General features: G+C 37.1%; 57 protein-coding genes. 29 read left to right on the top strand and 28 right to left on the bottom strand.

The window, feature by feature from the left end:
- Positions 1-93 precede the first annotated feature (93 nt).
- The 6 genes from PV763_RS09965 to PV763_RS09990 all read right to left on the bottom strand — a co-directional run bounded on the left by PV763_RS09965 (position 94) and on the right by PV763_RS09990 (position 5755).
- The gene (locus tag PV763_RS09965; RefSeq protein WP_227553516.1) at positions 94-756 is read right to left on the bottom strand and encodes a hypothetical protein; all 663 of its coding nucleotides are present in this window, start codon (positions 754-756) and stop codon (positions 94-96) included.
- Positions 757-776: 20 nt separating this feature from the next.
- Positions 777-1154, bottom strand: coding sequence for a hypothetical protein (locus PV763_RS09970; RefSeq protein ID WP_198054820.1), 378 nt, complete (start codon positions 1152-1154; stop codon positions 777-779).
- A gap of 75 nt (positions 1155-1229) precedes the next feature.
- Positions 1230-2162 carry a tyrosine-type recombinase/integrase gene (locus PV763_RS09975; RefSeq protein ID WP_117007958.1) on the bottom strand — a complete coding sequence of 311 codons (933 nt, stop codon included), beginning with the start codon at positions 2160-2162 and terminating at the stop codon, positions 1230-1232.
- 26 nt (positions 2163-2188) lie between these two features.
- Positions 2189-2761, bottom strand: a complete 573-nt coding sequence (locus PV763_RS09980; RefSeq protein WP_141316981.1) for a hypothetical protein — start codon at positions 2759-2761, stop codon at positions 2189-2191.
- A gap of 113 nt (positions 2762-2874) precedes the next feature.
- Positions 2875-3720, bottom strand: a complete 846-nt coding sequence (locus PV763_RS09985) for a hypothetical protein (protein ID WP_141316982.1) — start codon at positions 3718-3720, stop codon at positions 2875-2877.
- A gap of 118 nt (positions 3721-3838) precedes the next feature.
- Positions 3839-5755, bottom strand: coding sequence for a hypothetical protein (locus PV763_RS09990; RefSeq protein WP_227555096.1), 1917 nt, complete (start codon positions 5753-5755; stop codon positions 3839-3841).
- Positions 5756-5866: 111 nt separating this feature from the next.
- Here PV763_RS09990 and PV763_RS09995 point away from each other — a divergent pair, with 111 nt between their 5' ends.
- Entirely contained in the window at positions 5867-6904 is a 1038-nt protein-coding gene (locus tag PV763_RS09995) for a hypothetical protein (protein ID WP_038350020.1), read from the top strand.
- 217 nt (positions 6905-7121) lie between these two features.
- Here PV763_RS09995 and PV763_RS10000 read toward each other — a convergent pair whose 3' ends face one another.
- Positions 7122-7811, bottom strand: coding sequence for a hypothetical protein (locus PV763_RS10000; protein ID WP_005006214.1), 690 nt, complete (start codon positions 7809-7811; stop codon positions 7122-7124).
- 218 nt (positions 7812-8029) lie between these two features.
- On the opposite strand from PV763_RS10000, the gene PV763_RS10005 reads away from it, so the two are divergent.
- From PV763_RS10005 to PV763_RS10020, 4 genes are all read left to right on the top strand, one after another.
- Positions 8030-8548, top strand: coding sequence for a DUF2726 domain-containing protein (locus tag PV763_RS10005; protein ID WP_111937066.1), 519 nt, complete (start codon positions 8030-8032; stop codon positions 8546-8548).
- Positions 8549-8659: 111 nt separating this feature from the next.
- Positions 8660-9121 carry an H-NS histone family protein gene (locus tag PV763_RS10010; protein ID WP_038350047.1) on the top strand — a complete coding sequence of 154 codons (462 nt, stop codon included), beginning with the start codon at positions 8660-8662 and terminating at the stop codon, positions 9119-9121.
- A gap of 242 nt (positions 9122-9363) precedes the next feature.
- Positions 9364-9693: a hypothetical protein gene (locus tag PV763_RS10015; protein ID WP_420937786.1), complete on the top strand. Its 330-nt coding sequence runs from the start codon at positions 9364-9366 to the stop codon at positions 9691-9693.
- Positions 9694-9894: 201 nt separating this feature from the next.
- Positions 9895-11703: a zinc ribbon domain-containing protein gene (locus tag PV763_RS10020; protein WP_005006206.1), complete on the top strand. Its 1809-nt coding sequence runs from the start codon at positions 9895-9897 to the stop codon at positions 11701-11703.
- A gap of 79 nt (positions 11704-11782) precedes the next feature.
- Here the strand turns inward: PV763_RS10020 and PV763_RS10025 are convergent, their stop codons facing one another.
- The 3 genes from PV763_RS10025 to PV763_RS10035 all read right to left on the bottom strand — a co-directional run bounded on the left by PV763_RS10025 (position 11783) and on the right by PV763_RS10035 (position 15890).
- The gene (locus PV763_RS10025; protein ID WP_005028471.1) at positions 11783-12016 is read right to left on the bottom strand and encodes a hypothetical protein; all 234 of its coding nucleotides are present in this window, start codon (positions 12014-12016) and stop codon (positions 11783-11785) included.
- Between the two features lie 195 nt (positions 12017-12211).
- Positions 12212-13210, bottom strand: a complete 999-nt coding sequence (locus PV763_RS10030) for a hypothetical protein (protein WP_043041428.1) — start codon at positions 13208-13210, stop codon at positions 12212-12214.
- A gap of 16 nt (positions 13211-13226) precedes the next feature.
- Positions 13227-15890, bottom strand: coding sequence for a type IA DNA topoisomerase (locus PV763_RS10035; RefSeq protein ID WP_420937787.1), 2664 nt, complete (start codon positions 15888-15890; stop codon positions 13227-13229).
- A 355-nt stretch (positions 15891-16245) separates the two neighbouring features.
- Here PV763_RS10035 and PV763_RS10040 point away from each other — a divergent pair, with 355 nt between their 5' ends.
- From PV763_RS10040 to PV763_RS10055, 4 genes are all read left to right on the top strand, one after another.
- On the top strand, positions 16246-16767 hold the full coding sequence (locus PV763_RS10040; protein ID WP_114190205.1) for a hypothetical protein: 522 nt from the start codon (positions 16246-16248) through the stop codon (positions 16765-16767).
- A gap of 1091 nt (positions 16768-17858) precedes the next feature.
- A complete protein-coding gene (locus PV763_RS10045) occupies positions 17859-19058 on the top strand; it encodes a hypothetical protein (protein ID WP_114190206.1) in 1200 nt (399 codons plus the stop codon).
- Positions 19059-19126: 68 nt separating this feature from the next.
- Positions 19127-20035, top strand: coding sequence for a hypothetical protein (locus tag PV763_RS10050; RefSeq protein WP_420937788.1), 909 nt, complete (start codon positions 19127-19129; stop codon positions 20033-20035).
- Between the two features lie 28 nt (positions 20036-20063).
- The gene (locus PV763_RS10055; protein ID WP_420937789.1) at positions 20064-21731 is read left to right on the top strand and encodes a virulence-associated e family protein; all 1668 of its coding nucleotides are present in this window, start codon (positions 20064-20066) and stop codon (positions 21729-21731) included.
- A 144-nt stretch (positions 21732-21875) separates the two neighbouring features.
- On the opposite strand, the gene PV763_RS10060 is transcribed toward PV763_RS10055, so the two are convergent.
- The gene (locus PV763_RS10060; protein ID WP_024160888.1) at positions 21876-22538 is read right to left on the bottom strand and encodes a head GIN domain-containing protein; all 663 of its coding nucleotides are present in this window, start codon (positions 22536-22538) and stop codon (positions 21876-21878) included.
- 146 nt (positions 22539-22684) lie between these two features.
- Here PV763_RS10060 and PV763_RS10065 point away from each other — a divergent pair.
- Positions 22685-23775, top strand: a protein-coding gene (locus PV763_RS10065; protein WP_420937790.1) for an IS4-like element ISAba1 family transposase whose coding sequence is annotated in 2 segments (ribosomal slippage) — positions 22685-23225 and positions 23225-23775 — 1092 coding nt in all. Because the reading frame shifts where the segments join, the coding sequence is not laid out codon by codon here.
- A 249-nt stretch (positions 23776-24024) separates the two neighbouring features.
- Complete coding sequence (locus tag PV763_RS10070) at positions 24025-26868, top strand: hypothetical protein (RefSeq protein WP_024160887.1); 2844 nt, start codon at positions 24025-24027, stop codon at positions 26866-26868.
- A gap of 52 nt (positions 26869-26920) precedes the next feature.
- On the opposite strand, the gene PV763_RS10075 is transcribed toward PV763_RS10070, so the two are convergent.
- The 6 genes from PV763_RS10075 to PV763_RS10100 form a co-directional block, all read right to left on the bottom strand.
- The gene (locus PV763_RS10075) at positions 26921-29608 is read right to left on the bottom strand and encodes a DEAD/DEAH box helicase (RefSeq protein WP_420937791.1); all 2688 of its coding nucleotides are present in this window, start codon (positions 29606-29608) and stop codon (positions 26921-26923) included.
- A 15-nt stretch (positions 29609-29623) separates the two neighbouring features.
- Positions 29624-31159: a site-specific DNA-methyltransferase gene (locus PV763_RS10080; RefSeq protein ID WP_024160885.1), complete on the bottom strand. Its 1536-nt coding sequence runs from the start codon at positions 31157-31159 to the stop codon at positions 29624-29626.
- 172 nt (positions 31160-31331) lie between these two features.
- Entirely contained in the window at positions 31332-31640 is a 309-nt protein-coding gene (locus PV763_RS10085) for a hypothetical protein (protein ID WP_024160884.1), read from the bottom strand.
- Positions 31641-31645: 5 nt separating this feature from the next.
- The gene (locus tag PV763_RS10090) at positions 31646-32152 is read right to left on the bottom strand and encodes a thermonuclease family protein (protein ID WP_005006141.1); all 507 of its coding nucleotides are present in this window, start codon (positions 32150-32152) and stop codon (positions 31646-31648) included.
- Between the two features lie 85 nt (positions 32153-32237).
- On the bottom strand, positions 32238-32945 hold the full coding sequence (locus PV763_RS10095; protein WP_338841526.1) for a transglycosylase SLT domain-containing protein: 708 nt from the start codon (positions 32943-32945) through the stop codon (positions 32238-32240).
- Between the two features lie 148 nt (positions 32946-33093).
- A complete protein-coding gene (locus tag PV763_RS10100) occupies positions 33094-33900 on the bottom strand; it encodes a hypothetical protein (protein WP_024160730.1) in 807 nt (268 codons plus the stop codon).
- A gap of 59 nt (positions 33901-33959) precedes the next feature.
- Here PV763_RS10100 and PV763_RS10105 point away from each other — a divergent pair, with 59 nt between their 5' ends.
- From PV763_RS10105 to PV763_RS10120, 4 genes are all read left to right on the top strand, one after another.
- The gene (locus tag PV763_RS10105) at positions 33960-34382 is read left to right on the top strand and encodes a hypothetical protein (RefSeq protein WP_024160731.1); all 423 of its coding nucleotides are present in this window, start codon (positions 33960-33962) and stop codon (positions 34380-34382) included.
- Between the two features lie 80 nt (positions 34383-34462).
- On the top strand, positions 34463-35002 hold the full coding sequence (locus tag PV763_RS10110; protein WP_024160732.1) for a hypothetical protein: 540 nt from the start codon (positions 34463-34465) through the stop codon (positions 35000-35002).
- A gap of 34 nt (positions 35003-35036) precedes the next feature.
- Positions 35037-35777 carry a hypothetical protein gene (locus PV763_RS10115; protein ID WP_024160882.1) on the top strand — a complete coding sequence of 247 codons (741 nt, stop codon included), beginning with the start codon at positions 35037-35039 and terminating at the stop codon, positions 35775-35777.
- Positions 35778-35894: 117 nt separating this feature from the next.
- Positions 35895-36641: a hypothetical protein gene (locus PV763_RS10120; RefSeq protein ID WP_024160881.1), complete on the top strand. Its 747-nt coding sequence runs from the start codon at positions 35895-35897 to the stop codon at positions 36639-36641.
- A 68-nt stretch (positions 36642-36709) separates the two neighbouring features.
- On the opposite strand, the gene PV763_RS10125 is transcribed toward PV763_RS10120, so the two are convergent.
- On the bottom strand, positions 36710-37501 hold the full coding sequence (locus tag PV763_RS10125) for a TraX family protein (protein WP_024160880.1): 792 nt from the start codon (positions 37499-37501) through the stop codon (positions 36710-36712).
- Positions 37477-38127: a hypothetical protein gene (locus PV763_RS10130; protein WP_024160879.1), complete on the bottom strand. Its 651-nt coding sequence runs from the start codon at positions 38125-38127 to the stop codon at positions 37477-37479. The genes PV763_RS10125 and PV763_RS10130 overlap by 25 nt, the downstream gene beginning before the upstream one ends.
- A gap of 201 nt (positions 38128-38328) precedes the next feature.
- Between PV763_RS10130 and PV763_RS10135 the strand changes: the two genes are divergently transcribed.
- Complete coding sequence (locus PV763_RS10135; RefSeq protein ID WP_227504986.1) at positions 38329-39168, top strand: hypothetical protein; 840 nt, start codon at positions 38329-38331, stop codon at positions 39166-39168.
- On the opposite strand, the gene PV763_RS10140 is transcribed toward PV763_RS10135, so the two are convergent.
- From PV763_RS10140 to PV763_RS10155, 4 genes are all read right to left on the bottom strand, one after another.
- Positions 39163-39423: a hypothetical protein gene (locus PV763_RS10140; protein ID WP_024160877.1), complete on the bottom strand. Its 261-nt coding sequence runs from the start codon at positions 39421-39423 to the stop codon at positions 39163-39165. The two genes, PV763_RS10135 and PV763_RS10140, sit on opposite strands and share 6 nt — an antisense overlap.
- A 191-nt stretch (positions 39424-39614) precedes the next feature.
- The gene (locus tag PV763_RS10145) at positions 39615-41282 is read right to left on the bottom strand and encodes a DEAD/DEAH box helicase (protein WP_033917385.1); all 1668 of its coding nucleotides are present in this window, start codon (positions 41280-41282) and stop codon (positions 39615-39617) included.
- Positions 41282-41650, bottom strand: coding sequence for a hypothetical protein (locus PV763_RS10150; RefSeq protein ID WP_005006108.1), 369 nt, complete (start codon positions 41648-41650; stop codon positions 41282-41284). The genes PV763_RS10145 and PV763_RS10150 overlap by 1 nt, the downstream gene beginning before the upstream one ends.
- A complete protein-coding gene (locus PV763_RS10155; protein WP_031946107.1) occupies positions 41647-42831 on the bottom strand; it encodes a SprT-like domain-containing protein in 1185 nt (394 codons plus the stop codon). Before PV763_RS10155 ends, PV763_RS10150 begins: the two co-directional genes overlap by 4 nt.
- 403 nt (positions 42832-43234) lie before the next feature.
- On the opposite strand from PV763_RS10155, the gene PV763_RS10160 reads away from it, so the two are divergent.
- Together PV763_RS10160 and PV763_RS10165 are read left to right on the top strand one after the other, a co-directional pair.
- Positions 43235-43879 (top strand): type I-E CRISPR-associated protein Cas6/Cse3/CasE, encoded by a 645-nt coding sequence (locus tag PV763_RS10160; RefSeq protein ID WP_207778890.1) that lies wholly within the window; start codon positions 43235-43237, stop codon positions 43877-43879.
- A gap of 76 nt (positions 43880-43955) precedes the next feature.
- On the top strand, positions 43956-45038 hold the full coding sequence (locus PV763_RS10165; RefSeq protein ID WP_024160740.1) for a hypothetical protein: 1083 nt from the start codon (positions 43956-43958) through the stop codon (positions 45036-45038).
- 173 nt (positions 45039-45211) lie between these two features.
- On the opposite strand, the gene PV763_RS10170 is transcribed toward PV763_RS10165, so the two are convergent.
- Positions 45212-45400, bottom strand: a complete 189-nt coding sequence (locus tag PV763_RS10170; protein ID WP_024160741.1) for a hypothetical protein — start codon at positions 45398-45400, stop codon at positions 45212-45214.
- Between the two features lie 160 nt (positions 45401-45560).
- Here PV763_RS10170 and PV763_RS10175 point away from each other — a divergent pair, with 160 nt between their 5' ends.
- Complete coding sequence (locus PV763_RS10175) at positions 45561-45905, top strand: hypothetical protein (protein WP_024160742.1); 345 nt, start codon at positions 45561-45563, stop codon at positions 45903-45905.
- A complete protein-coding gene (locus PV763_RS10180; protein ID WP_024160743.1) occupies positions 45905-46174 on the top strand; it encodes a hypothetical protein in 270 nt (89 codons plus the stop codon). Before PV763_RS10175 ends, PV763_RS10180 begins: the two co-directional genes overlap by 1 nt.
- Positions 46175-46253: 79 nt before the next feature.
- Here PV763_RS10180 and PV763_RS10185 read toward each other — a convergent pair whose 3' ends face one another.
- Positions 46254-46580, bottom strand: a complete 327-nt coding sequence (locus PV763_RS10185; protein WP_024160744.1) for an H-NS family nucleoid-associated regulatory protein — start codon at positions 46578-46580, stop codon at positions 46254-46256.
- A 200-nt stretch (positions 46581-46780) separates the two neighbouring features.
- On the opposite strand from PV763_RS10185, the gene PV763_RS10190 reads away from it, so the two are divergent.
- The 5 genes from PV763_RS10190 (at position 46781) to PV763_RS10210 (ending at position 50194) form a co-directional block, all read left to right on the top strand.
- Positions 46781-47590 (top strand): hypothetical protein, encoded by an 810-nt coding sequence (locus PV763_RS10190; protein WP_207778940.1) that lies wholly within the window; start codon positions 46781-46783, stop codon positions 47588-47590.
- 227 nt (positions 47591-47817) lie between these two features.
- Positions 47818-48246 carry a hypothetical protein gene (locus tag PV763_RS10195; protein WP_024160914.1) on the top strand — a complete coding sequence of 143 codons (429 nt, stop codon included), beginning with the start codon at positions 47818-47820 and terminating at the stop codon, positions 48244-48246.
- On the top strand, positions 48246-49139 hold the full coding sequence (locus tag PV763_RS10200) for a hypothetical protein (RefSeq protein WP_420937792.1): 894 nt from the start codon (positions 48246-48248) through the stop codon (positions 49137-49139). Before PV763_RS10195 ends, PV763_RS10200 begins: the two co-directional genes overlap by 1 nt.
- Before the next feature lie 41 nt (positions 49140-49180).
- Entirely contained in the window at positions 49181-49606 is a 426-nt protein-coding gene (locus PV763_RS10205; protein WP_024160748.1) for a hypothetical protein, read from the top strand.
- 93 nt (positions 49607-49699) lie between these two features.
- Positions 49700-50194, top strand: coding sequence for a hypothetical protein (locus PV763_RS10210; protein WP_252099425.1), 495 nt, complete (start codon positions 49700-49702; stop codon positions 50192-50194).
- Here PV763_RS10210 and PV763_RS10215 read toward each other — a convergent pair.
- On the bottom strand, positions 50186-50446 hold the full coding sequence (locus tag PV763_RS10215; RefSeq protein ID WP_035272626.1) for a hypothetical protein: 261 nt from the start codon (positions 50444-50446) through the stop codon (positions 50186-50188). The genes PV763_RS10210 and PV763_RS10215 overlap by 9 nt on opposite strands.
- A gap of 433 nt (positions 50447-50879) precedes the next feature.
- On the opposite strand from PV763_RS10215, the gene PV763_RS10220 reads away from it, so the two are divergent.
- Positions 50880-51341, top strand: coding sequence for a hypothetical protein (locus PV763_RS10220; protein WP_227609675.1), 462 nt, complete (start codon positions 50880-50882; stop codon positions 51339-51341).
- 104 nt (positions 51342-51445) lie between these two features.
- On the opposite strand, the gene PV763_RS10225 is transcribed toward PV763_RS10220, so the two are convergent.
- Positions 51446-51901, bottom strand: a complete 456-nt coding sequence (locus PV763_RS10225) for a hypothetical protein (protein ID WP_005006073.1) — start codon at positions 51899-51901, stop codon at positions 51446-51448.
- Between the two features lie 197 nt (positions 51902-52098).
- On the opposite strand from PV763_RS10225, the gene PV763_RS10230 reads away from it, so the two are divergent.
- The 3 genes from PV763_RS10230 (at position 52099) to PV763_RS10240 (ending at position 53848) form a co-directional block, all read left to right on the top strand.
- Positions 52099-52311: a hypothetical protein gene (locus PV763_RS10230; protein ID WP_005006071.1), complete on the top strand. Its 213-nt coding sequence runs from the start codon at positions 52099-52101 to the stop codon at positions 52309-52311.
- Between the two features lie 69 nt (positions 52312-52380).
- Positions 52381-53139 (top strand): Fic/DOC family protein, encoded by a 759-nt coding sequence (locus PV763_RS10235; protein ID WP_005006069.1) that lies wholly within the window; start codon positions 52381-52383, stop codon positions 53137-53139.
- Between the two features lie 145 nt (positions 53140-53284).
- On the top strand, positions 53285-53848 hold the full coding sequence (locus PV763_RS10240) for a hypothetical protein (protein ID WP_043041417.1): 564 nt from the start codon (positions 53285-53287) through the stop codon (positions 53846-53848).
- Between the two features lie 113 nt (positions 53849-53961).
- Here the strand turns inward: PV763_RS10240 and PV763_RS10245 are convergent.
- A partial coding sequence (locus PV763_RS10245) for a transposase domain-containing protein (RefSeq protein WP_420937793.1) occupies positions 53962-54147 on the bottom strand: 186 nt, incomplete at its 5' end.

The following is a 54147-nucleotide window of genomic DNA, read 5'->3' on the forward strand; positions in this document are numbered from 1 at the left end:
ATCTCTCTTTTTTTACAACTATATTGTTAAAGTTTAGGACTTTAATGTCCAGTTTACGTTTGTGTTGTCAAATCACACTCATATCGTATCACTTCATGAGCCACGCAATATAGAGATATATTTCTTAGACATTGTTTCCATAAAAGTTCTGGATAGAGTTTTGTATAGGTCAGGAATGTTCTTTTCCCAAAACAACAATATTTCACCCTTCGTTTTGCATAATTTAAAATCATCGGTATTGGTGAGATCCTCTACCTGTTGAATCATCACTTCCCTTTCTTTTTCTTTGGCTTGTTTTTCTAAAACTTTTTGTTCCTTGATTTTGTCTTGTTCAGACAAAAAGTTCCTACTTTTCTCGCGTTTTTCACTGTCAGTAATGAACTTAACCAAGTGGAATAAATGTTCCATCCATTCATCCGTATGGGTTAAGCCAAGGATGCAACCATTTAGATTAAAGCCAACATTAACCAGGCCTATATCTGATGATGTTTTATTTCTGATATTCAAAATGACATCTTCATCCAGTTCATTTTCTGCAATGAATTCGTCTATATAGTGTTGGTACTCTGGAGATAGAAAACCGTCAAAGGTATATCGAACAACTTCTACCAGTAAAAAATTAACCCCGAAAAGTTCAATGTGTTTTTCAATCTCTTCAACAGGGATTTCCAACTGCATTGTAGATACGAGGCTTTCTACGTGGACCAGTGGCTTACCAATTTGCTGTAACTTTTCATAAAGCTCATTTGCATTCATGGGTTGGTTCAATCCGTTTTTTATATTTTATTCAGCACAGCCAATGTCGTATTGAGCATATCGACTGAAACCTCTAATTTTTTTGCTAAACGGGCCATGTGGCCGTCATCAAGTATTCTTAATGCCTTATGTAATGAAGTATAGTTTTTTAGCTCTGAAAACTCTTCAATTTTTTCATTGATATAGACATCATCTAAACCAGCTTCTTCAAAACACTCAATTACAGATAAGCCAACATATGAAAGTTTCTGTTTTTTAACATATGTTGATTGTTTTTGGTCTATTAAACCAAGTTTCACAGCAATTTTGTGGCTTTCACCACGCTTAGGTAGTCGATTGTTTGTGATGACCCTTGTATTGAAAAATTCTTTTTTTACTTGTTCAAAAGTCTTAGCCATTACGGGCACCATCAAAAGTTAATTATTTCGATCGTTTACGATATATCTTTAGAAGTACAAGAAGCGAATAAATTATTAATCTTGGTTCGCTCTAGCGCGTGGATGTGCATCTTTATAAGAACTAATCAACGTTTCGTGATCTACAAGAATATATACTTGTGTCGAAGATAGTGATTTATGACCTAGCATTTCCTGAACGGCGCGAATATTTTTTGTTTTGTTATACAAGTGCGATGCAAAACTATGTCTCAAAGCATGAGTACTACCAATATTTCCAGAACCATGCGCCTTTAACAGAGCTGTAATGCATGCACCTAAATGGTTTTTCGCAATATGTTTGCCAGATGGTGCAATGAATAAATATCCGCAGTCTTCTACTCCAGCTTTTGAAATCCAACGATTACGAACTAAAAGCCAAGTAGAAATAGCCTCTAGTGATTTTTTTCCTAAAAAAACAATCCGTTCATTATTTCCTTTACCCAATACCTTTAGTTGCATAGCACTGAGGTTGATATCACTTAGTTTGATGGCATGTAATTCAGAGATACGTAAACCGCCAGAATAAGCAATTTCTGCAGCTGCTAGATCTCTTAACTTTTGATTATTGTATTTCGGATTTAATGGCGTCTTGTTATCAAGTATCTCATTCAACGTATTCACGGCGATCGGGCGCGGTAAGCTTTGATTTTTGAACTTAACCCGAATGTCAGAAAAGAAGTTTTCAGGTATATATTCCTTACGCAGACAATAGTTCAGGAAGTTTTTTAAAGCTGATAAATTTTTGTTGAGTGTTCTTGCAGAAACAATATCAACATCGATTCGATGCAACCGAAATGATGTGATGTAATCGCGGTCTAGTTCCAATAGATGTTTACCTTTAAAAAAAGGCATTTCTAACATCAAAAGTAAGCTCTTTTTGTATTCATTAATCGTCATGTCGGACTTGTTTTCAAGCTTCAGGCTATCCAGCCATTCTTGAATCAATTCCTCATTCGTCATGCTATGCATGGAAAGGTTTTCCGACATAATAATACTTAAAGCTCTTGGATGGTTTTTTCTAGCTGAACCTGTTCGTCAGCCTTACTTAATTTTATGACATTTTGCACAATATCCATATATTCTTTTACTGATATTTTGCCATCTGCTTTCGCTGCGTCCACAGTTTTGCGTAAAAATGGATTATCTGAATATTTTTGGAATAAAGTGAAGGCTTTAAGGTCATTCAACGCGTCTGCATTAATTGAGTCATTAGAATGTTTAATGATGCAATTTTTCACCTGGTTTTCAGGTGTTTTGATGTAAGTAACTTCGGGCATAAATAGTTTGTATTTTGTAACCAATTGCACCTCATTAGAAGCTAAGCAACTGTATACAATTTGCGATATTGGTTCTTTTGGACCACTAACACTCCACCCTCCCGTAACCATTAAAAATGGGATGTTTGAATACGGGTATTTGAATGTATCATCAACCAGCTTATTAAACTCATATGCTGTCGATAGGTAGCGATCGTTTGTAAAAACATCAACATGTGACATATCCTTCGGAACTTCTGTGCATCCCCCGACCATGATTACAGATGCAATTGAAAGAAGTAATTTCTTCATAGTTCTACCCTTAATTAGATATCCTTTCTAAGTTATAAGTAACTTTTGCTTAGGCTACGGTTAATATTTATCCAGGAACAAAATAAAGCGGTCGATAGTGACCGCTATATACATTAGAAATTGAATTTTTCAGTGTTGTACGCATAGATTTTATTAATATCAATGCGTTTACCTTGCATGGTTGTTATTGCAGTTGGTTGGAATTTAATTGCAAGATCTTTAATTTCAACGTCTTTCCATTCTGGCATGGAAGACGGTATATCAATAGTACGGCGCTCTTTGGTACGGGTAGCTGGTATCCAGTGGTTTAACTTAACCATTGAGTCACCTAACAATGTACCTGTTTTGCGATCAACAATGCGTAAGTTTCCTTCCACCGAACGTATTTTTAAACCAGAATAGTTATCAATTCCATAAGTAAATGTGTTTTGGATTTTACCGTAAAAACGTACTGTAAATTGATCGCGCATATAATAATCGTAATGTGCTTTTAATACCTGAAGCATAGTTTCACGATCTACAACATTTTCGACAATATCTTTGTCAGTACGTAAGGACTGCAGTTTATTAAGTGCTGGTTCAACATTCAATTGTTCGTCTGATACGTTTGGATTAACTAAAGGGTTACGTTGAGGGTAGAAAATATCGTTTAAGTAAGCTGTGTGCTGAACTAATAAATACATCGCTCGTTGTCGAGTATTCATCTGTTGATAAAGGTGAGCTGTCGCTTTGTATCGTTGATTTGAATTGTTCTCAAAATAGCTATCAGACAGTTTATATTCGCTGATTTCAGGTGTAAGGCCACCAGCAACAACATTAAAGTTTTTAGATGGCGTTAAAAGCCCCACGTAAGCTTCTTTAAAGTTTGGATTTGGGGTTGGTACATCATCATAAGCAAAAGCAGTATGTGCTATTACAGTACCAAGGATACCCACCATCGCAGTTTTTAATAGTTTCATTCAGTATTCTCTGTATAACTTTAAAAGGGTTTTATGTTTGAAAGTATAATACTTTATTTTTGTGCATTTAAAAAACCACTATTTAAACTTAAAGTAAAAATAATAATATTCCTTAAACCTATTTAACGCCATTCGTTAAACTATCGCTTAATCTCATTAGTCTTTTAAAGGTCAGGTAGTTTTTTGGTAGTAGTTTAGAATTAAGCGTTAAATTTGAGCATTGATCTAAGTCAATTTGGGCATTTTGATCGATAGGAAAGAGTTGTCCTTGATATGCAAAACCAGTCGAATTTTTAGCGATCGACTCAATCAAAAATACACCGTATTTATCTTGTTCCGTGGCCACTGTACTTAAACCACCTAAGGATGTAATCAGGTTTTTAAAATATCCTGGTATTGCGTTCTTCGTGCGTAAGAATTCTATTTGATTTTCAAATGCTTCAGGTGTGAGACATAACATAAAAGCATTTTTCTTTTCTTCTGGCGTTTCAAATACCTTGCCATTGGTCCACGACAGGATATTCGGCTTGAATACATGCAGTACTTCAACCGATTTAAGAAGATCCGCTACATTTGTTTTATGTTGTTCATCGGCTTCAGGCACAAACTGATTTTTGGTATATACCGCAGTACAAAACCACTCATAATCAATTAACTGATTATCGGCATCTAATGGTTCATACAGCAAATACACGGCGCTATCACGCTTAATGGCCAACAGTGGTGATACTGCATATTGTTCTGCAAACTGAGTGATTGCATCCAAGAGCTCACTTGATATGTTGAGTTTTTTGGCATTGAATTCATCGCAAATTAACAGTAATTCTTGAGTGAGTGTTGGTACCACGTTTAACGGCGAACCAGTCTTGTTCAGCATCTCGTTAATAGCATTCTCAATTGCCCCTTTTGTTAGGCTATTGATGAACTGCAGCTGCTCTAATGAGATCCCTTCATGATCCAAAGCCTGTATGACCAGATCAAAAGCATGACGAATTTTCTTCTCAAAATGGTTTGCGTACGATAATCCCCAAGCGTCAGAAAAAAATGAGACTGTTTGTTCTGTATAGCTGGTATTCATTAGGGTTTTGGCAAGTTGCGCGTTACCGATTAAGTCACTTTCATCTTCTAATTTTTTACGCAAGTACTTCTCAATACCTTGTTTGCGAACGTACTGGATCTTCTTCAGGTTTTGACTTGATAGCCAAGTCTTATATTGCGATACAGCATATTGAATGTTCATATCGGCATATGCAGTAATACGGCAAGGTATACCATCAAAGAACGTTGGTAGAAGCACCTGTAAGAGCTCTAAATCACAAAGAGAAGCATAGATAACGCCGTCAGCCACTTCAAGGTCTGTAATCTTCACTGAGAATGAGTGAATACCGACTCGAACCAGTATTAATTTATCGGTATTTATTAGCACCGCATCATAAGAACTTTCACTGGTGATATTGTTTGCTTTAACCCATTTTTCCCAATGGTTAACGATATGGCCAGAAAGCGCTTCACGAGTATCGAAAGGTTGATCTAGATCTGCAGTTGCACTTATGAACGTATCTAAGCTAAACGCATATCGTAAAGGCTTTAGCTCGATATATGTCTCAATCGCTGTTGTATGTTGCTGAATACCATTAGTAATGCTTTGGAGCTTCAGTGCATAGTTCAAAGCCTCAAGCTGGAGCACTTCATCATCACCGATCTGCTGAAACACCGATGTAGCATATGAAAAATTAGTTTGTTCGCCGTGAATATAACGTCTTTCTTGCCCAATCTGCAGATACAGATTTTTGGCATCAGATTGGACTAAATCTAGGTAATTTTGTGGCTGAAGATCCTGAGCAAGTTGCGTAAAAGGTATTTTAATTTTTGATACTTTAGGTGCTTTTTTGAAACCTTCAATTGATGTCGGGAATTCAATAACATCTAAAATAAAATCTAGGTTTAAAGGTTTAACATCTATGATCAAATGGTTTTTATAAAAACGTCCAATTAGGTTATTAAAAAAACAAACTTGGGTTTTATGGTTTAGCATAAATATACCTTTATGAATCTTAAAGATCATCTTATAATAGTAGTATAAGTTTTAATACTATTTATCATGTGGTATTTTTAAACAAAGATAAAACTTTTAGTGAGTTGTTTCATGACAGAATCAGTTGTACCAAATAATAGCGCTTCAGAGAACGCACAAATACCAGGTACGATCGGAACATCAGCCGTTGCAGAACACAAGGGCGATAGTTTTAACGGCACAAGCATCATCACGATTGGTCGAGTTGACTTAAGTAGTTCTATTGAGCCTCTATTTGTACCAGTCTCAACATTGTGGTCCATCACACCGGGTAATTATCCTTTAAGCGCAGAAAATATTAAAAACTGCACGGCAGTACGATTTGAGGGTGAAGAACTACTTACCCAAAACTTCGCATTAGGCTCAATTGTGGTTTATAAAATCAATGGTGTTTTAGGGAACCATGTAATTGTGGTCAGTGAGGATCGAGACGGCGGTAACGATAACCGTGCGATTTACTGCAATAGCTTCAATACAACATGTAATATCTTATCTCAGTACGGTATTGCCTTCGCTGAGCTATATCGCCGCAAAGTATTAGAGCTTGATCAAGTCCTCTATACCAACCTCAATAGATCCCTTTTACAAACTCTCTATGTAGAAAATGAAACTGACGTTATTGATTTAGAGTGGAATACAAAGCACCACCCTACTCTATACGTTCATGCGTCAAACTTAGTTGCATCTGAAGAGCACGGTTTTGTGAAATATGATGGTCGTATGGCTGGTATTGGTACCTTTTCTACAAAATGTCTAACTGCAGACCGTAACGGCAACTTAATTAAACCAGAGCTAGCCTTCCTCAATAACATTATTGAAATTAATGTTACTGAAAAAGATGCGTTAGAGTTCTTGAATTGCTCTATTACGAATAACCGCTTCTTTTCGCGTATGGTTGATCAACTCAAAAGTGCTGGTCGTAAAGAATATGACTTCATCACGAACAACATTGATTTCTTCGCCGTACATGTGAAGCTTAACCTTGAAGAAGATCGTCCTAAAATTACGCGAATGGTTTTAGCACCAGATTTACCAATTCTGGAAAACTATTTGTATAAGCAATACGATCCAACCTACCTTGGTGAAGCCGTTGACGACTTAATTCAGTAATACAGATCTAAAAAAGCTAAAAGCCTACAATGTAGGCTTTTTTTTTGATCACGACTATTATCACTTGGAGTATCACGATCTTCTGACTGAATAAGATTGCGAACTCTAGGAGCAACACCCTGATCCCAAGAATATTCTTTACATATAGGAACAGGTAAAAAATAACTTTAAAAAAATAATATAGTTTGTTCCTAAATATTCCTTACCTGTTTAGTGATTAAGGCGCTTTAAAATTCAATTGGATTTTATAAGTGTTCAAGACATCTGCTATAACAGTACCTTCAGGGATCTCAATCTTATCCCCTACTTTGTATGTGTTCACAAATTGCCAAAACACCGCTTTTTCTTGTGGATCTAAACGAGAAAGGATGTATAGATAAGCAGATTCAAGCTGTTGTTGGCTTGCATAACTATCTACTGATACTACTGGCGTAGTTGCGAAGTTATAGTTCAATTCATCAAGAAGAGCTTCATATACAGTCGTACTTGCATACTTGCTGTATTTACCCTTGTTTTCAGGAACCGTATAGCCGTGGTTGTAATTGATCATACGAGCAACGTAACTGGCCAATAGTTCCGAGTTTTTAGGGTTTTGCTGTAAATAGTCTTCCAGCTTGGATTTATCAGCTTCGTGCGCCGTTAAAACCACTTCCCCGTTATTAATAACATTCAAGTTAAGTTTAATGCTCTTAATTTTACGAGGCGGTTGTTCAAATTCCGCACCATTAAAGCGATGTTTAACATTGATATAGTATTGTTCAATTGCATTCGCTTTAACTAAGGGAATTGGTGAAGATGATACAATTGGAGTTTGTGAGACTTTAACGGTTGTGTTGTTGGCATAGAGGTGTGCTGATAGCGAGATTGTACCAATCAGTAAAGCTAAAGTACGTTTATTAAATACCATTTTAAACTTTTCCAGTGAAATAGTCGGTGTTATTTGTGAGAACCAGTTTTACTTTTAAAACTGCTTCTAAGCTGTCTTTACAAGATTATACTATTTTTAACATTGCATCACTAATAGTCCTTAAACATTTTTAGTTAATTCGTATCAATCACCGTTAAAACTATCTAATATGTTTAAGAAGTTTAAGCACCCTTTAAAATTTGTTGTGTATTAGGTTTATGGAAACGATTTTAAATTCCTTTTTGTTAAAGTCTATAATTTATTCATTATTGTTTTATATAGTGTATAAGTTAGTTTTTGCTTTATGTGGCGTATTTCGCAAACCTAAAACTAAAGCCAAAAAGAATTCAAAAAAAGGCTATCGTAAGCCTCAAAAGAATCAGGAGCTTGTATCTAAAAAAGTCCTTACAAAAGACGAGATTATAATGCTTGATGCACTAGAACAGGTCATTCCATCACGCAACATTTTGGTGCAAGTAAGCATGAGTGCTTTTATGACCACGCAAAACATAAGTACCCGAAATCAGTTTTCTAGGCTTTACGTGGACTATTTGATTGTTGATGAAGACTACAATCCTATATTATCTATTGAGCTTGATGGGCATTATCATAAATATACCCAGGATAAAGATAAAAGGCGTGACGAGCTTTTGAAGAGTGCTGGCATTCCTGTCATTAGGTTTAAGGAAATTCCAGACATAAAAGTTATAAGAAAAACCATTTCAAGGTATATTTAGGTATAAATACGATTAACTCTAATTGATTTTAATAATGTAAATGTGTAAAAATGGTTTTGTCGTAAGAGATATTTTGAATTAATTTTCAAATATATTTCTAAAGGTTTAATCATGAACAACTTAACTCGCAATACTGGAACTAATGACATGTTAAATGTATCAAAACCAGAAAATGTTGCTCAAATGTCACCTGTTGAACTTCAGAATTATATTGAAGAACTTCAACAACAACTAGTCGTTAAAGAAAATAAAGCTTTTCACGATGCTGTTAGTGCCATTAATGCAATCATTTCAGAAAAAATTACTGCCGATGGTGTTGTGGACATCCATACACTTAGTGAATATCTAAAAAACAACCACATTGATACCACAAAAGTTGAGCCTGTAAGACGTCAAAAACGTAAGCTAACGCATGAATGGGTTCACCGTGAAAACAACAGCTTACGTTGGGCTGGTCGCGGTCAAGTAATTAAATGGTTACGTGAAGAAATGATTGAAAAGGGTTTAGATCCTTCAGATAAAGAAGCTGTACGTAGTTATTGCGAACAAAATCTAGACCTTAAAGAGATTTAATCTTTAAAACTAGTGAAACCACCGTAAAAGGTGGTTTTTTTTTGCCATTATATAGTGTCGTTAAGCGATACCCTATTCTATTAGCTTTCAGCCGATAACAAGAAAATTTGCAATTGGTATATACTTAAACCGTTTTTATAAAGGTCACGTTATACAACGGACTAGTTTTAGTTAAATTTTGGTATATACATTATAAGTATATGTGACTATACCTTTGCTTATGTTTCGCTGGAGGCGATTAAATGTCATTCAAAACTCTATTATTAACTGGCTTATTATCTGTAGGTTTGGTTTTATTTGGTTGTAGTAAAAAAGAAGAATCAACATCTCAATCAAAACCTATTCAACCAGATGAACAAATTGACAAAGTAGATCCATCTGCAGACCTACAAGCAGCGCGTGAAGCTTATGTCGATAATGAAAAACCTTCAAAAGTTGAGGGCCACGATTTTGATGCACATCAAAAAACTGCAGAACAAAATCCACCAAAAGAGGACGAGCCAAATGATATGTCTTCTATGCTGAACGCTGCAGCTGCAGATGCTCAAAAACAAGCAGATCAAAACAAATAACAGCACATAAGCTTGGTACATCTTTAAAGGGGATTCGTTATCCCCTTTTTTAATGCGCCTTTAAAATACTTTTTAAATTCCCTTATTAAAACTTAACTAAAACAGTGATTCATTTTAACTAAAAAAACTTTATACCCCACGACTTAGTTATAATTAACCAGTTAAAACGTAATTAGATAAATGCGTTAAGGAGTATTAAAAATGGCATATGAATATAACTCGCAAGATAAGCGGTTTGAATTCCCTAATCCCTACCGAATAGAAAACATTTTTAAAGTGATCGGTGCCATCGTTTTTATGCTGGCTGGCCTAAGCTTAATTTTCAGTGCAAAAGGTCTATTCAGTAACGGTGTATTTGTTGCACTACCACCGCTTATAGTTGGTCTAGCAATGTTCAGTTATGGCGCTCTACTGCTGACCACAGGCTTATCAAACCTAAAGTTCTACTTTGGTCGTGATCAACCAGCCGGACTTGCACAGGAGTTATCCATTCAAGAAACTGGTGCTTATCCTGGTGCAACCGATATTAAAGAGATCCTACGCCAAAGCGCTTTGATTTATGAAGAACCAAAAGGCTCAGTGAACGGGATTCTATATTCACTGTTCCCTAATCTTATTTTTTCGCCATTATTCATCCGTAACGCTGCAGAAGCTCAATTTCAAAATGCGATTGTTTTTCTGATTACCTTAGTGAGTGCTCTAATCGCGTATGTGGGTGCATCACCCAATACAGGTGCTTGGCTTGGGATTGTTTACAACGCCATTATTTTGATTGTTTTATTGCGTCCTATGGCTAATCCGAACTCAGGTGCACAAGAAATTGGTTTATCTAAAGTCATTGGTTTGGTTTTAGTCGCCATTCTTGGACCTGTATTGGTTCCTATCCTTACCCAACATGCAGTTGCACCTATTTGGTTGCCAAGCATGGATAAAGCAATTTTTACGTTAATTGCAGCGCTGATTGCGATAGCGATATTCTTCTTGGCCGTGATTGCTCAAATGGTAAAACAGCCACCACAAGCCAGTGCTGGAGTCGTTCAGGATAGTTTGAGTATGAATTGCCAACCAATGCAATTGTTTGATGAACTTGAACGCCATCTACAAAAGAATTGGGAAAGTGCTATTCCTAACAGAATCTATTCACGCCAGTTGCCAGTTATCAACTCTCGCAGTAAAAACGGTGCTTTTGAGGGTGAGATCTTAGAAGAAACTCAACCAGTGCCAATCAATACCCTTCGTGATATGACATTGAGCTCATGCTTCAAAGAAGAAAAGTATCGCTGGTTAGCCATCCTCAATAGTTTTGGATTGTTAAGTTTTATTGCTTCAGTCGTATTAATGACTATTTTTGCCAAAGGTCTATATAACGGAAGCTATCTGGATTTTAGCGACTTCACTTATGGTTTCTTTGGTGTATCGATGTGGATCTTAGGGAAGTTTTGTTTTGAGCACGGTAATTACCTATGGAGCCGTTTTGACTTTGTATCAAAACTAATATGGGTTGAGGCTAAAGGTAGCTATCAATTGTCTCAAATGAACTTTGGCCGTTACCTTGACGACAGCGTGAAATCACAAAAAGAAGTCATCAATGTTGAAACCATGACGTTACGTGTCTGGTACGCTGAAATTAGCACAACGACCTTCGGTAAATATCAAAACCGTGCGATCTTGAGCATGACTGCTTGTACTGATGATGCTGTTGTACTGAAAGAGCATTTAGCCGACTTTGCCAAAAGCCAAAGCATTGTGGTTGCCCCAACGTCTGAAGTAGATATTAACCGCATGTCATCTATGAACCAGATGAATAGCGCAATCAATAAAAGCTCACCAAGAACACATGGTACACATCTTGGATTGATGAATAACCCTGAAACACACAGTCAGGATCTATCAGATCAAGTACCAGTGATCATCAAACCGAAAAAGAATATGTTTTGTGTGAAATGTGGTGAACCACTTCAGGACAATATGCTGTTTTGCCCTCAGTGTGGTACCAAAATAGAAAGTTAATCGTTAAAGAAAATAAAGGAATGGATTACGAATGTGGTCCATTTTTTTTGACATCAAAAAAATAATTAGAGTTCTAAAATTAAGAGTTTAATTGAGCGTTGACATATTCTTCGACAGAAAATCCCTTTACGCCAGTTTCTATAAGTGCATGCACAAAGTCTGAGAACGTCACTGGAATGTACCCTACTTTGAATAGTGCCTCATTCAACTCTTTGTACTTCAGAAAAACTTCTTCTTTATGTTTTTTCTTCAGCTTAAACGTGGACGGCAAATCTGCCACTTGCAGATCTTGAATTTTGGTTGGGTTGTTCATAGCGTACCCGGTTGCTTAAAAGTTGCGAATTTAAACTATTGTAATGTGAAAATTAAAAAATGCAGAATAAATCTGCATTTTATTGTTTCATTTTTTTAAGATCTATTTGATAAACAGATGCTTAAATTAGTATTCTCAACCAAAAGCCAATTAATAGCGGATTAACCAAAATCAATCCGTTTCTTATTAGTATGTTTAATGTGTTGCTACTGGCGTACCAAATGCATCAGGATGTTGTGGTTGTTCACCACCACTTTGTTGAGCTTGACCAGGTTGACCAGCTGGAGCAGTTGTCTTACGTGCAGCTAAGTCCTTCATGATGTCTTGACAAGACATGCCCCCTGTTTCGTATAAGTTGTACGCAACAGGATCTTTTTTAGGATCTGGCGGTACACACTCCAATTCAGGTTCACTAGCAGTTGCAGAATCGGCATTCATTTTGTCCAGTTCGGTAGTAATCAATGTCAGATCGATGTCACTTGGCGTAATTGGACGACTGCTGATCTGCAAGCGATAAGTCATAGACGGCGTTAGTAGCGCATATAGTTCGCGGATCTGATTGGCCATAAGCGCAGGATTTTTCATTACGATTTTTTGGCATAAGAAAAGGTGCACGTTGTTCGGGCTACAAACACTTCCTTTACGCTGACTTGTTTGTGGGTTTTGGGCATCCACTTTCAAGGGGTAGACTTCAATGTAAACTTCATACGGCGTATCTGGTTGAAATTGGAAGTTCTGCAAACTAGAAACGACAGTTGAATACGGTTCTGACGTATCTTGTGCATGACAGAATACTTGTGGTGCGTTACAGTCAAAGTTACGACTAATACGGTCGATAATTTTATTGCGCTGAGCAGCCAATTTCATACTTTCTTCTTTTACTCGTCTTGCAACTTCACTCTGCAGTCGAGCTTCAAGTTCAACATCGCTTTGTTGTGGACGTTCAACTTCGATGTTTTGATTGCCAAAAATAACCACAGCAAATAACAAAAAGAAAAGAACACCACCGCCAATCAAGATTAGCTTTTTATGCTTAGCAAAAAAGTTTTCATCAATGTTTACTTTTTTGCCCTTCTTTGCTGTCTTGGCTGGCTGTTCAGGCTCACTTACATGTTCATCATCGGGTTGGATTTTGATCGCTTCTTCAGCTTCCTTCCCGATGTTGTCCATATCATCTGGTTCGTGATTACTCATTTATTCACCTATTCAATTATTTACTTGATTTAGCTTTTCTAGAGGTCGATTTAGACTTGGCTTTCTTTTTGCCACGTTGAACTGGCTCACCGTTGTTGTCGTATCCACTTGCACCACAGCTAAAGCAATCCCATTTATACTTACGTTCACCACGTAAATTAAATGCAGACTGAATCATGGTCTGGCCACACTCAAAACACTTGGATTCGTTGCCAGTGCGAGATTTTGTAAGTTGGGTATCTGGTGATCCATCTGGCAATATGTCGAAATAACGTTTACATGATGCAGCTTCACAACTGTATCGCTCTTCGTAAACACTAGGTTCTTTGCGGTACTTGGTATGTACAAGAGGCTTTTTACAGATACATGGATACTCTGTTTTGGTCACTTGGAATCTTGGCTCGTAGTTAGGACTACCATCAGGGAACACCTCTAATGGACCCGACTTACATTTTTTGCCTTTCAGGTTTGGATTGGATTTTTCACAAGAAAAGAAGTGATACGGCTTACCTGAAGAAGTTGAAATACCTTTTAACTCACGCAACCAACCGCCACACCCTTCAAGCTGACATTTGTATGTATGGTTACGGCGATATTCGTCAAAATCAGGAACCAAGTTACCGCTTTCGTCATTTGTAGAACGGTATGTTTCTTTACAGGTGCCATCTACGAACGCACGTTGAGAGCACTCAAAAAATACAGATTTATCAGTTGTAACCTGAGTCAGTGATTTGCCACATAAACATAAATGAGCAGTTGGCTCACGTACAGTTGGCTTACCCGGTTCATCTTTACCATCAACATTTCTGTTTGGCGCTGAACTTTTGCATGAATTACATGACCAGTAGACCGATGTTGTTTTGTCGCGATTGGTACCGATTTTCGGCAACATGCGTCCGTCATCACAGTTATTACATTTGTAGACAGGGAATGAATCAAGCCAATGTTTTGAGAACTGTCCTAATTCACTTTCAATCCCTAAATGGAACTTTTGGAGTTCTTGTTTATAATCGGCATCACCAGTAGCGATTAGATCCAGTGTTTCTTCAATTTCTTTGGTGTAAAGCGGATCTGCAAAACTAAACTTACCTCTAATGTTTTGAATCAACTTCAATCCATGCGGTGTAACTTCAATTTTCTTTTTAACAAGCTTGATATAGCCGTGCTTGATTAACCGTTCAAAGATTGATTGGTAAGTACTAGGACGACCAATTCCTTTTTTCTCAAGTAATTTGACCAATGATGGTACGGTGTAGCGTGAACGTGGTTTGGTTTTGGTCGCGATAACTTTACCAGCAATAACATTGTGGTTTTGACCGACTTCAATATCTATAGGTAGCGTATGTTCAGGTTCTTTTTCTGAATCTTCTTCACCGTCCACGTATTCAAGTGCATTTTCATCAATACTGTAGGTCTTTAATAAGCCCAACCAGCCATCTTCTTTTAAGATACGGCTAGAAGCTTTGAATTCAGCATCTTTAGTAATGCTTTCACCATCTACATTGAGAGTGACATCTTTATAGACACCTATAACGGATTTAACTTCGTATTCAGCTGGAGCCATTTGCGATGCAACAGTACGCAACCAGATTAGACGGTATAGATCCTTTTGAACTTGGTCCTCACCAGCTTCAAAGGTAAAGAAGTCACTAGGACGAATACATTCATGTGCTTCTTGAGCACCATCGCGAGATTTGGCTTTATTGCCGATAATCGCAATGCCCTCTCTCTCACCAAAAGCTTCTAGAGCTTGCATCCCCTCAGGCGAAATTACAGCAGCATCAGTACGATGGTAAGTGATATAACCACCTTCATATAACTTTTGCGCTGCTTCCATAGTTTGTTTTAGATCCAAACCAAGACGCGCTGCAGCTGCAGCTTGCAGATCAACAGTAATAAACGGCGCTGGAGCACTACGGAAAGATGGCTTAGTTTCAACACTGGTAATGGTTAATTCTTTTTTATCAATTACGTTTTGTAGACGGGTAATTGAAGCTTTATCTAACCACTGGTTATTGTGCACATCCTTCATTTCAGGATTAAGCCACTTAGAAAAATCCCATTTCGCAGCCCAACCTTGTTTTAGAGTTACTTCAAGATTGTAATGTTCATGTGATTTGAAGTTTTTCAGTAGATCTTCTAAATCACCAAGCACAACGAGTACGGCAGATTGAACACGGCCAACAGGAAATTTGCCTTTTAAAATATTTGAAATTGGCTCATACAAGTAAAAACCAATCATACGGTCAAGGAAACGGCGTGTTTCTTGAGATGCCACCATACCTTGATCCAGCTCTTCACCATTTTGAAGTGCATTAGCGATCGTACTTTTATCAATAGCGTTATATTTGACGCGAATATACTGATCGTCAGATAAGTTCAGGATACGTTTTAAGTGATATGCAATGGCTTCACCTTCACGGTCCAAGTCAGTTGCGAGGAAAACCGTATCTGCATTTTTAGCAGCCTGTCTTAATTCTTGAACAACGCGTGTTTTATTTTGAGATATTTCGTATTTAGGAACAAAGGCTGGATATGAAAAACCGATCTCATGATTAGGTAAATCACATACATGGCCAACTGAAGCGCGTACAACGAATTCGTGCGGATACAGGTCATCCAAGATATGTTGAATTTTTTCGACCTTTCCGGGTGACTCTACTATGAACAAACTACTCATTAAAATTCATCCAATTTTTAACTTTCTTTAGTAATAATTACTGAAGTTAATCTAGTAATGGTTTTAGTATATACAATTTTAAAATGTTTAAATAGGTTTAATGGTTGATAAACAAACACTTTTAAGGGCTTATTTCTTAATCTTTAGTTGGATGAACATTTCAAGTGGTTAAATTACTTCCTGTTTTCAATATTCTACGCGCAAAAAGACAACAATATTTATCTAAAATTATGGGAAAAAACGGCTTAATTGTTTGAAAATGCAATGTTTAACCATCACAAATTAAAATTCCAAAAATATTATTTAACGAATTAATGTTGTACTATAAAGGTATCGTTTGTTTTAAGCTAAAACCATGATTAAAAAACTTATAGTTTTAAGCACCTCATTGTTAATCATCGGGTGTTCGTCTACGCCACAAGAAAAACGCTTAGATCAATATCTTGAAGATACGAAAACCGATGCAAAGGAACGTAGTATTGACTGGTATTACAAACATGATTACGAGCGTAGTAATGTTTTAAATATTTGTTATTCCATTTATATAGATTCTGCTAAGAAAGCTGGTTATTACAGCGATGATGTTAGTGATGGCCGAGAAAAGTATTTAGACGATAGCGTACAAAAAGAATTGTACGCCTCAAATGACGAATGCAATAAGGCATATAAGGCTCAGGATATTCTAGATAACTTTGTTGCAAGCAATAGCCTTCCACAAGAGTCTTATGAAGACAAGTTAGATCCACAACAAGAACCAAGTTCAACACCAGAAGTATCACCTGAAGTACCAGAAGTATCACCTGAAGCACCAGCAAATGAACCAGTCGCCACAAAACCATCAACACTAGAGGAATTAACCAATGCGAATCCGCAATAATGCGCTCATATGCCCAGGCCAATATTTTTGATTCGATCTGCATTCTTTTTGCCCTAGCCATTTTACCTATGGTAATTATTAGTATTGGCATACAGCTCAAAGAGAATTACGAGCGTAAGAAGCTCACTCAAAGCTATATGGATCAGCACTAAACAAATCCAATAGGCAATAAAAAAGCAGCGAAATCGCTGCTTTTTTATTTCTAATGAATTTTACGAATAGGCTGATTATAGGGAGAATCTTATACTGACCGATGCACATGCATTGAATTGGTATTGTTCATTAAAGGTGAATTACTAGCCACTGAATGAGTCGTTGATGCTTTATGTGTGCGGTAGTTATTCAAAAACTGATCCACTACTGGCACATTGTTAGGCAATATTCCGATTTCGCGGTTAGTAATTTTAATCGTTTCTATTTGGTCTACATGGCTCATAACTAAGTCCACTACAATGATTAAAACTATGTGCGTAATTATAGCTTAAAATTGAAGAAATTCCATTTTGGGATTTAATATTTGGTTTTTTTATGCACAGGTTTTTGTGGATAGTAGTGGGTATAAATGGCTAAGTTGCTGATTATTTATGCTTTTAACATTGATTAAATATTAACCAAAATAACGAAAAATATGGAGAAATATAGCAGAAGCTATAGAAGAAAAAAGAGGAAATGTCAAAAAAAGGGCAAAAAAAAACTATTAGAACAATCTCAGTCTAATAGTTTATTAAATAGGGTAATATCCCTTGATTCGTAATATAACCGATCTCTAATAAGTTTTAAAGCTTTTTTAATTATATTCACGTAAATTCCACAAACTGTTATCTCATGCTGAACAAAAGTAATGATTAAGCCCTATACTCAACTCTACCCTGATATATTGCAGATTAGTTAAACTGCTGTTTAGAAATTGCAAACAATAAGATGTTATATTTGAGCGAGGTTGGAATTATGTATGAAATGTGAATGCTTTAAAAACTGATATATATTATCAACTTTTTAGAATTTTACGCCTAATAGAATACATACAACTTGTTAGAATGCCTTATACTAAATCAGCCACCCTCACACACTTTTTATGGATGACCAGTATAGTGAAAGATTCAATCTTTGCTGATGTTATATCAAAGTTGAATGCGGAAGTTTTTACGCAAAAAGCTGGTCGCTTATACCCTCCTGTCAGTCAATTATTGGCACTGGAGAAAAAGTTAGCATTATGTACAGCATCATTGGTTAAAAGCGTAGACATTCCAGACTATAAACAGCTAGAACGCCTGTTTTGGGATAACGTAAATCATACCTATGGCACTGGTTATTTTGCGGAGATTCCTAAGTGGGGTTCCAACATCTTTATCCCATTACAGGTATGGGAAAGTGTGTTACAGCCTTATGCATTGTTCTATAAAAATATGAACCCTGAGTTTAACTTTTATGACTTTGCATTTACGACTGCAGCGTTGAGCGCTTGGCGGTACAGCCAACCCGTGCTAAAGCTTGAAAATGATGTATATCGCACCCTATTGAATGATGAAAACGGTCGCTATGTCGATGGTCATTTGCTGAATTACTACTTTCAGTGGACCAACTTTATTCATACACCAGGTCTAGGACACAACGACAAACCTTTATATGGTTTTTTCGCGCATCAAAACGAAGTTTTGTTTAACGGCAACAACGTTAAAGTATTGATCATTGTGTTTTGCTATGAAGATACTGAAGCCAACATATCTGATGAAGATGCTTTAAGCTTAACCTCTAATTGGGGTGACTATGTGGTTTTAGAGTATCGCACGGATACTATTAAAACTATTAAAGATAGTTTGATTGGTACCAACCTTAAAAGTAGTCCTGAGCTATTAATCTTACTTGGTAAAATGCTTAGCTTATTTAATTTCTCTATTCATCCTAAAACTGACATCTACAATCACCGTGGCTACCTGATGCAACCCACGTATAACGATACGATTGATTCATTTCTCAGTAGTTATAGAAAGCACAAAGGTATGCCAGTACGCCGTGGCGTAGGTAAATCACCCTCTAGCAATCAACGCCGTGAAGTCCTCTATCATGTCCACGCACCAAGCTGTCCACGCCTGTTTGATACTGGTCTGAACACTGGTTTTGTGTCGCGCATGCACAAGAGTAGCCATATCGCTAATGACCATTTTAATACACTACATTGGCTTAAAACTGATACTGGCTTAAAACTAATTTCAGGTAGTTTATATACTCAAGAAACCGAAACTAAACTTATTAAATCAATTCAAAATTACTTTTATGGTAATAATACTTAAAGGTTTTCATTCTTTTTTCCTTAAACCTGTTATATACTTTTAATACCCATTTCAATCAATGAAGTATTATGCGTTTCGAGTTCGATCCATCATTTATATCTCATGTTGCAGTACGATTAGATGGCACTTCCTTAAAATCATTTTTAGACAACCTTGGAAACGTATCTTTTCAAGAAGCTGAAAGTTATTTAAGCAATCTAATTAAAGGGAATTATGAGCAAGACGATTTTACAGTTGGATTGAAAGTTAAACCTAAAAACCACAATCAAACAGAATTATTAGGGCATCTTTATAAAAATAGTGCCTTTCAATCGGTTTCAACTGAAGTATCGGATCTCGACACCCAAAACATGCACAATGACATCGCTCAATTCGTTCAAAGCTATGCCAATGTTGCAGATCTTCAGTACAACAGTTATTTCTTGGACAAGCAGACGTTTAAGCATGAAAAAACGTTAGATAGCTATATCTTCACAGAATTAATGCTGCAGTTCACCAACAATAATACCGTGAAGTTTCGTGTGGACGGCGAATATGTCACAGTGATTAATGCTGAGCTAACCTCTAAATACATCTATTTTAACGACAACAAGAATAAGCGGATCTGTAAGTTTTTAAGTAAAAATATGCATCCAGCTTATTTAGAGTCATTCTTAGAGCAGATGCATATTATTAAAATTGATTCTGAGCAGTACTTTTATAATGCAGTCGTGAATAAAACAATAAGTTATGATGCTGACGTTAACGCCTTTATGGACCAATCCCAGAATTTTTTAAATACCCTTGTGAAAGGTTATAAAAAACTGATCTTAAACAACGTGCGATTTAATCTTTACGAATTCTTAGAAGACGACCTTGAAAGTGTCATCCTAAACCGTATCACTAAGGCATGGCATTACGCTCATGAAATCACGTTGCAAACTAACAACCCATCAAAATATGTCGTTGCTCAACCGCTGGTTATAAAATATTTATAAGTGAGTTTCTTTATTTATGAACCCCCTCATGATCAAGTATGGTATCGATATTGGTACGCTATCTAAAATATTTAGATCGCATCTTGAAAATGAGGGCATTGTATTTGATCGTGAGAGTGACTTTCAGCTTGAACGAAGCTCTAAACGTATTTACCTCAGAACCAATCACCACAATGACGCCACAAAAAATAAGAAAAAAACGGCCTGGTATCTTGTAGATCTAGATAACGCACGTATGTCTTATGGTTGGTTTCATGCTGGCGGTGCAAACTTCACTTACAGCTTGTATGAATACATTCAAGAAATGGATCTGCAACCTGGTGATACCGTATATACCAAGGAACAGCAAGAAGAAGATCTTAAACGCTTCTTAAGCTCATGCAAAAGTGCTGAGAAGAACAAAAAAGACCAAGAGATATTGGCTCAAATCTATATGGGTTTTGAATGGGCCAGAAGCCTACCCTTGTCAAACCGTCCACACAACTACAATGTGAAAAAGCAGATTAGCTTCAGTCATGCTAGATTGTACAATCCAAGCAACTTCACTAAAAATGAGCTGATTGATTATGTCAGCCAGTACTACCCTCAACACAAGAACAACACCATTATTCTGAACCGTATTATTGATCTGCAACCAGATCTAGATCAACAGTCGCTACGCCAGAACAAGCTTTTAGTTGAGGGGCAAAACCTCAAAAATCAAATCATTTTCCTTCAGACCATCGCTGAACACAAAAACAAGCGTGGTGAAGATAAGTTTACATTACGTGGTGTACTTGCAAACGGCGCTTTCAAAATCTTATATAAAGATCCATTGGATGCATGGAACCAAGATCGGATAATCTTTTGTGAGGGCTACGCCACTGGTGAAGCAATTGCAGAATCAATTCAATACTCTATTCCAGTCATTGTCGTGTACGTGGCTGGCAACATCATGAATGTAGTACGTGATTTCCGTGCCGAATTCCCGTTTTCACGCTTCTATATCTTCAATGATAATGACCATAAAACAGCATTAGAAAGCAAAATAAAGCGCAATCCCGGTATCTATTACGCAACAGAAGCATGCCGAGCTGTAAACGCAGCCATGATTGGACCTGAATTTACTGAAGAACAGTTAGATCTAAGTGACTGGAACGATTTTAAATGTTTATACGGCGTTGATTACACGCGTGATGTTATACGTCATAAAATGCAAAATGCCGTGTGGACGACTGCAATTCAAAGCACGGTTAACCCGAACTACTCTATCAGTGCCCTATTCTTTGGCATCAAACAACAGTTGGATGATATAGGCCTCTATCCTGATAGCATGACCAAAAAGAATTGGTTTAGCTTGGTTTTACGCGCATATGCCTTACTGACTCAACAGGGATTTAGTCAGATCCACCCGATTGAGCTGGTCAAAGAACAATTTATTGAAATTCTTGGACAGATCAGCAAACAACCCCGTAAAGTCACTGGAGCTGAAGAACCAGAACTCCTTCAGGCCTACACAAAACTTGTAGAAATGATCGCACGTAATGATTCAACAACAGCACTGAATCAACAGATTATCACCGTGATTAACTTATACAAAAATGCAGATTATCCAATTGAAACATTAAAGGTTTGGCTCAAAGATATTTTGAGTAAATCGAACGATCCTGAATGGTCCGAAAACTTCATTAATAATATTTTTATTTCGATAATTTGAATGTCAAACATAGACCCCCAAAGGTAGCAAACTTTTGGGGTTTATTTTTCTCTAAACTTTCATTGAACTAGGTTTATCGATCTACTTAAGACAAATGTTTCCTGATCTAGTTCGGTTTAGTGTCTTACAACTAGGTTTATCGACCTATTTAAAACTAATTTGTCCTGAACCAGTTCGGTTTTGTGTCTTATGGATTGGGTTTCCATAAACTTTAACGTTGCCTGAGCCTGAAAGCAGTACTTGAGCTGAATTGATAGCTGTACAAAAGATATTGCCTGAACCAGATAGCGCCACTTCTAAATTGGTGCTTTTCAGTGGTAACGCATCAAAATTGCCTGATCCTTTCAAAGATAAGACACAGTGTTCAATGGTACCGTCTAAATCCATATTTCCAGATCCACTAATACTTGCGGTAAATTTATCTTCATTTAGATTTAAGATCTGGATATTGCCTGAACCTTTTAAATCAATAGCTTTTAAAGTTGGGTAAGTGATCGATACTTCTAACGGTGAACGAGTACTAAAACTCACATTGTCCTGAATAGCTAAAACCAATACACCACCCTGAAAAGTAGCACTAATAAGATCCACAATATTATCGTCTGCAGTAATTTCCATTTTAGAATCACTTGAAGCAAAAAACTTCAGACTCATTGGACCTTTCATACAGATTTCGTTAAATGGGCTTACAGGTACTTGCTTAGTCACTCGTTTTCCACTTCCAACGATTTGATGGTTTGAACCTGAACTGTATACATTGGCGTTGCCATTGATTACAACAGAACCCGAAAAAAACTGTTTTGACATATAAACCTCAAATTAATAAAAGTAATTTAACCCTAAATAAGTGGTCACTCATAACCTATTTATTGTCTGTAAATTCTCTGTACACGACAAAAATAGATAACTCATTGAAATAATGTCACAATAATTGTTTTCTAACGACGAATACTATGACACATCTCAATGAGTTATATCTTATCTTAAACAAATCTCTAAAATGGAACAAGTCACATTTAAAGTGCTTTGCGCTCATCATGCTTGTGATCATTTTAAAGCAAACATGTAATCTTTCTTCTGCATCTAAAGCCTTGCCCATCAAGTGCTTACCACAATCATTTTATCGACGTATGCAGCGCTTCTTTGCAGGTCAGTATTTTGATTATCGTCAAATTTCTCAGTTGATTTTCAATATGTTTTCATTCGACAAAGTGCAACTGACTCTAGATAGAACCAATTGGAAATGGGGAAAACGAAATATTAATATCCTGATGCTTGCGATCGTTTATCGTGGAATAGCGATACCTATCGTTTGGACATTGCTTAATAAACGTGGAAATTCAGATACGAAAGAGCGTATTGCTTTGATTCAACGCTTTATATCCATTTTTGGTAAAGACCGTATTGTGAATGTGTTCGCAGACAGAGAGTTTATCGGTGAGCAGTGGTTTACATGGTTAATTGAACAAGACATCAACTTCTGCATTCGTGTTAAAAAAACTTTATTGTCACCAATCATTTAGGAAAGAATCATAAAATCAGTGATTTATTTCGCCATCTTCAAGTTGGTCAAATTGAATGTCGTAAACGACGGATTTTGGTTGGTCGGGTGAAACTATATATAAGTGCACTACAGTTAGAAAATGGAGAGCTTTTACTCGTCGTTTCTCCTCAGTTTAATGCCAATGCTATTCAGGATTATGCATTACGCTGGGAAATTGAAACCTTATTCAGTTGTCTCAAAGGACGCGGCTTTAATCTTGAAAATACGCGCTTGACAGACCCTAGACGAGTGAAAAAATTGATTGCGGTTTTAGCTATAAGCTTCTGTTGGTGCTACTTAACGGGTGAATGGCAACATGATCAAAAAAAAGCGATAAAAATAAAGAAGCATGGACGACTCTCAATGAGTTTATTTCGCTATGGTTTAGACTATGTTCAAATGGCGATTCAGCGTTTAATTGGTTTTGGGAAAAAAGAAGAGTTTAAGGAAATTCTGGCAATTTTAAGAAGGCAGATGCCTGATAGGATAAGAGTTCTGTGAAATTTGTCGTGTACAGAGCTGTAAATTATAACATTGAGGGCTTAAATCTTTTTTATTAAAATAATAAATTAAAACTTTTAATTTTTCTTTAAACCTTTATTAGACATAGCTTATATTAAAGATTAAACAGAAATGTTTTTAGAATCGGTATATACTAAAAGTATAAATTTTCTTAAGCATATGATTAATAGTCCTATGCAACCTGGGTAGCACATTGCACCTAAATATATATTAGAAATTGGAATTGTTATGGCTGAGAAAGTACCGAGCGCCCGACATAATTGTGATTTAAATACGATGTTTCAGTTTTTCCAAGAAGAACTGGAGCGAAACTACGGATTCGTATTCAAGTCATCTGGTAAATATCAATTCGTGACCGTATTTGATGAAAAAGTGCCTTGCCTCACCGAATCAGATAACCCTAGTAAATCAAGTAGCAACAATGTCAAACCACGAGGGATGTATTGGATCTATCCAAACATGAACCGTGATACTGGTGAATACTGGCCAGTACTCAAAGGACACCGCTTTGGTGTAACTGACATTGAAATCTCAATTGCTTTTGCTGACCACTATAAGAACGTAATCAAGCCTCAACGAGATTCAAACCCTAACTACAAACCACCAAGCAAAGAAGATGTTGATCGCCGTGTACGTGAGTTTGAAGAAGCTCAAAAGAAGCATCTACTTCAACAAGAAAAAGAGCTCTTAGCTGCACAAATCGCTATCCGTATTGAGTGGCAACGTGCTGGTAAAATTATTGACGATTCATTTTTTAATAATAAAACTGGAAGCCTTCAGACCTTTAAACGCGACATTCGACAAATGCCGTATATGGTTGAAAAGAACCTAGAGCCATACGGCGCTAAAATCATGCGTAAAGATAACTTTACCCGTGATGAAGCCATTGAAGCAGTAAAGCGTGAACTTCCTGAATCAGCTACCAATCAACAGCTTCTCGTTGAAACAGTAGAGAATGTATTAGCGTATCAAAAGCATTTCATCAACTTTGAACCTGAGCTTGAGGGCGAAAAGAAAAAAGGCTTTGATTTACGTAAAAGCAGAGCTGTCATTCTTGCACCGTTAATTGACACCAATAACAAAGTCGTCAATTTACAGCGTATCACCCACCATCGCCAAAAAAAGCGCAACAAAGAAACCAACAAGCTTGAAGAAGTACTGCATAAGGGTAAGTACTTTTTTGATAAAGCCAAAACGAAAGATGCATTCTTGCCTGTTAGCAAAAATCCTGATGTTGGCTATGAAGTCTTTAACCCGAATGCAAAGAACTATTTGATCAAGGAGGGTTGGGCAACAGCGATCAGCGCACGTAAGGCGTTGGATGCTGGTTTAGAGCTTGGTTTATTGGGTGAGGGTTTTACTGCAGAAAACACACAAGTTTTAGCGTCATACAGTAAATCCAATATCTCATGTGTTGCTGAGCTTATCCGCAGTATCAATCCTGAAGCCAATATATTTGTTGGTTATGATAACGATGCTGGCCAAACGCTTGAGTCTGGTTTGAATCCTGGCTTACAAGAAGCTTGTCACAACTTTTCATTAAGTGGTGTGTTAGGTGATGTGAGCAAACATGAAAATACACGTATCACCCTACCCCCGGTTTTCCAAAATAAATTATCTGTTTCTGATTGGGATGATGCTCGTCAATATTTAGGTGTTGAACGTTTAGCTGCAGAGTTGGCAAAAGAACTGAATAACGCCGTCAAACGTATAGACAACAAGATCCCTGAAGTTGCGTATGCAATTAACCGCTACAACCGTCAACGCGAAGCTTATGCAACCAAGTTCCCTAATAAAGAATACCAACCGAATTACGGCATTGTGATTGCACAATCAGATGAAAAATATCTGGAATTGCAGAACATCCGTGCTAAAAACCAAGCAAATATTGAAAATTACAACGCAAATATTGAAAAGCGTAAACAAGATCTATCAAAAGCTAACTATGATGGACCAGCTGGTACAGGTAGCACGAAATCCTATGCAAAACCAAAGTACCAACCGCCGTCATTTGATAAAGCATTTGATGATAAACCAACTCCAACCGCTACGGCACCCGTATCTACGCCCGTCATGACTCTTGAGGGCATTAAGTCTTATATGGAGATCCTTTCTGAAATTGATGTCACCAAAGTTCAAAATGATGTTTTGAAAGTTGTCGCTACTGCAGATGGCCATCAAAAGATTAAAGCCGGTGATATTGAATTCGAGAAAATGGGTGCCAAAGAACCAACCAGTAGCACAAACCCAAGTATGGATAGCATGCAAAATACCAAAGTACATATTGATGTATCCAAGGACATCAACAAAGATACAGTTAAATTGCAGAGTGTGGATCGTTCGACCATTCCCGAACAAAATCTTCAGCAAGGTATCGATCATCAAAGCTACGCTAAGTCAGCTATCTTTACCGCTTTTTGGCTTCATTCAGCAGAAATGTATAAAGCTAGAAAGTTAATTCATGAAGCTGGTATTAGTAATGCCGATGTTGAGGGTTCAATTGCTGTCGCTGAAGATAAGCTCAATAAAGCTCAGGAAGAAGTTTCTAAGAAGCGGTCGTATCCTGAACTTTTTGTGATTAGTGCGTCTGATAGCGAATACCGTGCGTCAATCATGAAAGTTTTATCTGATTTAGAGGCTGCACATCCAGAGTGGCAGAATCTCAAAACATTTAGAGAAAATCTTACTGATAGGACCATTGCATTTGATCAATTGAATCTGGATACATTGAAGATCAAAAACAAAGTAGTGCATTTGATTGTCAGTAATGTGACCAATGATCAAAACTATCTAAAGGTTCAAGAAAGCCTCACCACCCTTTTAGATACATCGAACAGCTTGTCTTTGGACCGTCAACAAAAGTTCAATCTTGTGAACGGTCTAAGTAAAACATTAAACAACATGGCCAAACTGTTAGATGAACCACCAGTCTTCCAAAGACTGAACGATTTCTTTACTCGTTTTGAAAAGCGTGTAGATGATCTCGTTCTAGGTGATGGTCTAAAGCTGTATGGTATAGAACCGCAAAATTTAAACAAAACTAACGAACGTGGACAGTCGTTCGATATGTAAAAGCAGATATGAAAAAGCCCCGAATATCGGGGCTTTTTTAGTGGGTATATATCTATTTTGCTAAAGCATGGTTAATTTGATCTTCCAAACTACGTCCGTTTTTATCTAGTTTTGTCGCCATAAGAAAAATACGCTTACCCTGGCTATCTTTAGCCCACTGTCTACCAATAGCATCTTTAACTCTCGCATCATCGGCACTATCTAAGTGACTACCTTTATACTCAAGAACGAATATAGATCCATCATCCAACTCAGCAACAAAGTCTGGATAAAAATAGTCCTTACCAGTAGGCAACCAAAATGATGTTTGTGGCTGTTTCGGTATATTTCGGACCCAATATTTTACTCGAGAGTGCCATTCAAGTAGTTGAGCACATCGAAACTCTTCCGAAAGGCTACCACCTTCAGTTTTTTCTCTTAGGTCGTCAATTTGAGCATAGAAGTGTTTTTCAAACTTGCATCCACCACGATAAGGTTTCTTTACAGGATACTTGCCTGGTTCAAACTTAAATGTATTTTCAGGTTGAGGCTGATTGGCCACTTGGAATTGACTAAACAAATCGCCTTGGAAAGCCTGTTGACGCGCCAACTCAAATAACCGATCCAATTCTTTTGTGATGGCTAGGGATAGTTGGAACTGAGCACGATGTAATTGTGTAAGAGTAAAGTTTTTTACGTGAAGCAAATAACTTAACAGTTTTGTTAAATATGCTCTTAGCTGAACTTGCGTTACCCCTTGTCTACTTACTTTGCGATCAAGCCAATTAATAAGATCGGTTTCAGTAACCAGAGTCGGCATATTAGAAAATTGAGCTTGTTGATTCTGAAGTAACGCATAATTGAGTTTTTGTTCATCTATATTAAGATCAATCTCAAAACTATTGACGGTTTCTTTGATAGAAAAACCTTCAAGTTGTATAGGGAAATCTAATAGATTCCATTCTATAGAGTCTTCTATTGTTTCCTTATCTGCAATTTGCCACATACCATCCACGAACAAACCTAGTTGTGGAATTGATGCGAAAGAAGCATTCCAGTTTTCAGGTGCTTGATATGCCTGGCGTTCAGCACGAGCTTCATTAAAGACTTCCTGAACCTTTTCAAGTTGTTTAGGCGGAGTCTGATCAATTACGGCCTTTTCAATCTTATCAAAAGTTTCATTAGTCGTACCTTTATTGATAATCAAAGAGGTACCTTGGCTATTTTCTCTTGTCTGAATTGCTTGCTTAAGTTCTTCGGATAGGGTTTCTGGCTTTACTTCAAACGGGACAGAGATCATAGTTTCAGGGATCTTTTGTTTCGTTGCTGTACCATCGCCTCCAAGCCCAAGATTGTACTGAGGTTTAGCGACAATTGTTGCATCAGCCTCCCACTTCTCAAACCCCATATTTTGAATCATGCGATCTTTAAGTAACATCGTAGCTTGTGCAATAGAACTCGAAATGACATGAGCATACGCTTTATTTAACTCGTCATTTTGACGCAGTTTAGCGTATGGCATCCGTAAAACACGGCCTAATAATTGCTCAACATCAGTTGCAGAATTTATGTTTTGCAAACTTGCTAACACGTATGCAAAAGAACAATCCCAACCTTCCTTTAATGCCTCTACAGTGATTACAATCTTGACTTTGCTTTTAGGGCTAAATAGATTTTCATCTTCAAGCTCTTTGGTACCACCAGTAGAAATAGCAATCCAGTCGTTAGTAATATTTTCATATTCACTTAATAAATGTTCTTTAACAACATTTACATTAGCATCACCATTTTTATCCTGAGATTGTATTAGCAATATTGGTCGGATATATTCCCTTTCATTTTGTGCCAGTACTTCTAGTTTCTGGCGTTGTATTAGCGCATCGCGAATACAATCTTGCCAACTACCAGTATGTTCAGTCAGAACTACAGGAAGTTTAATCATCTCTTCTGATTTTAATTCTGCTGCCGATACTGAATAAAGCACATTATTGTCTTTTGGAGTAGCTGTAAGCTCAATCAAACAACTTGGATTCAACGTTTTTAATGTAGTAAAAAACGTTTTACCACCCCGGTTCTTATGAGCTTCATCGACAATGATGATCGGTCTATGTAAATGAAAAAAGTTAACCAAGGAATGCTTTACACGGCCTATATCACGTTGCGTTAGAAATGTTTGATATTTCAAAGTATCTTCTGATACTCGATCCATGCCTTCAGTTTGGAAGTCAGTAAGGCTCGTAAAATGTTCACTTAATGATTCATCAAATGCATAAGCATTGCGTTGATAAGTCTTTTCCTTGTCGATATTGAACGCTTGAATCGTTGTCACAATCACAATGCATGATTGATTCACATCATGCTTGTTCAAAGTTTGTAGACTTTCAATGTCACATACTTTGATGCGATCGCCGTAATACCCTTGTAATGCTTTTCTATATGGATGTGTAGCATCAGATAACGCCAAAAGTGTTTGTTGGCGAATCATATCTGTTGGTACAAGCCATAGTACAATTGGAGAATCTGTATTTACGTAGTTACGCGCAGCAATCGCAATACTATGTGAAGCAAGTACGGTTTTACCCCCTCCAGTTGGTACGCGTAGACATACACTAGGAATTCCATCTAAGCGATCATTATATTTAATGTCTTCACCGACACACTTATTAAAAGCTTTTTCAGCACCTAATGAGGCAGCTAAAGTTAGGTAGTTCTCTAAAGATTGTAAAGACTGGCTTTGATAGTTTTTTAATTGAAAAGTCATGAGGAACCTTACGTATTAATTGCCATATAACGAATATGGAATCTGTTTAAACTCAATATTTAATTCATCTAATTTGGTTTTACCTAGTCGTGATGCTTCACCAATAATCACACGCTTACCTTCACTGGTATGGCAATCATTGAGGAAGTTTAATATAGAATGTGTGAGTACATTCCCACTATTAGGCCGTCTATCACCTAAAATGCCGTTATATAGTAAGAAATAAGATACGCCGTCATGAACACCTAAGAATGGACTCTCAAGGCTTACAGCACTATTGAATGCTGATTTAGTTTCGAGCCACCAAATATAACTAGCTAGGTCCATAAACTTAACATCAGAATTTAAAAATCCCTGATCATCAAAAACGGCGTTGCCTAGTTTATAAAAACTAAAACCTCCACCACCTTGCCACTCCACGGATTTAGATATGCCACCTTGCTCACCTTCAATGACTTTTTCTAAACGCGGGATAACGTGAGTTTGAGCATGATCACCCATTTCGATACCAATGTAGTGTCTTTCCATTTTGTGAGCTACAGCGGCGGTAGTCGCTGAACCTAAAAATGAATCAAGAACCATATCCCCTTTATTTGTCGCAATATAGAGTATTTTTTCCATCAATCTTTCAGGTTTTGGGCTAGAGAATGTTTCATCTTTTCCATACAAAAGTTGACTTTCTTTTTTTGCCTCATCGGTATGTCCATGATCTTCATGGTTCCACCAAGTCCAAGGCACTACACCTTTAACTTCAGATAAGTATCTAATAATATTAGGTTGTGAATCACCATTTTTACCAAAATATATTCGCCCTTCTTCTAACAATCTATCATATGTTGCTCTTGAAACACCCCAACACCTTCCCTCTGGAGGTCTGAAAGATTTACCTGATGGGCTCACAATTTCATAAAATTGCTCTGGTGTAGCATGTCCAGCTTGCGCTGTCATAGGAATACCACGCCATCTGCCTTTAGGATCATTATTTGGGTTTTTATATACTTTTGCTTGCGTTTCATTCATAGGAACTAGATTACGAACTTTTTTAAACTCCATTGAGTTTTTAGCATATACAAGCAAGTGGTCGTGAGCATCTCCAATAGCTTCACGGTTTTCTCTCGAATATCTTTTTTGCCATACGATGTTTGCTACAAAGTTTTTTCTTCCAAAGATTTCGTCACACATGACCTTTAAATAATGTGATTCGTTATCATCAAGAGTAATCCAAATAGAACCATCTTCAGTTAAAAGCTCCTTTAGTAATTGCAAACGTGGATACATCATTGTAAGCCATTGAGCGTGTTCTAATTTATCATCATAGTGCTCAAAAGCTGATTGACTGTTATACGGTGGATCAATAAAAACACATTTAACCTTACCGCCATATAAAGGTAGTAAAGATTTTAAGATTTGTAGATTATCACCCTGAATAATAAGGTTTTCTTTGGCTGTATCGGTATCACCAAATGATTTCTGGAATTTTAAAAGATGGAATGGAACTTGGCTTGCTGTTTCTTCGGCTTGGTTACGATTAACCCAATCGAGTAAAGGCATAAAAATCACAATTATAGGTTTAAATTAATAACCTATTATCAACTATTTATTTATTTTATATCTATAAGAATGATGAAAATATTTAATTTAACCCATTAAAAAACCACTAAATAGCTTAGTGGCTTGTTCTGTTTTGGTGATTAATTGGATTCCGTGGATATGACAATAGATGTCATATAAAACCTTCTTTGAACTGTCGCCCTTCCAGCGACTCTAAGTGCATTTCAAGGAAATCTATTGCCACTTCTGAGTAATTTGCGTTGGCTGAACAATTCACCAACTTTTCATCACAAAGACATTTTCCCAAATTTGCCAACTGAGTAACCAACTCATTTCGTACAGAAGCCAAGCTGAGAGCTTCAATCTGAGCTTGCAGTTCTTCACTGAAAAACTGCAGTTCCATACGATTACCACATTGTTGTTGCAGTACATATTTATTTAATACCGCTACGGCTTTAGCGGTATTTAATTCACCGTTCATCAATATTACTTATTGTGACGGTACTGGCTTGGATAAACAGGGTTTGGATCAGCCCATAAACCAAGGCGTTGAGAACGTGCGTTGCTTTCAGCACTCAAAATAATTTTATCTTTGAGATATTCACGATAAGCCCATGCATAGCCATCTTTAACTTGCTTATAGTTAACACTATTCACGATGTTTAAGTTAGGCACTTGGTTTGTACGCATCTGAAAAATGGTACCAAGAGTACGACCGTAGCGGTCCTTACTATTTTCTTGCACATACACAATCGTTTCATGCAAGAAACTGATGTTCTGACGCGATTTCTGACCAAAAGCTTGACTCTTTTCTGGTGCATCAATCTGGTTGAAGCGAACACGGATCTGCTCATTGTTGTTGTTTAAAACGGTGATAGTGTCGCCGTCAGAAATACGTACAACTTTGCCAACAAAATCGGCTTGAGCTGCAGTAGCAACAACAGACATGGATAAGGTTAAAGCTAAACTTTTTAAAGTTGTATTAAGGTTCATTTTGAATCCTTAGTGGGTAAAGAATAGGTAAATTATATCGCATTACATAACTGGAATTTTTTTCTTAAAAAATATATTTAGCTGATTAGTTAGGATTTATCCCCTTTCTCTCAAGCCAGTTTTTCCATTGAAGTGCATACGCAACTAAACCAGGTTGTTTCGCCGTGCCATTGCGATATATCGCATTAAAAGATGGCGTCCATGAATGGTAAGCAGCTGCTCTAACCCAAAAATCGGTTGACGGTTTTGTGGCTAATCGATTTCGCAAGATCTTGGCTGCAAGTCGCGCATTCAGACATCCATCAGTACGCACATAATGGCTGTTATAACTTTCAAACATACCGCCACGTTTAAAGTGTATGGTATTGATTTGGAATTGCCCCATATCCAATGAAAGGTTTTTGTTTTGCACTGTTTGTCCATTGGTACCACGCTCTTTGCTATGTATACCCAATAAAACATACAGCGGAACACCTTCTGACCGCGCAGCATGAATAACACAACTCAAAGTAGCGACTCTACCCGGTACGGTTTGATCGTAAGATGCACTCGCTTGATTGTATTGCGTAGTTGGATAGGTATAAGTAACAGGACGGATATTCTGGCGAACGGGTTGTTGTTGTGGTGCTGGTGCTTGCTGGCCACTAGGTTGTGGTCCATTTTGTGCAACTGCCGTGCGCTCAGTGCTAGTCGAAGTTTCTTCAGTTTTTTTCGGTGTGTACTTCACGCCCAAGTAACGACTCGTAAAGCCTCTTTGCTTTGCTGGCGCCGTTTCTTGCTGAGTGTTGGTCATGACCTGAAATGGTCGATATGGTGTACTTGATCCATTAGAATTGACATGGTTTGCATATGAACCTAGAGCCTCAGAACTTTGAGGCAATTGAGCATAAGCAACGCTTGATCCTAATAGAGTCGCAAATAGCGTTGGTTTTAACAGCATATTAATCAGCACCTTTATCGTTGTTGTTGAAATTGTCGATTAGGTGCTGTTTACGGTCAGCTAACTTATTCAGTGTTTCAACTGGCAATGGGTTTTTGCCGTCATACCACGATAAGCTATATTTTTTTGGCGCATAGCGGAACCATGCCAAGAATGGCGAATTCGGTAAGAATAAAAGACCAGTACGGACTTGCCATGCACGATAAGCTGAATTGATGCTAACCATGTATAGATAAAACACCAATAATACACCTGGTACAACAAGCATTGGATATAGCGCTTTAAAGAACATATAAACTACGTACAAGCCTGTAAACATAGATAATGCTAAATACAAATAAGAAGAAAACTGATGGTTTTTAATAAGCTTGTCTATTTCATCATTACTCATTGAAGCTAAACGTTCTTGCCCTCTTGGGTAGTGAGTATTAGCAATGAGTTTTTTCAGTTGTTTAAAATTGTTAGGTGCGACAATTTCATATTCACATAAAGGGTGTGCACATACCCAATTCACGTTGCCTTTATAAGAACGTGGAATCCTGTTGTCATGCATTAAAATCGATTTACCGCATTCGGGGCATGTTGGCGACAGCATTGATCTAATATTAGATAAATGCGGTAAAAACCCTTTTCTAGCTGAACTCCAGTGGCTTTTACGCCCGAAATCAAAAAAGACTCGCTTTAAAATACCTGATTTACGGGGTTGATTAGCTTCAATTGCCTGTTTAATGGCAGCTTCATCTAAAACCTCATTGGTAATATTTACCTTTTGTGTAGCACTATCAGAACTATTTTTATCTGAAGACATACTTTTACCTACGGACTTTTATTATGTAGAATACGTTATTATATTAAAGGATTTTCAACGTGTCTAAAACCCTTTTTAACTTCGCAACGGTTATTTTAATTTCCACCCTTTTAAGTGCCTGTAATAACTCTAATACTCCAAATGAACAAGATCCATTAAAAGGTCAAGAAAAGAAGTTTTTAGACGAATCCGCAACGAGTGAATCAAAAGAACTTGTGTTTTATGACTTGGTAGATCCTAAGAAAAAAGACCAACCTATAAAGGCTGAAGAAGCAAGTGCTTCCGAGCCTGAAGCCCAAGAACAACAACCTGAAAAGGCCTTATCTCCTGAGATTCTTGAAGCGATTCGTGAAAATACAGAACGACAAGAAAAAAAGGAAAATGCACTCAGAACAATAGCTGAAGCTAAGCGTATTGAAGAATTATTAGTAGGTAAAGATCGCAGTAGTGATGATGGTTATACCTATAACAGTGATGAATAATTGATATATCAATGGTTTTAACCAATACAAACTTATTATTTTAAGTTAAAATGATTTTAAATTTTTTGGTATATACGGTTATGTTTAACAGTGCTTTTAAGAAACATAAAATAAAAATATGTTTTGGCTTGCCAATCATAATTGTGGTTTCGATCTTAATATTCAAAATCTACTCCTACCCCTTTAAGCCAAGACTCTTAAGCCCCGATTGGATTGAAAGTCGCTACAATGGTTGGGAAGTTGAACATCATGACTTATGGATTGCTACAATTGTGGATGTTGTTGGTCCAAAAACAGTAAAAATTAGAAATCAAAATGGAGAAGAAAAAATTATGGATCTTCTCTATATAAATGCTTTGCAATCTTCGGAAAAAATGAAAAACCTCTATATCAATAGCTTGTCCGGTTATGTTGGCCAACAGCTATTTGTAAAAGGAGATCCAGACAAAGCGCGGTTTAATGGCGTCTTGATCGATGGTAACGGTGAAAATATCAATCTAAACCTAACTTATGTACCAGGTGCGGTATTGGATATGTCATCAACTGCATACATTCATGACCGAGAAAAGCAATTAGTTCCTTATTTCGCGAATATCAATTCAGAAAATAGAACGTTTTAAGTTATAAATTAAGGGATATTAGAAAGGCCAAGCTATGCCAGCACCATTATGTTTCCTCACACTGGAATTTACCGCCAAAGTCAAGAATCCAGTTGATGTGCCTGACATTATTAAGTCGTCTATTTTGACGCGTATTAAAAAGTGCCGCACATCATCAATAGAACAGGCTCAGTATCTTTATAATGCTGAAGAGAGCTACTGGAAGCCAAAAAAACAAGTCACTGAAGAAGCAACTCAATATCATGGCATCACCAATGAAGATTTATTAACGCAAGACTCAATCAATGGTCTAAAGATTAAAAACTATGTTGTGTATTGGGCAAACGTTTATACATTTAGAATTTTGCAAAAAAGCAAAGTGAAGTTTTTTAATCACCGCTTTATCTTTTTAAACAACTTAATCAACGTGATTGGTGAAGATGGTTCCCTACCCATGACAGAATGGGCACGTTTAGCCAGTGCAGCTTCGGGAAATAATGAATTTCCAGAAGAGATACTGACTAACACTAACAATAAGGTCATCTGTTTGACCGTTATATTTGATTATATTTCTGAAAAATTAACATCACTTTATGGTTTGGATCTTAATAAGCATTACGATCTGGTTGCTGCAGTACAATACAACAGTGCTATCAAAGCTAAGAGTCAAAAATCATTAAAGGTTCATAAGCTTATGCGTGATGATTTTAATGAGTTTAAATTGCTTTTAGACAAAGGCATGGAGATTAAGAGAATTAAAAAGGAATATTTTATAAATAATAACTATCACCCTTAAACCTAAAAGCCACTTTCTTAAAAGTGGCTTTTTTACGTTAAACATAAAATAAACTATCACTAAAACCCTTTTTTAAAATATAATACTTTTAATTTCTATTTTAACTGGTGATACATTGTGAGTTTAATTAAGAAGCAAAAAGACATTCTATCTCACGACCCTCTTGTTTCAATTTTTAGTAACAATGACCTTTTAACAATCTCAGTTGATACGGATTCTGAAGATTTGAATCGTCAACCTAAAAATATAAAAATCCCGAATGCCGATCTTAAAGAGTTAACAATACAAATCAGTGGTTTTGATACTTTAGAAAACAATGATGTTGGTCGTTATTTCACTTGTTCTGGTACCGTAGAGCTCGTTAATACACTAGGTAATGGTGAAGAAAAACGTTTTGTATTAGCAGAGCCAAAAATCAAGGTAAACGTGGCTAAAAAAGGTCATTTACCGCAAACAGAACAAATTAAACAATTGGTTCGTAATGCGTGGATGGATGCATTTAGTGATGGTTGCCAAAACATTAACCAACCTTACCACTATGAAGATGAAACTTGGTTTGAACGCTTCAAAGGTAGCGTTATTGGTAAGTTTGTACTGATCGTACTTGCCACTTTCTTCGCTGCTTTCATTGGTTTGGCTATTTTTGGTTATGTTGCTGGTAAAAAACAACAGGACCCAACATTAGAAATTGCGAATCAAATTGCTCAAGATCCTGAAGCATTAAAGCAATTGCTGAATCAATATGATCAACAAAATAACCAAGCTGGTGCACCTACTCCACAAGCTTCACCAGAACAAGCAGCTGAGCAAGAAAGACAGCAAGAAATTAGCTCATTCGGTTTAGATGCTGGATCTAGCGAATAACGCTGATTAAGCAATAAAAAAGCACCTTAGTCGTAAATACTTTGGTGCTTTTTTTGTGCCTAAATTTATTATGCAAATTTAAAAAGAATCCAAATGATTACGAGATGTACTGGATAGAACCAGTACGCCCACTTCCCCACTGGCGGTAATTCAAAAGGTATATTCATGTGCTGTCCTTTCAGTAGGAATTGTGCACCAATATACGTTGCAATGGCGCTACTGACAGCAAATGAGAATGCCAAAGAATATGTAGTCATATCCGTATAGTAGCCACCAATCAACCAGTTGAAAATGTTGGCCAATGAAGTGAGCAAGACGCTGATCATTAAAAAGTATTTCTTAGAACGAACGTTGGTTGTTTTAAAGAATAAATACAGGAATACAATTAATAAAACGCCCCACACGCTATACATAATAAAATTAGATAGCAATGTGGTCACGACTAACAGAGAGACAAACTGCAGCGTTGCATATTTATGTTTAGATTCCCCCAATACAACAAGCAAAAATCCTAAAAGCAACGTAGGCATGACGTTCAGTGTTGTAAATGGCTCTTGGTTGAATAGTTGATACGGTACTTCTGATAGCACACAAAACAACGCCAAATTTTTAAAATAGTTTTTTAATGTATGGGTTTTCTTTTTAGAAATAGCTTGGTTCAAATTGAATGCAAGCATGATACAAAAAATAGGAAAAGCCCAACGGCCAATCGTCCTCAACAACAGATTATATTGAGGAAATAATATTGATGCGTGGTCAATAACCATGGTCACAATCGCGATCCACTTCAATAGATCCAAGGCTCTATTGCGATCTCGCACGGCGCTTTGGCTAATTACAGCTTCTTGTAGATGAACCATGTGTTATTTTTCGCTAAAGGGTTTGTATAAGCATCACTACGCTGTTTTCGGGTGTTGTTACGATTATCTAAGATCTCAATGCTATTCCAACCTTCGGGATAACCGAGCACCAGGCCTGAGTTATAAAATCTCGTGCGATGACGCTCTTCATCGCCGGCATAAAACAAGTACGCACGAATATCGTTATACGGTCGATGCCCGACCAATACGTTATCTTCATCACGATCAAAGTACTCATAAATTAAATCCGTATATTCACGATTGAAGTATCCACACTTCTCAAACAGATCTGCACTTGAACGAAAAGTAATAGATTCCTTGGCCAGTGTTTTATTTAAAATCATGCGAGTGACATTACGAGCAAACACGGGCAAATTAAAATGCACAGGCAAATGAATTTCATTTATTTCGGACAAATCAATAGGATCACCAAAAGGATTAGAAAGTTCTAATGCTTTTTGATAAAAGTCCATCCATTGTGCAAGATATTCATCAACAAACTTTTTCTCACCATAATAAATTGGTAATCCATCAACCGTTAAAAGGTTTTGTGGAGGAAAAATATTGTTTCTTAAATCTAAGATGCTTTGTTTTAATTTTGCGATTTCGATTGGATCACTAATCATAACAACTCACTCGAATTAGAGTATTAAAATAATTATATAGGGTTTTAAATAATTGGATATAAGTTTTTAGCTCAGTAAATAAGCATTTTTGTTGTGTGGCGAATTAGAATTGATAAAAAATTTAAAAGAATATTTATTCTAGGAATTATTGATACAATGTATCTAATTTCTTACGAATTAGTATATACAATTGGGATTACTATGCTTACCCCTGATCGAATAGACAAACAAGTTAATTTGGCTGGAATTGACAAGTCGTGGACCAATTTATTAAATCACTTGGACATTGATAGTCATCCTGAATACAACATCAATAAAACTCAGCCATGGTACTTGGCTAATTTTGTAGATTACCTACGCCTACTCAACTTTAAGTTTGATGAATTAAATCTAAGAGAGATTCGTGCAGTTGATTATGACTTGGTAGATTGGTCATTTCTTAAATCTAATCGCCTAAATGGTGCTGAGGTGTTTAAGGACCTAACCATTTATCTGCAGAAACCCAATTTTGTTACGCAATATCCTAAATGTGTAGCCATCAATGCTGATGTTCGCGATCGTAAGCTTGCAGAGGTCATTTATGATTACTACAGACGCTTCTTACCGTTTTTCTATTCATTCATTAAATTAATCAGATCAACGCAGCGCTTATCTCTAGAACGTAAATTACCCGTGATTGATAACTTTATGTCTAATTTTGGAGATCTTAGTACTGGTGAGTTTTATTCAAATATTCCATTTGATGATGCAGAGCTCAAAAGGATTTTGAAAAATGGCTTTGAAAAATATAGAGAGCATAAATCAGAACAGCGGTTTAGCCGTGCCATCGCAGAGCTAACATCGATGTTTAAAGCTTTGTCTGAATACTTAAAGATTGTGTCTACGGTTAACTACGTGGATCTAGACCTTATTCACTTCTTACACAATGCATTTTTGGGTAAAAACTTTAATGTTTATTCAGATCTATTCGCTATGGATAAAGAACCTAATTTGTTGGTCAATTTAAGTTGGACATACACAAAAGCATTTCAATATTCATAAATAGCACCATGGTCGTTTATGTGCATCGGCTATATCAAAAGGAAGAAGAATATAACGATCTTTTAACGAAAGGGCCTGGCCATACCGAAGTTTTGTAGCAGAAGGAAGATCTGTACTGGTTTTGCCCGTGGCAAAGCCCAACCAAAAGACGTAATTTCCATCGCACAATAAACCTAAATTATCCTTTTCAAGCGCCACATACTTGATATAAGGATCATCTATTTGTGAGATCGAGGGGATATATTGATAGTCCACCTTTCATACTATATGTTTGCGAACGTGGTGCACGGCGATCGGTTGATCTATGGACCGTGCGTTATCCCATACTACCTGAGCTTGCTCTAAAGTATATACGTGCGCTTGATCAACTAAAACCAGGCCACCCAATATTTGAGCCGACATTATCTCTAAAACAAGCTAGGTAAAGTTCAGTCATAAAGTTTCTCTTAAGCTACTTTCTTATTCAGTATGTGTTCGGCTAAGCGCTTGATACCGCCACCGTCCGTAATTAAATGTTCAAATAATTCGCCATTCGGGTTTTTAACTCCTTCCAACTGGCCTTTTTTGATGCCTAAGACATCAGAAATAATTGGATCTGAACCCGAATCAGCCAACAAGTAATATGCCGAGATCTGTTTGATTTGACCGTCACGGTCTAAGCGACCAATACATTGATCATGAACACCAGGCGACCAATCCAACTCACCAAACACAAATGTTTTGCATTTTGAGTGGTACTGCAAGCCATCAAGCCCGGCAGATGAACGTAATGAACTAATGAAGACTTTGCTTTCATCATTCAAGAATGCTTGTTTAGAACGTTCCTTAGCTGCAGGTCCTTCCGTACCTGTATACATAACAGGATTGAATTCAGCCAAGCGTTCTAACCAAATGTTGTACACATCTCGATGCCAACCATAAAGCATGACTGATTCACCAGACTCAACAAGCATACGCACGAACTCAGCGACATACGGCGCTTTGGCGATACCTGTTGCTTGGCGCATCATAATATTGAATTCTTCTGTCGCACGAAGCTTTTGCCCTTGGAATTCCTGAGTAGAGCTTAAAATTACTTTTGCCAGTTCCATTGCCTTTCCCTTAATTTGATCCAGTACTTTAGGATCGCTTTCGACATATTGAGGGATGATTTGTACTGGCGGTAACTCTCGATTTACATCTGCTCGAGTACGGCGCAACATTAGACCTTCATCACGTAAAAACATCCCAAACGCTTTAGGATCATTAATACGTTTTTCTTGTGAACACCACTCACGAGCGAATTCAGTAGCGGTACCTAAGCTATCTGGACGCAATATTTCAATGATGTTGTAGAATTCATCACCGTAGTTATAAATCGGTGTAGCTGATAGACCGAGGCGTAATTCAGCTTGGTCACTAATGAGTTTAGCAGCGGAATACTTTTGCGATGTATAGCCAGTCCGTAACTCTTGGATCTCGTCAAACACTACGTACTTAATCTTTCCGGCAAGATATTCAGCCCAACCGTTCAACTTTGAATAACTGGTGATAATGACATCGGGTGCTGCTTCACCTTCTTTGTGCAATGGATAAGGCGATGCTTTCTTTAGGATGTGACATTTTAGGTGCGGAGCAAAGCGTTCAATTTCATTCTTAATTTGCATTGGAAGATGTGTCATTGTCACAAAAAGCGCCGGGAGCGATTCAGGTAGAATCATCGGACATATTCCACTCGCTGTTTTGCCAAGGCCCAAATCATCCCCCAAGAGCAAACCTTTAACATTAAGTAGTAGATCTGCAGCTGCTCTTTGATACTCATATGGAGGCACAGCAAGATCAAATGTTTTGATCGGACGTTTATAGTCCATCACATCCAAAATATCTTCTTTTAGCGACACATAAGCCTTAGATTGCGCTTTCATGTATTTAAGATCATCAACACGCATTGGATAACGTTCAATAAACCAAAGTAGGTCGTGACAATTAGACGGCGTATCGCTTAACTCAATAAATTTTGATGCATGTTGGCTGACTTGTGGGAATACACGCTTAAGTCGTGTTTTAACATGTGGTTCACATTCAATGTGCCAGTTTTTTTCTTGACGAGAAATGGTGCCGTAAGATTTAGACATTAGAAGACCCCCACTAAAATACGATGGCGGTAAATAAATTTATTGTTCAGTTGGATTGGAATGTTATTCACCCAATACGGTGTACCAACCACATAGAGCGCTTTTATGCTGTCATGGCTTAAATAACGATTGATCTGACGCAATAATGCGTTACGTGCACCATCTATTTTTAATTCAACACCCACCTTGCCGACATCTAGCTCAACAGTAAAATCAATGATGTCTTTATTTGATAGACGAACCTCACGTTCATACGGAATCTCATTGGCAATAAACATTTGCTCAATCGCGAGTTGTAAGTCTTTTTCGTTATAAAAACGGTATTTGTGTGAAGAAAACAGAATTCCAAGCTCTTCAATCGTTTTCATTCTGCATCCCCTTGGTCAGCTTTAGCAGCCTTTTTGTTTTTCTTCACCTGGCTTTTATCAATGGATTTTGACGGTACCAGTTCAACTTCACATTCAGTACACGACAATCTAAAAGTAGGACTACACGTTGCACCACGGCCACACTCAGGACACGCAAAAGATGCCCTAGTCTGTTTCTTAGGCTTAGGCTCAGGCTCTTCAAAATTGGCTAAACCAAGCTCTTGATAGAGTGTTTCACCGATCATAGTTTCTTTGAGTACAATAAACTCGTTATCATCGCCGTTTGGTTGTTCACCCTTATAAAGTTTAACAATCTTAGGTTCTGGTATTGGTTGGTCGTCATCATCTAGCGGACCTTCATCAAAAGCCGTTGGATAATAACCGCCAAGGTTTGCAGCGGTATTTGATATGTCGATTAGTCCGATCGCTACATCAAAGGGATTCATTGTAGTGGGAGTCGTTTCCTCTTCTTCATCACTTGTTGGGGTGGCATATCCAGTGAGGGTATCTGGTGCTTTTGACGGTTCGGCAACTGGCTTCTCTTTTTTAGGTGATTTCAAAGCTGAATTGATTTCATTGCCAAGTAAGGCAATATGAAATAGCTTTGGAGAAGCAGTCGGAATGGACTCCAACAACTGCACTTGCTCTTGAATCATTTCAAGACTGGAAATCGTTTTGGGTGCGTACTTGTCATACCATTTGATGATACGCCCTTCATCGACAAGCTCATTGCACACTTGAATAAACAAGCCATCAGGTACAACGATTTCGGTCATCTTCTCGCCTGTCGTGCGACCTTCTTTTGTGCCGTCATCAGTCATAATCAAACCGATCTCAAGCATAAATGTCGCAAACTCAGCATTGTGATATGAGCGTTTAGATGGCTCACCAAAAATGCTTTGTTTCATATGACACATCTCATGTGCATAGCATTTAAAAATGTTAAGCAATGGTTGGGTGCCAAAGTAATCAGGGTTAAGGGCCAGTTCGTGCGTATACGCCGTATCATCTTCTGTCGAAGCAAATCTATTCTCAGACCAATAACCGGTATTTTTGTTGATACGTTGAAGCGTAATCAAACAATCTGGTAATTCATTTTTGAATAGCCTTTCATTGAAACGGTCATACACCAACTGCAGTTCTTCATAAAACTGCAACGTAGTTCTATTCTTTATGTTCATTTTTCAGTCGTCCAAACAGGATCAAACTAGGTGTGGATTGTACAAAACAACGTTTAAAGTTTACGCACAGCTTAAAATACAGTCAATAGTTTAAAATAATCAGCAAAGCATATATTTTTTTAATAAAAAATTACAACACAAAAAATAAGTATCATTAAAGTGTAGGTTTAATAAATTGTGGTTGGTTTTCATAATATGAGTGTTACGCTTTACTTCCACACAAAACTGGTGTTCCTATATCAATTTTGAGGGTTTTAAGTATATTATAAGCCACTTTTGTTAAATGCACATAGAAGTTACTTTTAGCGTTTATAAATGCTGAATAATACCCTTATTGTCAATAAGGCGCTATTTAAAGGCAATGGTTCTTAATAATGCTGTTTATAAAAAACTGGATATCGAAATGAGTCTGAATAACATAAAACTAACAGCCAATTGTTTTGCCCTTACACATCCTGAAAATGAAAAGAACTTGTTCAAGTACATTTTTAGAGAAATGTTTAAACGAAATAAGGTCGAGACATTCTGTTCCGCAAAAGTCATATTTTTTACAGATGGCAAGCACATCTATTTAAGAACGTGCGTATCGGACGTCAAAATCCCAATGGCCAAAGAATACATTGAAATTTCGCACGGTCAGCAAATCACTGGAAAAATCATGGTTCCTCTTAACCGTGAATGTAGCTTTAACCGCCAAGAAATTGAAGAATACATTTCGGTCCACGGCGAAAAACCCAAAGGCAATTCAGGTAAGAAGCGTAAAAATCTAACTGGAGATGAAGCAGCCGAATTCACCAAAAACGCTCTTAGTAGCAAAGGTCTATTGGATGTCACTATAATTGAGCAACAATGTGGACCACAGCTCAGCATTTTGAATATTCCAGTCCAGACCATAGATATTTCATTTAGTGCGACTGTTGGGGATTTAGAGATATTTAAAACAGCATGGCTCAATGGTATTGGTCGTGATAAAACCTACGGCTTTGGAATGATCCGCTTAGATGGTACTTTGTTTACACCGCCTTGTAATAATAGTGCTCACGCCTAATCGAAAGGACTTTTAAAGTCCTTTTTTAAACGAAATTTTTCAGATATTGATCTGATGTAGATCCTGGTTGCTCAACATGAGAAATAAAGATTTAGATCCAAAGATAGGAATACCACTTAAAGTCATCACAGCGCGATTAGAACATGTGAAGTTTAACCTCAATGGCTTAATGAAACGTGTAGAAGCTTATGCGATCGCACGACAAAACAGTAAAGATCCGCACGAATGCCTAATCAGTGGTGATGAATGGACATATGCTGCACTAGATTGTCGAGATCCTATCTGGCGTGAACGAATGAAACGCACCAGTACCATTATGGGTGTTCAAGCCACTGGCCAAGAAATCCCACTCTCATTTATCAATCAGCTACCTTGCAACATTGGTGAAATCATTACCCTTGGCTCATGGAGCCTAACCAAAAATATTTATCGGTTTGAAGATCAAGTCATTCAAATGCTTGTAAAGACCGAATACAACCGCAGTATCCCCGGTTTCCTATTAAACCTACCTGATATTGCGATCTACGTTCAAACCGACAATGCCAATCTCTACGTGCAAAATGAACAAGTGGTCGGTGTTATTTTTGCGAAAAACACGTTGAACGATCGCAAGGTGCTATTTACCACGGTATATACCGATACTGGCTTAGCAAAAACCATTACCATGCACTTCCCTGATGATGATGATTTTGAATCAACTGTTGAGGACTGCATGACCGATTTCATTGATACGTTTTTTGATGAAAAGAACTTGCCTGATGAACAAGAAATTAACACGTTCATGGAACTGCAGAAGAAGCTAATCAATTTGATTCTATGGTTCAGCCAAAAAGAACCAGATCTCAGACCATTAACACCAGAAACAACACAAGCCAGGCCTAAATTAGAGCTGATTAAGCGTGAATTGCGTTTATTTGAGGCCAATAAGTACAAGCCGACTATTGTTGGTACCGAAACAAATAAAAAGATCAATGAAGCGATCCTAAAGCGCGATGAAGATCTAAAGTCTGGCAACTACAAAGGTACCAAAAAACCACATCCACGGATTCCTCACTGGAACTTTTACTGGTTGGGCAAACGTGGTACCAAAGAAAAATGGGTTAACCATTGGATACCATTTCAGATTGTTGGCGGTGTGCCTAAAGATAAAGGGCTCTAAGGAATAAGTTATAGAAATTTAAATTTCTTACCACTGGTAAATATAAGCATATATGTCAAGTAGAAATGCAAAAGTATTGGATTCCAACACTGATTCCGTAAAGCCAGTAAAAGCCACATGAAATAAGAAAGAGCCCTATGTTGGCTCTTATTTTGTTTTTGTAAATCTCAATTTTAACGCAGCGTGATTTTCACTTTACCAACACACTTTTTGTTTAGTGGGCGATTATTACTATCTACCCGTCTCAAATAGCCACATTGACTACAAGCAAAAGTATCATTACCTGAATCATTCGTAAATTTAAGCCAAATGTGACCATTGCCATCGTCTATATCTGTTTTAACGTATTTATCTAGATTCATGCTTAAACCTCTTAATAAGCTCACTCGATAATAACAATAGTTTTGCTTAGATAGTATTTTTCCAAAAGAAATTATTAGCAGATTTTATATATTTTTTAAGAAAAGTTTTTGAGCGCTTTTATTTATTAAAATTAAATTATTAAGCAAGGAGTTATAAAGCATGGCCAAATCAATAGACCAGTTATGGGGTGAATTACAGCAGATTCAATTTGATGAATCTAATTCCCTACCATGCGAATTCCATATCTGGAATAAAGGTGCATATCGCTATCAGATCCTAGATTGGTTTGAAGCAAATTCTGAAAATGGCGTATTAAGCTTGCAAGGCAAAACCTATACAACATTATGGGAAGAGTTTGGCAACACCCCGATAAACAATGATGATGAAATCGAAGAAGACTTTCATCTATGGGGCAAAGGTACAGACCGCTTCATTATCTGGCACTGGTTTGATGATCAATTAGAACACGGTGTAATTAGCTTAATTGAGAAAGGAGTTGCGTAATGGGATTATTTAGTTGCCCTCACTGTAATAGTGATATTGATACTAACGATAAAAAGTCTGGCCATCAGGTGAATGATGTAATTCAAGAAACCTTTTGTTCTGTTGACTGCAGTATTGAATATCTGGTGCATAACTCACAAATGATTGCAGTAGATCAATACGGAAGTTTGCCATTAAGCAATGAAAACCTGAATGAATTCATTGAAGCATTTTCTAATGAGGGTGTTGAAGATGATGTGTTAGAACACATCAAAGCTGAACTTTGTTAAGTAGTCGCGCACGTGCTCTAAACAACACTGACAATTGCATTTAAAAAAAGGGCTTAAATCATTTAAGCCCTTTTAATATTTATACGATAAGAAAACTTTCTAATGTTTTTCCAGATTCAATCTCACGATTTAACCAGGATGGACGTTTACCACGACCGGCCCACACTTCTTTGTGGTTATTCGGGTTGCGATATTTAGGATCTGCTTTAACCACTGGCTTTTTATTTAATTTACGATTTTCGCCGTGCTCATTTAATTCAAGAATAGTTAAGCCTAATTCTTTTGCGATCTCAAACATTTTGAGATAACCGTCATCAAGTTTCTTATTCTCTACTACAACAATTTGGTTTTGTGCCTTTTTAATTAGGTCTTCTAACTGGTCTTTACTTAGGTTTTCAACTTCCATAACTAATCTCGAAAATTTGGATATATCAAATATACACCAGTGCGTTTTGTTTACAACCGCATACGGTAGTTTTAATTGATTAAAATATTCAACTTATTCCATGGCTATTCTAATTTTAAGCATAAGTTATTCCCACTTTAAATCCATTAATCTAAAAATACATTCAACCTGTTAGGTAAATTAATATGCACAAGTATCTCATGATGAATCTTGCGATTAACGAAACATCAGCACTACCAATTGGTATCCGTATTTGTGATTTTAATATCGGCTTATATGCCTCTAAGAAAATTTCAGAAGTGCCAGCTTTAATGGCATTGGTTAATTACACCCTGTTTAAGTATTCAAGCTATGAGAGTGAAGAACTTGAAGACATTAAAACCTTATTAGAAGAACATGATTTTAAAACTCGCTATGACTCTTGGGAAATCAGCGGTGATTCTTTTTACGTTTTGGGTTTTAAAGAAATTACAAAAGACGAGTTTGAATTATTGCAAAAACTTGACCTGTTGACCGTGGTAGACGAATACAACTACCACCATAAACTTTTGTCGAATCATGGTGAGCATAATTTTGACGAATATTTCAAAAACTTTAACGAGTCTAAAGAGCAAGAAATCTTGAAGCAGTTTAAAGACATTGCATTCAACCTAAAAAGTGATGCCCCTTTAAACTCGACATTTGCTCAAGACGTTATAGAGTTGCTGACTACCTACAAGTTTGGTACAGCTTTAGAACCTATCGACAGCACTCACAGCGATACAAGAAATCGTTCCTACTTTAGCCATACGCTTGAGGGTGACTTCGCATCTGGAGCTATTCAGGTCATTATTTCAAATTACAAAGAAACTGGCGTCAAAAACCCTTATTCAGTGATTGAGCCTTTAAATCTTGAAATTATGCTTGAAGATGAACAATGTTTTGATGATGAATATGCAAGTCTCGTTGTTGAATGCGAGTATGTGTTTAATCTTATTAAGACCGACTTATACACCAACACTTTTGAATAAACCAAGCCTTTAAGAGAGAAATCTCTTAAAGTTGCGCTTAAAAACGTAAACGATGTTTTTTTAATTGATTAAAAAAGGTTTTGAATTTTTAGCGCTGCAATGGCGCTCGTCATTATTAATTCTTTCTGGATGCTTAAATAAGTATTTTTTAAAAAAACTTTATCCGTTCATATTCTTAATATAATGAAACCTAATCAAGCAAATAGCTTAAAACTTGGAGAAAGCTCATGAATTTAAACCGTAATTTTTGCCCGATCGATTTTAACGAAGTTTACGGCAGTACTGACAATTTACCTTTGTTTTTGGTTAAAGCGTCACGCCAGGATTCTAACGATGACGAGCATAGTGAGTATTTCTTCATTCGAGCACCTCATGAGCACCGTTTAGCTTTCTTCCTTGCCCACATGTTCAAATCACATGTGGATAATGCCCTTTTGACCTTGGAAAACTTGGCTGAAGAAAATTATCAAAATATCCCTGAATTGGAAGAGTTGATGTCTTCATATGGTGTGATTGATGGCGTTGGCGTGGATACACTTTTTGATTTCCGCGCTAAGGAACTCACAGTTGATAAAGCGCTGGAGCTAGTCGAATTCATTGAAATTAACCCACTCAATACTGATATTGTGGGCTCACTATTCTTGGAGGCACTTTAATGAATAGTAGCTTTATCTTAATTAATGAAGCTATGTCGCCTATTCGTAAGAATACGGCGCTTTTGGAAACCCTGTTATCTATGATCAGTACTGCAGATCAAGACCACGGCGACCAAAGCCCAAGCTTCCACATTAATATCCATGCTGGCATTGAATTGCCTGATCATGAAATTGCATATACCACTTTAAAAGGTTTTGCAGAGCTGACCGAAGATCATAATCTTTGTATCTATATGAATCCTGAGCTGTCAGAAAATGGCTTTATGTTGCTATCCACTCAAAACGTGGTACCTGATTGCTATGACAATTCTATCTTTGTAGATCTGTCGAATCAGTTATGCAATTTCTTCAATCAAGAAGTACAGCAGTTAAACGATCAAGCGCAAAAGGCGTTAAAGCTGTTGTTACAGCATAAAATCAATGGAAAAGCGATTCGCACGTTCAACCCTGAACAATTGCAGATCTTACAGAAAATCGCTGCATTAGATAGCTTCATGCTCGATGACCAGCGCGATTGGTTTTACTTTTCCGAAGTAGCCATTGATAACGCCTATAAAGACATGAAAAAAGGTTTAGAACTGTTGGTTCTCAATGAAGATATTAAGGATGCACTTAAACAGCTACTTGATGCAAACAACATGGAGTTTTGTGATTTACCAATACTCGTGGTTTTGTATCCCCTACTGGTTAAGTCTGAAGAAAATAACAAACTGGTACAGGCTTGCTTAAGTCATCTCATTGGCAACAACTTAATCAATGAGCCGTTTATTGCTGGTGTACAACTTGAAGCTGGTGCATTTAATAGCGAAATGAACACCTATACTTTATTGCCACACATGAAAGCAGTAAAAGAATTGCTGATAGATATTGAAGCAGATCTCACAAAAGTTTAACCGTTTTACCTGAGCTAATTGCTCAAAACCTTGGAGTTGTTATGGATACTATTGTTCGCGTTAAATCAGTTGGTGTTTTAGGTCTATCATCTAAAATCACGACATTTGTAATCGACATCGAGCTTGATGGCGGTAAATTAAAAATTGAAGATCAATTGCTTCATTTTAAGAATTCTTTACGTACAAGCTATCGAGAATATGATGAAAGTTTAGCGATCGTAAACAATAAGGCTATACTTTCCAATTTAGACAATGCAGTAAAACCAAACGAATTGCATGCTTTAGTTGATGATTATATCGACTCAGTTTGGGTAACAGATGCCAATAAAAACACCACTAAACAGCGCCGTGCGTCACTTGGTTTGCACAATCCAACGATAAAAGACAAAGGTGTTTTGAAAGAAGCCCTTTTAAGTGAAGTGAAGTTAGCCTACAAAAACTATATCAATCAGAACGTAGAAGCCTGATCAGATCGGAAGTATGTTGCGACCAGCATACTTCTTTTTTTTTGAACCTTAGCCTAGAATCATCCAATATCATCGCTTCATACCAAGAGAATCATGCCATATCTCATATATTTAATGTTCCTTGCGTTTGCAAGCGCCGTAATTTTAGTGGAAGAGGCTTATGGTCTTAACATCCAATTATTTGCAATGGGGATTGTCGTCATCATTGGACAATTGGCAATTTTTTGTTTTATCAACGCAGCGATTAACATCAACAATGAAAAACAACATCGCAATGCCGTCAAAACCTTGCACTATGGCGCTTCATTTTCATTAATTGTGGTCACTACACTGGTCTATTTATATAAGTATGTGTTGCACAAACAGGAATATTTGACCATGGCAATTTACTTTTTAGGAACGTGGTTTGCAATCACCCTTTTAGACTCAGTGTTTAAGTTGATCAAAGTTGGTATTTTTAATAGCAAGAAAGACAGTGCTGAAGTTGTGAACTCAACGCGTAAAGTGACGGTAATTACATTAGCGATCTGTATGTTTGGGTATTACTTATTTAGCAAATATGCATTAAACATTAACGTACTAAACTAGACATCTTGTAAGGAAAACCGCACCTAATACACAAGCGCAATAACCAGCAAAAAAGAACATCCTTTTAATTATTGCGCTAATCTTTTCCGTCACAGCACTGTTATAAACAAAAAACACAATCATAAACATTAAACCGATCGTGCAGGCGAATAAGGTAAAACCAATTAAATAAGTAAAAGCAAAGTCAAAGTTTAATACCACTGGAAAACCAATAGATACAGCCATTAAAGCTATTGTACTTGATGCATTCATATCTTAAAGCCCATCTAGCAACTGGCTTAATCGTAGCGATAAATAAGGTTTAAAACTGAAACTTTATGATTGAGATTGGTCAATGCACATTACCAAAATGTGCTTGGTATATACCAGAAAGCAAAGAACCAGACGCAAAACGCCTGGCTCTTTAAAATTGAAAGGTGAATAAAAAAACACAAAACACTTGAACGCATTTCTTATTCAAGGTCAGTTTAATTAGATTTTTTGCCCTTGTCTATGTAATGTAAAAGTGGACAGCATTAAAACAATCTATATTTTTTGAAAAAAGTTTTAAAAATGTACAGTGAAATATAATGAATGTATGAGCTCAATGCTCACCATTTGGAGAAATTATATGAACTTTGAAATCTTATCTAAAACAAAAGTTGTCGGTCTACAAGAAGATTCTCTCACCTCTTTTCAAAATTTTATGTTAGAAAATATTGCATGGGATAGCCAAGTCCGTGCTGATTATTACCAGTCAAATAAGAATACTGTACTGCTGGAGCTACCAGTACGTTTACGCCGTGACATTCAAATCGAAAACATCAACGGCGCTTTAGATGCACAAGTTAATTTTGAGCTGATCTACAAGCAAGACCAAGGCAAGTTGGTATCTTCATTGGTCGTTGATACGCAGTACTTGTTATGTATAGATGATCAGGATATTGATCTTTGGTCAATCGACAGCGAACTCAGTTTCTTACAAGAAGCTGACCGCAATCACCTTAAGAAGCTTATGCGTCATTGCGATGATCGTTTCCATGCGTGGATGCGCGAGATTAAGTCTTACTTCAATCGTTTGACAGTACAGCCGTTGCATCTTGATATGCAGATCAAAATACGCAAGATCGTAGGCTATACAGCGGTGCTACCTAAGACCTTTCCATAAGGTTTTAGGTGTCAGTATAAAAACAAATAGACCGCAATTAAGCGGTCTATTTGTTTTTGCCTAAAACGGCGTTAACAGATCTATGTAATATTTAGCCCTTAAAACTATTGGCAAGTATCTGAATAACGCTCAGCACTTCCAAAGAATGATTTACCCTGATTGTCCACGATGTCTACATACAGATCTGGTTTAACTGGAGCATTGGCGAATACAGAGCAATAAAACGGATGAATCTTTTCATTCACAAAGCGGTTTAAAGAGTCAGTTTCATCAGAAGAGTATTTATCTGCAGTTTTGCTAGACATCTGAACGTTCATATTAAAGTGTTTTGAATACTTCACTTTTTTAAGTACCGCACCAGTTTCAATCTGGTACGGTGTTTTAGTGTTAAGTAAACGCTCAACTTTACGTTTGTTTTCAGCAGTAGGAGAAAGCGCAACAGCAGATTTTAAGCTGTTTGTATTCAGGTTATTTAAAGAACTATTAGCTAAAACAGCGCACGACATAGACACTGAGATTATTGCAACTGCAGATAGTTTTAGTGTTTTGAATACGTTCATGTTTAACGACTTTCCTGTATATACTTAAATTATATACTTAATATACGATATTTGATTTTTTTGGAATTTTAATCTTATTTGATTTTGTTAATCGGTATATACCAATAAGATTGTTTATACGCAATTTAGCAAGAATCGCCCCCTTGTTTGGGGTTACAATTATTGTAATTTACAGATTGTTGATACAGGAAACCGATATGTCTGAAGAAGTAAAATACGAAGACCGTGTACGTGCTGCATACCGTTCTGCTCAAGGCAATGTAGCTCAAGAGTTCTCCCCTCACATTGTTAAAGCATGTGAAGCATCATCAAACGCACGTATGGAGCGCTTAGCAACTGGTCAAACAACATTTGACGAGGAAGAAGCTGCATTGATGAAGAAATGGAATGCACTTAAAAACAAAGCCTAATCATCGCGAATACAACCTAATCTAGCTTACAGCGGATTACCAAACCCAATCACTCATAAGTAGAACAATATGGACGATAAACTTGAGTTTTATTTAGATGCGAAAGACATCTTATCTCAACCTACCAGTTGCCAAGCGCAAGGCGACTATAAAAAGGCACTGGAAAAAGAAATCACGGAACATCGAATAGCGAAAATGGAAATTTCGCCGTTACGTGGCAATTACGATCTCGACCACCTCTCTAAAATCCATGAAAAAATCTTTGAGCATATTTACGATTGGGCTGGAGAAGTGCGTCTGGACGACATTTCTAAACGTGCGATCGACCCGAACGGTAATTATGAAATCGGTCATTTCCTAGATAAAAACCTGATCCCTGATGAACTGAATAAGTTCTCACAGGCGGTTAAAGAAAAAGACCACCTGAAAGGTTTGGACAAAGACCAGTTTGTGCAAGAGTTCACTCAGCTTTATGCCAAGTTAAATGAAGCTCACCCTTTTGAAGAGGGTAACGGTCGCGCTGCTAAACTGATGATGAACCAGCTGGCCAATGATGCTGGTTACACCATGGTATATAGCAAGGTCGCCGTATCAGATTGGAACTATGCGTTTAAACGTTCACTGACAGATCAAGAGCTTTATGTCGGTGAAAACTATGAAAACCTAGAACCGATGGAACAAGACCTCTCTTACCTTTTAAAAGTCATGGACAATATCATTGAACCATACGATCTAGTCCTGAAGCTTGAAAATACGGAAGAACAAGAGCAAGAACAGGAAAATGACCAGGATAAATCAAATGATGATGATTCACCGAGTTACGGATAATTAGATTAATCTGTATACGATAGCTTTTAATTGATTAAAAGATTCTTGAAAAAAGAATCTTTTTTTTTGAGAAAAATTTATAATGAAGTGACTCAGATTAAAATAAAACCTTAGGAAAATATTGTCCGAAACTTGGAGATGAATAATGAATAACGCAGCACATCAATTTGCAAATAAAGTGGTCGCTCAATACCAATTTACAAACGGAAGTGATTCAAGTCTGAATCATTTAATTATCGGCAACAGCACCGCAGAAATTATCGACACCTTAATTTATATGCTTTTCTCAAGCCATGCTGAAACCTATGACGATGGCGTTGTTTGGTTTAAATCAGTGGACGCAATTAATGTTGAGAAGTCTTACATTACTTACAACAGTCGTGAAAACTGCATTTTTGCTTATTTTGTGTTTGATAAAAATCCATTAATGCTGAAAACAACCACATTGCATATTGATAATGTTTGTTACTTTGGATGTGAAAACGACACCACCAATAAAACCATCGAATTTTTAGAAAAATTCAAAGTTCGTGTATCCCTTGCTAAAGAGTGCCACAAGTTCAAATTCAATACTGAGCATCATGAAACCTTGATGCATGAAACCATCAAAACCTTAAAAACTATCTATGAAGAACATAACGACATGGATGCCGAAAAGTTATCTCAACACCATGACACAACTCATTTAGTTAACACATTTCTTGCTTAACCGTACACCATACAATAAACAAAACCCGAAAAAGGATATAACAATGCTATTAGGCGCTTTAAAACAATCTCTAAGCTCAGTCGTAAGCGTCCGCTGAACCCCATGCCTATTTTTTAATTTGAGTTGGATTTCCAGCGATGTGGTAGTAATTCTTCTATTTGGGTCGCTTTATGCGTCGGCAGCCTTTTCAGCACATCACTGAGATAGGCATACGGATCCAACCCATTCAGCTTTGCTGACTGGATTAAAGTCATGATATTTGCCGCTCGCTGTCCACTGCGCAGCGAACCTGCAAACAA

It is taken from the genome of Acinetobacter sp. AS5, from assembly GCF_048957595.1.
In the GTDB taxonomy this organism is placed as follows: domain Bacteria; phylum Pseudomonadota; class Gammaproteobacteria; order Pseudomonadales; family Moraxellaceae; genus Acinetobacter.

Coding starts and splice junctions, on each gene's coding strand:
- PV763_RS09965 (WP_227553516.1), bottom strand. CDS start 756: ATGAATGCAAATGAGCTTTATGAAAAGTTACAGCAAATTGGTAAGCCA.
- PV763_RS09970 (WP_198054820.1), bottom strand. CDS start 1,154: ATGGCTAAGACTTTTGAACAAGTAAAAAAAGAATTTTTCAATACAAGG.
- PV763_RS09975 (WP_117007958.1), bottom strand. CDS start 2,162: ATGCATAGCATGACGAATGAGGAATTGATTCAAGAATGGCTGGATAGC.
- PV763_RS09980 (WP_141316981.1), bottom strand. CDS start 2,761: ATGAAGAAATTACTTCTTTCAATTGCATCTGTAATCATGGTCGGGGGA.
- PV763_RS09985 (WP_141316982.1), bottom strand. CDS start 3,720: ATGAAACTATTAAAAACTGCGATGGTGGGTATCCTTGGTACTGTAATA.
- PV763_RS09990 (WP_227555096.1), bottom strand. CDS start 5,755: ATGCTAAACCATAAAACCCAAGTTTGTTTTTTTAATAACCTAATTGGA.
- PV763_RS09995 (WP_038350020.1), top strand. CDS start 5,867: ATGACAGAATCAGTTGTACCAAATAATAGCGCTTCAGAGAACGCACAA.
- PV763_RS10000 (WP_005006214.1), bottom strand. CDS start 7,811: ATGGTATTTAATAAACGTACTTTAGCTTTACTGATTGGTACAATCTCG.
- PV763_RS10005 (WP_111937066.1), top strand. CDS start 8,030: ATGGAAACGATTTTAAATTCCTTTTTGTTAAAGTCTATAATTTATTCA.
- PV763_RS10010 (WP_038350047.1), top strand. CDS start 8,660: ATGAACAACTTAACTCGCAATACTGGAACTAATGACATGTTAAATGTA.
- PV763_RS10015 (WP_420937786.1), top strand. CDS start 9,364: ATGTCATTCAAAACTCTATTATTAACTGGCTTATTATCTGTAGGTTTG.
- PV763_RS10020 (WP_005006206.1), top strand. CDS start 9,895: ATGGCATATGAATATAACTCGCAAGATAAGCGGTTTGAATTCCCTAAT.
- PV763_RS10025 (WP_005028471.1), bottom strand. CDS start 12,016: ATGAACAACCCAACCAAAATTCAAGATCTGCAAGTGGCAGATTTGCCG.
- PV763_RS10030 (WP_043041428.1), bottom strand. CDS start 13,210: ATGAGTAATCACGAACCAGATGATATGGACAACATCGGGAAGGAAGCT.
- PV763_RS10035 (WP_420937787.1), bottom strand. CDS start 15,890: ATGAGTAGTTTGTTCATAGTAGAGTCACCCGGAAAGGTCGAAAAAATT.
- PV763_RS10040 (WP_114190205.1), top strand. CDS start 16,246: ATGATTAAAAAACTTATAGTTTTAAGCACCTCATTGTTAATCATCGGG.
- PV763_RS10050 (WP_420937788.1), top strand. CDS start 19,127: ATGCGTTTCGAGTTCGATCCATCATTTATATCTCATGTTGCAGTACGA.
- PV763_RS10055 (WP_420937789.1), top strand. CDS start 20,064: ATGATCAAGTATGGTATCGATATTGGTACGCTATCTAAAATATTTAGA.
- PV763_RS10060 (WP_024160888.1), bottom strand. CDS start 22,538: ATGTCAAAACAGTTTTTTTCGGGTTCTGTTGTAATCAATGGCAACGCC.
- PV763_RS10070 (WP_024160887.1), top strand. CDS start 24,025: ATGGCTGAGAAAGTACCGAGCGCCCGACATAATTGTGATTTAAATACG.
- PV763_RS10075 (WP_420937791.1), bottom strand. CDS start 29,608: ATGACTTTTCAATTAAAAAACTATCAAAGCCAGTCTTTACAATCTTTA.
- PV763_RS10080 (WP_024160885.1), bottom strand. CDS start 31,159: ATGCCTTTACTCGATTGGGTTAATCGTAACCAAGCCGAAGAAACAGCA.
- PV763_RS10085 (WP_024160884.1), bottom strand. CDS start 31,640: ATGAACGGTGAATTAAATACCGCTAAAGCCGTAGCGGTATTAAATAAA.
- PV763_RS10090 (WP_005006141.1), bottom strand. CDS start 32,152: ATGAACCTTAATACAACTTTAAAAAGTTTAGCTTTAACCTTATCCATG.
- PV763_RS10095 (WP_338841526.1), bottom strand. CDS start 32,945: ATGACCAACACTCAGCAAGAAACGGCGCCAGCAAAGCAAAGAGGCTTT.
- PV763_RS10100 (WP_024160730.1), bottom strand. CDS start 33,900: ATGTCTTCAGATAAAAATAGTTCTGATAGTGCTACACAAAAGGTAAAT.
- PV763_RS10110 (WP_024160732.1), top strand. CDS start 34,463: ATGTTTAACAGTGCTTTTAAGAAACATAAAATAAAAATATGTTTTGGC.
- PV763_RS10115 (WP_024160882.1), top strand. CDS start 35,037: ATGCCAGCACCATTATGTTTCCTCACACTGGAATTTACCGCCAAAGTC.
- PV763_RS10125 (WP_024160880.1), bottom strand. CDS start 37,501: ATGGTTCATCTACAAGAAGCTGTAATTAGCCAAAGCGCCGTGCGAGAT.
- PV763_RS10130 (WP_024160879.1), bottom strand. CDS start 38,127: ATGATTAGTGATCCAATCGAAATCGCAAAATTAAAACAAAGCATCTTA.
- PV763_RS10135 (WP_227504986.1), top strand. CDS start 38,329: ATGCTTACCCCTGATCGAATAGACAAACAAGTTAATTTGGCTGGAATT.
- PV763_RS10145 (WP_033917385.1), bottom strand. CDS start 41,282: ATGTCTAAATCTTACGGCACCATTTCTCGTCAAGAAAAAAACTGGCAC.
- PV763_RS10150 (WP_005006108.1), bottom strand. CDS start 41,650: ATGAAAACGATTGAAGAGCTTGGAATTCTGTTTTCTTCACACAAATAC.
- PV763_RS10155 (WP_031946107.1), bottom strand. CDS start 42,831: ATGAACATAAAGAATAGAACTACGTTGCAGTTTTATGAAGAACTGCAG.
- PV763_RS10160 (WP_207778890.1), top strand. CDS start 43,235: ATGAGTCTGAATAACATAAAACTAACAGCCAATTGTTTTGCCCTTACA.
- PV763_RS10165 (WP_024160740.1), top strand. CDS start 43,956: ATGAGAAATAAAGATTTAGATCCAAAGATAGGAATACCACTTAAAGTC.
- PV763_RS10170 (WP_024160741.1), bottom strand. CDS start 45,400: ATGAATCTAGATAAATACGTTAAAACAGATATAGACGATGGCAATGGT.
- PV763_RS10175 (WP_024160742.1), top strand. CDS start 45,561: ATGGCCAAATCAATAGACCAGTTATGGGGTGAATTACAGCAGATTCAA.
- PV763_RS10180 (WP_024160743.1), top strand. CDS start 45,905: ATGGGATTATTTAGTTGCCCTCACTGTAATAGTGATATTGATACTAAC.
- PV763_RS10185 (WP_024160744.1), bottom strand. CDS start 46,580: ATGGAAGTTGAAAACCTAAGTAAAGACCAGTTAGAAGACCTAATTAAA.
- PV763_RS10190 (WP_207778940.1), top strand. CDS start 46,781: ATGATGAATCTTGCGATTAACGAAACATCAGCACTACCAATTGGTATC.
- PV763_RS10195 (WP_024160914.1), top strand. CDS start 47,818: ATGAATTTAAACCGTAATTTTTGCCCGATCGATTTTAACGAAGTTTAC.
- PV763_RS10200 (WP_420937792.1), top strand. CDS start 48,246: ATGAATAGTAGCTTTATCTTAATTAATGAAGCTATGTCGCCTATTCGT.
- PV763_RS10205 (WP_024160748.1), top strand. CDS start 49,181: ATGGATACTATTGTTCGCGTTAAATCAGTTGGTGTTTTAGGTCTATCA.
- PV763_RS10210 (WP_252099425.1), top strand. CDS start 49,700: ATGCCATATCTCATATATTTAATGTTCCTTGCGTTTGCAAGCGCCGTA.
- PV763_RS10215 (WP_035272626.1), bottom strand. CDS start 50,446: ATGAATGCATCAAGTACAATAGCTTTAATGGCTGTATCTATTGGTTTT.
- PV763_RS10220 (WP_227609675.1), top strand. CDS start 50,880: ATGTTAGAAAATATTGCATGGGATAGCCAAGTCCGTGCTGATTATTAC.
- PV763_RS10225 (WP_005006073.1), bottom strand. CDS start 51,901: ATGAACGTATTCAAAACACTAAAACTATCTGCAGTTGCAATAATCTCA.
- PV763_RS10230 (WP_005006071.1), top strand. CDS start 52,099: ATGTCTGAAGAAGTAAAATACGAAGACCGTGTACGTGCTGCATACCGT.
- PV763_RS10235 (WP_005006069.1), top strand. CDS start 52,381: ATGGACGATAAACTTGAGTTTTATTTAGATGCGAAAGACATCTTATCT.
- PV763_RS10240 (WP_043041417.1), top strand. CDS start 53,285: ATGAATAACGCAGCACATCAATTTGCAAATAAAGTGGTCGCTCAATAC.